Source organism: Pseudomonas sp. RL_15y_Pfl2_60 (genome assembly GCF_963970595.1).
In the GTDB taxonomy this organism is placed as follows: domain Bacteria; phylum Pseudomonadota; class Gammaproteobacteria; order Pseudomonadales; family Pseudomonadaceae; genus Aquipseudomonas.
Genome location: NZ_CAXAOE010000004.1, coordinates 221,470 through 279,140, shown reverse-complemented (window position 1 = coordinate 279,140; position 57,671 = coordinate 221,470). Strand labels below are relative to the sequence as shown.

General features: G+C 56.4%; 52 protein-coding genes and 1 pseudogene (2 of these 53 only partly in view). 38 read left to right on the top strand and 15 right to left on the bottom strand.

Annotation, left to right across the window (positions count from 1 at the left end):
* From ffh to AACY26_RS12950, 6 genes are all read left to right on the top strand, one after another.
* Positions 1-1,268 carry the 3' portion of a signal recognition particle protein gene (gene ffh / locus AACY26_RS12975; RefSeq protein ID WP_339514642.1) on the top strand. It extends 112 nt beyond the left edge of the window, so 1,268 of the gene's 1,380 nt are visible here — the last part of the coding sequence; the start codon falls outside the window, past its left edge; the stop codon is at positions 1,266-1,268.
* A gap of 227 nt (positions 1,269-1,495) precedes the next feature.
* Entirely contained in the window at positions 1,496-1,747 is a 252-nt protein-coding gene (gene rpsP / locus AACY26_RS12970) for a 30S ribosomal protein S16 (protein ID WP_010484678.1), read from the top strand.
* Positions 1,748-1,753: 6 nt separating this feature from the next.
* Positions 1,754-2,290: a ribosome maturation factor RimM gene (gene rimM / locus AACY26_RS12965; protein WP_339514640.1), complete on the top strand. Its 537-nt coding sequence runs from the start codon at positions 1,754-1,756 to the stop codon at positions 2,288-2,290.
* Between the two features lie 5 nt (positions 2,291-2,295).
* Positions 2,296-3,048, top strand: a complete 753-nt coding sequence (gene trmD, locus AACY26_RS12960) for a tRNA (guanosine(37)-N1)-methyltransferase TrmD (protein WP_339514638.1) — start codon at positions 2,296-2,298, stop codon at positions 3,046-3,048.
* A 42-nt stretch (positions 3,049-3,090) separates the two neighbouring features.
* Positions 3,091-3,441 (top strand): 50S ribosomal protein L19, encoded by a 351-nt coding sequence (gene rplS / locus AACY26_RS12955; protein WP_010484685.1) that lies wholly within the window; start codon positions 3,091-3,093, stop codon positions 3,439-3,441.
* Between the two features lie 174 nt (positions 3,442-3,615).
* Positions 3,616-4,035, top strand: coding sequence for an acyl-CoA thioesterase (locus tag AACY26_RS12950; RefSeq protein WP_010484686.1), 420 nt, complete (start codon positions 3,616-3,618; stop codon positions 4,033-4,035).
* A gap of 63 nt (positions 4,036-4,098) precedes the next feature.
* Here the strand turns inward: AACY26_RS12950 and AACY26_RS12945 are convergent, their stop codons facing one another.
* Positions 4,099-5,973 (bottom strand): cation:proton antiporter, encoded by a 1,875-nt coding sequence (locus AACY26_RS12945; protein ID WP_339514636.1) that lies wholly within the window; start codon positions 5,971-5,973, stop codon positions 4,099-4,101.
* A gap of 114 nt (positions 5,974-6,087) precedes the next feature.
* Here AACY26_RS12945 and xerD point away from each other — a divergent pair, with 114 nt between their 5' ends.
* The 5 genes from xerD (at position 6,088) to gtfA (ending at position 12,324) form a co-directional block, all read left to right on the top strand.
* Positions 6,088-6,984 (top strand): site-specific tyrosine recombinase XerD, encoded by an 897-nt coding sequence (gene xerD / locus AACY26_RS12940; RefSeq protein ID WP_339514634.1) that lies wholly within the window; start codon positions 6,088-6,090, stop codon positions 6,982-6,984.
* A gap of 80 nt (positions 6,985-7,064) precedes the next feature.
* Positions 7,065-7,793 (top strand): bifunctional protein-disulfide isomerase/oxidoreductase DsbC, encoded by a 729-nt coding sequence (gene dsbC, locus AACY26_RS12935; RefSeq protein WP_339514632.1) that lies wholly within the window; start codon positions 7,065-7,067, stop codon positions 7,791-7,793.
* A gap of 128 nt (positions 7,794-7,921) precedes the next feature.
* Positions 7,922-9,226 carry a homoserine dehydrogenase gene (locus tag AACY26_RS12930; RefSeq protein ID WP_339514630.1) on the top strand — a complete coding sequence of 435 codons (1,305 nt, stop codon included), beginning with the start codon at positions 7,922-7,924 and terminating at the stop codon, positions 9,224-9,226.
* An 11-nt stretch (positions 9,227-9,237) separates the two neighbouring features.
* Positions 9,238-10,647 (top strand): threonine synthase, encoded by a 1,410-nt coding sequence (gene thrC / locus AACY26_RS12925; RefSeq protein ID WP_339514628.1) that lies wholly within the window; start codon positions 9,238-9,240, stop codon positions 10,645-10,647.
* 234 nt (positions 10,648-10,881) lie between these two features.
* Positions 10,882-12,324, top strand: coding sequence for a sucrose phosphorylase (gene gtfA, locus AACY26_RS12920; protein WP_339514626.1), 1,443 nt, complete (start codon positions 10,882-10,884; stop codon positions 12,322-12,324).
* Positions 12,325-12,401: 77 nt separating this feature from the next.
* Here the strand turns inward: gtfA and AACY26_RS12915 are convergent, their stop codons facing one another.
* Positions 12,402-13,718 carry a short-chain fatty acid transporter gene (locus tag AACY26_RS12915; RefSeq protein WP_339514624.1) on the bottom strand — a complete coding sequence of 439 codons (1,317 nt, stop codon included), beginning with the start codon at positions 13,716-13,718 and terminating at the stop codon, positions 12,402-12,404.
* A gap of 326 nt (positions 13,719-14,044) precedes the next feature.
* Here AACY26_RS12915 and AACY26_RS12910 point away from each other — a divergent pair, with 326 nt between their 5' ends.
* Together AACY26_RS12910 and AACY26_RS12905 are read left to right on the top strand one after the other, a co-directional pair.
* Complete coding sequence (locus AACY26_RS12910; RefSeq protein WP_339514622.1) at positions 14,045-14,836, top strand: IclR family transcriptional regulator domain-containing protein; 792 nt, start codon at positions 14,045-14,047, stop codon at positions 14,834-14,836.
* A 106-nt stretch (positions 14,837-14,942) separates the two neighbouring features.
* Positions 14,943-15,251, top strand: a pseudogene (locus tag AACY26_RS12905) (PLP-dependent aminotransferase family protein); the annotation flags it as partial.
* Between the two features lie 48 nt (positions 15,252-15,299).
* On the opposite strand, the gene AACY26_RS12900 reads toward AACY26_RS12905, so the two are convergent.
* Positions 15,300-16,763: an amidase gene (locus tag AACY26_RS12900; protein WP_339514620.1), complete on the bottom strand. Its 1,464-nt coding sequence runs from the start codon at positions 16,761-16,763 to the stop codon at positions 15,300-15,302.
* A 178-nt stretch (positions 16,764-16,941) separates the two neighbouring features.
* Between AACY26_RS12900 and AACY26_RS12895 the strand changes: the two genes are divergently transcribed.
* The gene (locus AACY26_RS12895; protein ID WP_339514618.1) at positions 16,942-17,853 is read left to right on the top strand and encodes a LysR substrate-binding domain-containing protein; all 912 of its coding nucleotides are present in this window, start codon (positions 16,942-16,944) and stop codon (positions 17,851-17,853) included.
* A 64-nt stretch (positions 17,854-17,917) separates the two neighbouring features.
* Here AACY26_RS12895 and AACY26_RS12890 read toward each other — a convergent pair whose 3' ends face one another.
* Genes AACY26_RS12890 through AACY26_RS12875 form a run of 4 tightly spaced genes read right to left on the bottom strand, consistent with a single transcriptional unit; the run spans position 17,918 to position 22,043 of the window.
* Positions 17,918-19,300 (bottom strand): tripartite tricarboxylate transporter permease, encoded by a 1,383-nt coding sequence (locus AACY26_RS12890; RefSeq protein ID WP_339514617.1) that lies wholly within the window; start codon positions 19,298-19,300, stop codon positions 17,918-17,920.
* On the bottom strand, positions 19,300-19,776 hold the full coding sequence (locus AACY26_RS12885) for a hypothetical protein (protein WP_339514615.1): 477 nt from the start codon (positions 19,774-19,776) through the stop codon (positions 19,300-19,302). Before AACY26_RS12885 ends, AACY26_RS12890 begins: the two co-directional genes overlap by 1 nt.
* Positions 19,777-19,836: 60 nt before the next feature.
* Positions 19,837-20,751, bottom strand: a complete 915-nt coding sequence (locus AACY26_RS12880; RefSeq protein WP_339514613.1) for a hydroxymethylglutaryl-CoA lyase — start codon at positions 20,749-20,751, stop codon at positions 19,837-19,839.
* Between the two features lie 5 nt (positions 20,752-20,756).
* Positions 20,757-22,043, bottom strand: coding sequence for a hydroxymethylglutaryl-CoA reductase, degradative (locus AACY26_RS12875; RefSeq protein ID WP_339514611.1), 1,287 nt, complete (start codon positions 22,041-22,043; stop codon positions 20,757-20,759).
* A 130-nt stretch (positions 22,044-22,173) separates the two neighbouring features.
* On the opposite strand from AACY26_RS12875, the gene AACY26_RS12870 reads away from it, so the two are divergent.
* Entirely contained in the window at positions 22,174-23,544 is a 1,371-nt protein-coding gene (locus AACY26_RS12870; protein ID WP_339514609.1) for an aminotransferase-like domain-containing protein, read from the top strand.
* A gap of 1 nt (position 23,545) precedes the next feature.
* Here AACY26_RS12870 and AACY26_RS12865 read toward each other — a convergent pair whose 3' ends face one another.
* Positions 23,546-24,256 (bottom strand): endonuclease I family protein, encoded by a 711-nt coding sequence (locus AACY26_RS12865; RefSeq protein WP_339514607.1) that lies wholly within the window; start codon positions 24,254-24,256, stop codon positions 23,546-23,548.
* Between the two features lie 221 nt (positions 24,257-24,477).
* On the opposite strand from AACY26_RS12865, the gene AACY26_RS12860 reads away from it, so the two are divergent.
* Complete coding sequence (locus AACY26_RS12860) at positions 24,478-25,017, top strand: YaeQ family protein (protein ID WP_339514605.1); 540 nt, start codon at positions 24,478-24,480, stop codon at positions 25,015-25,017.
* Between the two features lie 233 nt (positions 25,018-25,250).
* Here AACY26_RS12860 and AACY26_RS12855 read toward each other — a convergent pair whose 3' ends face one another.
* The 5 genes from AACY26_RS12855 to AACY26_RS12835 form a co-directional block, all read right to left on the bottom strand.
* Positions 25,251-26,477, bottom strand: coding sequence for an NRAMP family divalent metal transporter (locus AACY26_RS12855; protein WP_339514603.1), 1,227 nt, complete (start codon positions 26,475-26,477; stop codon positions 25,251-25,253).
* A gap of 88 nt (positions 26,478-26,565) precedes the next feature.
* The gene (locus tag AACY26_RS12850) at positions 26,566-27,357 is read right to left on the bottom strand and encodes a putative hydro-lyase (protein WP_339514601.1); all 792 of its coding nucleotides are present in this window, start codon (positions 27,355-27,357) and stop codon (positions 26,566-26,568) included.
* Between the two features lie 20 nt (positions 27,358-27,377).
* Positions 27,378-28,298, bottom strand: coding sequence for a 5-oxoprolinase subunit C family protein (locus AACY26_RS12845; protein ID WP_339514599.1), 921 nt, complete (start codon positions 28,296-28,298; stop codon positions 27,378-27,380).
* Entirely contained in the window at positions 28,295-28,999 is a 705-nt protein-coding gene (gene pxpB / locus AACY26_RS12840) for a 5-oxoprolinase subunit PxpB (protein ID WP_339514597.1), read from the bottom strand. The genes AACY26_RS12845 and pxpB overlap by 4 nt, the downstream gene beginning before the upstream one ends.
* On the bottom strand, positions 28,996-29,745 hold the full coding sequence (locus AACY26_RS12835; RefSeq protein ID WP_339514595.1) for a 5-oxoprolinase subunit PxpA: 750 nt from the start codon (positions 29,743-29,745) through the stop codon (positions 28,996-28,998). The genes pxpB and AACY26_RS12835 overlap by 4 nt, the downstream gene beginning before the upstream one ends.
* Positions 29,746-29,959: 214 nt before the next feature.
* Here AACY26_RS12835 and AACY26_RS12830 point away from each other — a divergent pair, with 214 nt between their 5' ends.
* The 3 genes from AACY26_RS12830 (at position 29,960) to AACY26_RS12820 (ending at position 33,263) form a co-directional block, all read left to right on the top strand.
* Positions 29,960-30,487 carry a winged helix DNA-binding protein gene (locus AACY26_RS12830; RefSeq protein WP_339514593.1) on the top strand — a complete coding sequence of 176 codons (528 nt, stop codon included), beginning with the start codon at positions 29,960-29,962 and terminating at the stop codon, positions 30,485-30,487.
* A gap of 45 nt (positions 30,488-30,532) precedes the next feature.
* Entirely contained in the window at positions 30,533-32,248 is a 1,716-nt protein-coding gene (recJ, locus tag AACY26_RS12825; RefSeq protein ID WP_339514590.1) for a single-stranded-DNA-specific exonuclease RecJ, read from the top strand.
* Between the two features lie 253 nt (positions 32,249-32,501).
* Complete coding sequence (locus AACY26_RS12820; RefSeq protein ID WP_339514588.1) at positions 32,502-33,263, top strand: tellurite resistance TerB family protein; 762 nt, start codon at positions 32,502-32,504, stop codon at positions 33,261-33,263.
* A 109-nt stretch (positions 33,264-33,372) separates the two neighbouring features.
* Here AACY26_RS12820 and AACY26_RS12815 read toward each other — a convergent pair whose 3' ends face one another.
* Positions 33,373-33,969: a carboxymuconolactone decarboxylase family protein gene (locus AACY26_RS12815; protein WP_339514586.1), complete on the bottom strand. Its 597-nt coding sequence runs from the start codon at positions 33,967-33,969 to the stop codon at positions 33,373-33,375.
* Positions 33,970-34,162: 193 nt separating this feature from the next.
* Here AACY26_RS12815 and AACY26_RS12810 point away from each other — a divergent pair, with 193 nt between their 5' ends.
* The 17 genes from AACY26_RS12810 to AACY26_RS12730 all read left to right on the top strand — a co-directional run bounded on the left by AACY26_RS12810 (position 34,163) and on the right by AACY26_RS12730 (position 53,364).
* Positions 34,163-34,927, top strand: a complete 765-nt coding sequence (locus AACY26_RS12810) for a tellurite resistance TerB family protein (RefSeq protein ID WP_339514584.1) — start codon at positions 34,163-34,165, stop codon at positions 34,925-34,927.
* Positions 34,928-35,079: 152 nt separating this feature from the next.
* Positions 35,080-36,744 (top strand): GMC family oxidoreductase, encoded by a 1,665-nt coding sequence (locus AACY26_RS12805; RefSeq protein ID WP_339514581.1) that lies wholly within the window; start codon positions 35,080-35,082, stop codon positions 36,742-36,744.
* Positions 36,745-36,880: 136 nt separating this feature from the next.
* A complete protein-coding gene (locus AACY26_RS12800; RefSeq protein WP_339514579.1) occupies positions 36,881-38,521 on the top strand; it encodes a methyl-accepting chemotaxis protein in 1,641 nt (546 codons plus the stop codon).
* 6 nt (positions 38,522-38,527) lie between these two features.
* Positions 38,528-39,028: a chemotaxis protein CheW gene (locus AACY26_RS12795; RefSeq protein ID WP_339514577.1), complete on the top strand. Its 501-nt coding sequence runs from the start codon at positions 38,528-38,530 to the stop codon at positions 39,026-39,028.
* Positions 39,025-40,317, top strand: coding sequence for a CheR family methyltransferase (locus AACY26_RS12790; RefSeq protein ID WP_339514575.1), 1,293 nt, complete (start codon positions 39,025-39,027; stop codon positions 40,315-40,317). The genes AACY26_RS12795 and AACY26_RS12790 overlap by 4 nt, the downstream gene beginning before the upstream one ends.
* Positions 40,307-40,993: a chemotaxis protein CheW gene (locus tag AACY26_RS12785; protein ID WP_339514573.1), complete on the top strand. Its 687-nt coding sequence runs from the start codon at positions 40,307-40,309 to the stop codon at positions 40,991-40,993. Before AACY26_RS12790 ends, AACY26_RS12785 begins: the two co-directional genes overlap by 11 nt.
* On the top strand, positions 40,990-43,284 hold the full coding sequence (locus AACY26_RS12780; protein WP_339514571.1) for a hybrid sensor histidine kinase/response regulator: 2,295 nt from the start codon (positions 40,990-40,992) through the stop codon (positions 43,282-43,284). The genes AACY26_RS12785 and AACY26_RS12780 overlap by 4 nt, the downstream gene beginning before the upstream one ends.
* On the top strand, positions 43,281-44,285 hold the full coding sequence (locus AACY26_RS12775; protein ID WP_339514569.1) for a chemotaxis response regulator protein-glutamate methylesterase: 1,005 nt from the start codon (positions 43,281-43,283) through the stop codon (positions 44,283-44,285). The genes AACY26_RS12780 and AACY26_RS12775 overlap by 4 nt, the downstream gene beginning before the upstream one ends.
* Before the next feature lie 64 nt (positions 44,286-44,349).
* The gene (locus AACY26_RS12770) at positions 44,350-45,363 is read left to right on the top strand and encodes a PleD family two-component system response regulator (RefSeq protein ID WP_339514567.1); all 1,014 of its coding nucleotides are present in this window, start codon (positions 44,350-44,352) and stop codon (positions 45,361-45,363) included.
* 80 nt (positions 45,364-45,443) lie between these two features.
* A protein-coding gene (gene prfB / locus AACY26_RS12765; RefSeq protein ID WP_339514565.1) for a peptide chain release factor 2 occupies positions 45,444-46,539 on the top strand; the annotation gives its coding sequence in 2 pieces (ribosomal slippage) (positions 45,444-45,515 and positions 45,517-46,539; 1,095 coding nt in all).
* 171 nt (positions 46,540-46,710) lie between these two features.
* On the top strand, positions 46,711-48,210 hold the full coding sequence (gene lysS / locus AACY26_RS12760; RefSeq protein ID WP_339514563.1) for a lysine--tRNA ligase: 1,500 nt from the start codon (positions 46,711-46,713) through the stop codon (positions 48,208-48,210).
* Positions 48,211-48,469: 259 nt separating this feature from the next.
* A complete protein-coding gene (locus AACY26_RS12755; RefSeq protein WP_339514561.1) occupies positions 48,470-49,183 on the top strand; it encodes a TetR/AcrR family transcriptional regulator in 714 nt (237 codons plus the stop codon).
* 96 nt (positions 49,184-49,279) lie between these two features.
* Positions 49,280-49,831 carry a hypothetical protein gene (locus AACY26_RS12750; protein WP_339514559.1) on the top strand — a complete coding sequence of 184 codons (552 nt, stop codon included), beginning with the start codon at positions 49,280-49,282 and terminating at the stop codon, positions 49,829-49,831.
* Positions 49,832-49,858: 27 nt separating this feature from the next.
* Positions 49,859-51,154 (top strand): flavohemoglobin expression-modulating QEGLA motif protein, encoded by a 1,296-nt coding sequence (locus AACY26_RS12745; protein WP_339514557.1) that lies wholly within the window; start codon positions 49,859-49,861, stop codon positions 51,152-51,154.
* Between the two features lie 259 nt (positions 51,155-51,413).
* On the top strand, positions 51,414-52,160 hold the full coding sequence (locus AACY26_RS12740) for a TIGR00266 family protein (protein ID WP_339514555.1): 747 nt from the start codon (positions 51,414-51,416) through the stop codon (positions 52,158-52,160).
* Entirely contained in the window at positions 52,160-53,038 is an 879-nt protein-coding gene (locus tag AACY26_RS12735) for an alpha/beta hydrolase (protein ID WP_339514553.1), read from the top strand. The genes AACY26_RS12740 and AACY26_RS12735 overlap by 1 nt, the downstream gene beginning before the upstream one ends.
* Positions 53,035-53,364 (top strand): hypothetical protein, encoded by a 330-nt coding sequence (locus AACY26_RS12730; RefSeq protein WP_339514551.1) that lies wholly within the window; start codon positions 53,035-53,037, stop codon positions 53,362-53,364. The genes AACY26_RS12735 and AACY26_RS12730 overlap by 4 nt, the downstream gene beginning before the upstream one ends.
* Positions 53,365-53,698: 334 nt before the next feature.
* Here AACY26_RS12730 and AACY26_RS12725 read toward each other — a convergent pair whose 3' ends face one another.
* Positions 53,699-54,043: a pilin assembly protein gene (locus tag AACY26_RS12725; protein WP_339514549.1), complete on the bottom strand. Its 345-nt coding sequence runs from the start codon at positions 54,041-54,043 to the stop codon at positions 53,699-53,701.
* A gap of 200 nt (positions 54,044-54,243) precedes the next feature.
* Between AACY26_RS12725 and ppc the strand changes: the two genes are divergently transcribed.
* Entirely contained in the window at positions 54,244-56,880 is a 2,637-nt protein-coding gene (ppc, locus tag AACY26_RS12720) for a phosphoenolpyruvate carboxylase (protein WP_339514547.1), read from the top strand.
* A 270-nt stretch (positions 56,881-57,150) separates the two neighbouring features.
* On the top strand, positions 57,151-57,671 hold the 5' portion of the coding sequence (gene adk / locus AACY26_RS12715; protein WP_339514545.1) for an adenylate kinase. Its footprint extends 127 nt past the window's final position; 521 of the gene's 648 nt are visible here — the first part of the coding sequence; its start codon is at positions 57,151-57,153; the stop codon falls past the right edge of the window.

Genomic DNA, 57,671 nt, shown 5'->3' with positions numbered 1-57,671 from the left:
TGCTCGAGGCTGACGTTGCGTTGCCTGTGGTCAAAGAGTTCGTTAACCGGGTTAAAGACCGCGCTGTTGGCACCGAGGTGTCGAAAAGCCTGACCCCGGGCCAAGCCTTTGTGAAGATTGTGCGCGCCGAGCTCGAAGAGCTGATGGGCGCTGCCAACGAAGACCTGGCCTTGAGTGTGACGCCGCCTGCCGTGGTGTTGATGGCGGGTCTGCAAGGTGCGGGTAAAACCACCACTGTCGGCAAACTGGCAAAGTTTCTAAAAGAACGTAAGAAGAAAAGCGTGCTGGTGGTTTCGGCTGACGTTTATCGCCCTGCGGCGATCAAGCAGCTGGAAACCCTGGCCAATGATATTGGTGTGACCTTCTTCCCGTCGGACATCACGCAAAAGCCAGTGGATATTGCGCTGGCTGCGATCAGTGAAGCCAAACTCAAGTACATTGATGTGGTGCTGGTCGATACCGCCGGTCGTTTAGCCGTTGATGCTGAAATGATGGCTGAGATCCAGGCGCTGCACGCGGCGGTCAAGCCTGCTGAAACCCTGTTCGTGGTTGATGCCATGACCGGTCAGGATGCCGCCAACACCGCCAAGGCCTTCGCTGATGCGCTGCCGTTGACCGGGGTCATACTGACCAAGGTCGATGGTGATGCCCGGGGTGGTGCGGCGCTGTCCGTGCGTCATATCACCGGCAAGCCGATCAAGTTCATCGGCATGGGCGAGAAGAGCGACGCGCTCGAGCCGTTTCACCCGGATCGTATTGCCTCGCGCATCCTTGGCATGGGCGACGTGCTCAGCCTGATTGAGCAAGCCGAGCAAACCCTTGATCGTGACAAGGCCGACAAGCTCACCAAAAAGCTGAAAAAGGGCAAGGGCTTCGATCTCGAAGACTTCCGTGATCAACTCCAGCAAATGAAAAACATGGGCGGCCTTGGCGGGCTCATGGACAAGCTGCCGCAAATGGGCGGGGTTAATCTCGCACAGATGGGTAATGCCCAAGGCGCAGCTGAAAAACAATTCAAGCAGATGGAGGCCATCATTAACTCGATGACTCCCGCTGAGCGTCGCGACCCTGAAGTTATCAGTGGTTCGCGCAAGCGTCGTATCGCCATGGGTTCTGGTACCCAGGTTCAAGACATCGGCCGGCTGATAAAACAGCACAAGCAGATGCAGAAAATGATGAAAAAATTCACCGCCAAAGGCGGCATGGCGAAAATGATGCGCGGTATGGGCGGAATGTTGCCAGGTGGCGGCGGGATGCCCAAGATGTAATTCAGTGTCTTGAGATACAGCTGCAGCCCACTAAAGCAGGCTGTTCAGGTGTTTTTTCAAGATGGTTTGAATGGCTTGGCAGGCATGCCAAGTCACGACCCGGACCGGCGGGGGCAAAAAGTTATTTGCAAAAAACCGGATTATCCTTAGAATATGCGGCCTTTCGGGCCTAGTGCCCGATGCTTGCATTATCAGTTTTGCAGCACCGACTACAGGAACGAAGTTTAATGGTAACCATCCGTCTAGCCCGTGGCGGCTCTAAAAAGCGCCCATTTTACCACCTCACAGTGACCAACAGCCGCAATGCGCGCGATGGTCGTTTCGTTGAGCGTGTTGGTTTCTTCAACCCAGTTGCATCGGGTAACGAAATCAAGCTGTCCGTAAACGAAGAACGCGTTACTTACTGGCTTGGCCAGGGTGCGCAGCCGTCTGAGCGTGTTGCTCAGCTGCTGAAGGAAAATGCTAAGGCTGCAGCCTAAGTATTTATGAGCACAACGCCAGCCCCAGCTGAAGACTTGGTTGTCCTCGGCAAGATCGTATCGGTGCATGGCGTGAAAGGCGACGTGAAGGTGTATTCCTTTACCGATCCGATCGATAACGTGCTCGATTATCCGCGTTGGACGCTCAGGCGTGACAACGAGGTTAAGCAAGTTGAAGTGGCCAGTGGGCGCTTGCAAGGCAAGGTCCTGGTAGCGAAGTTGAAAGGTCTCGATGATCGCGAAGTTGCGCGTACTTACGCCGGCTTTGAGATTTGCGTGCCTCGCAGCCAATTACCGGAACTAACCGATGGTGAGTTCTACTGGTATCAGTTGGAAGGTCTTAAGGTGATTGATCAGGCAGGGCAGTTGCTCGGCAAGATTGACCATCTGTTTGAGACTGGAGCCAACGATGTGATGGTAGTCAAAGCCTGCGCCGACAGCCTTGATGATCGCGAACGCCTGTTGCCCTATACCGAGCAATGCGTGTTGTCGATTGACTTGAGTGCTGGCGAAATGCGGGTTGACTGGGATGCGGACTTCTAAGCGCCATGCCTAGCTTGCGCGTTGAAGTCATTACGTTGTTCCCGGAAATGTTTGCTGCCATCAGCGAATATGGCATTACCAGCCGTGCGGTGAAACAAGAGCTGTTGCAGCTTACTTGTTGGAATCCGCGGAGCTACACCAGCGATCGTCATCACACTGTGGATGATCGACCTTTTGGTGGCGGTCCAGGCATGGTGATGAAGATCAAGCCGCTTGAGGATGCTTTGCTCGACGCCAAGCACGCCGCAGGTGAAAAAGCGAAGGTGATTTATCTTTCGCCGCAAGGTCGCCAGCTGACTCAGTCAGCAGTACGCGAACTGGCAAACGAAGAGGCTTTGATCCTCATCGCAGGTCGCTACGAAGGCATCGATGAGCGCTTTATTGAAGCGCATGTTGATGAAGAATGGTCGATTGGGGATTACGTCTTGTCTGGCGGTGAGCTGCCAGCCATGGTTCTGATCGATGCGGTAACGCGCCTTTTGCCTGGTGCATTAGGTCATGCAGGTTCGGCCGAGGAAGACTCCTTTACGGATGGCTTGCTTGACTGCCCGCACTACACCCGCCCGGAGGTGTATGCGGATAAACGTGTTCCTGAGGTGCTGCTTAGCGGCAACCACGAACATATCCGGCGCTGGCGTTTGCAGCAGTCCCTTGGTAGGACGCACGAACGACGCGCTGATCTTCTGGATAGCCGCTCGCTTTCTGGGGAAGAGAACAAGCTGCTGGAGGAATACATCCGCCAGCGGGACGATAGTTAATGTATCGATGACAAGCCAGACCGCTTGTCTTAGGAGCGCAGCATGACCAACAAAATCATTCAGCAGATCGAAGCTGAGCAGATGAGCAAAGAAGTCCCTCCTTTTGCACCGGGCGACACCATTGTCGTTCAGGTAAAAGTTAAGGAAGGCGACCGTCAGCGTCTGCAGGCTTTCGAAGGCGTCGTAATCGCCAAGCGTAACCGTGGCCTGAACAGTGCTTTCACTGTTCGTAAGATCTCCAACGGTGTAGGTGTTGAGCGTACTTTCCAAACCTACAGCCCGCTGGTTGACAGCCTGGCCGTTAAGCGTCGCGGTGACGTTCGTAAAGCCAAGCTTTACTACCTGCGTGACCTGTCTGGTAAGGCAGCACGCATCAAGGAAAAACTGTCGTAAGACGTTTTTCTTTGAAAAAAAGGCAGCCTACGGGCTGCCTTTTTCGTTTAAGCATGATCAGTCGGGCATGCGTCGCTTTATTGGTGGATATTCGACCTCTGGTGGACAAGCTTCGCCTTGTCGCGCCCTACAATGATTATGCTTCCTCCACGCTAAACTACAGGCTGCTATGTCATGACCCCTCGTGAGCAAGAAATTCAGCGCCGTATCGAACTCTCAACTACACGGGTCGCTAAAGCCGTGTTCCCGCCGACGACCAATCATCACAACACCCTGTTCGGTGGAACAGCACTGGCGTGGATGGATGAGGTGTCGTTTATTGCCGCGACACGTTTTTGTCGGCGTTCTCTGGTAACGGTGTCCACCGACCGCATCGACTTCAATCATGCGATTGCAGCAGGGTCGATTGTTGAGTTGGTTGGGCGGGTCATCAAGGTCGGCAACACCAGCCTCAAGGTTGAGGTCGAAGTCTTCGTTGAAAGCATGTATCAAGACGGTGTTGAGCGAGCAATCAGCGGTGTATTCAGCTTCGTCGCCATTGATGATGACAAGCGGCCAGTGCCTGTCTTGCCAGACTTCCCGCAAGACGCATAAGCGGTCTGCAAACACTGAAAAGGCGCCTTTATAGGCGCCTTTTCAGCTTATGCCGCTCTGTTATTACTGGTTGGTGCTGGGGGTTGCGGCGGCTGTTTCGGACTGCGTTGTTGGTTCGCTTTTGGCCGCAGGCGTGCAGGTTGGTACGTCATCAATCAATGACACCAGCGTCCAGTCGGCTTCAGGTTCAAAATCCAAAGGCTGAGTGGCGACGTGGATCCAGCCTTTGGGGTCTCTCGCCATTAGCAGCAGAGCACTGTCCCCGTGCAGCTCTTGGTACTCTTTCCAGCCGAATGCAGCTTTAAGCGTGGTGGTGCGGATTTCCGCGCCTTTGCTCAAGCGACTGGCGAACTGGGGAAAGCTGATGGCTTCGCTACCCAGGTTACGGCCGCGTACACCGTCGCTGCTGCGATGCTTGTCTGAACGCCGGCTGTCGTTGCCAGAGGGCAGGGTGAAGCGGTTCGTCGCGGCAAAGTCATGACGGAAATGCATGCAGGCCAGGGCGTTCAGCTCGCTGGAGGGCGATAGCGCAATCAGATGACCCAGGCCAACCATATCCAGATTGGCTTCGGCGTGCTGAGAGGTCGGGTTGCCGAAATAGGTCGGCAGGTTGGCCATGCGTGCCGCGCGGGTGTTTTCCCAGCTGGAGTCGGTGAGCAATACGCGGTTGCCAAGGCTTTGCAGGGCTTTACCCATGGCGCGGGCTACCGGGTTGGCACCGACAATCAAGAAGCCGCTCGGCGCAGGCTCGGCGACCTTCAGCAGCCGCGCCAAAGGGCGCGCCGTGGCGCTTTGCAGCACCACAGTGCCGATAATCACCAGGAATGTAAGTGGCACCAGCAACACCGCTTGCTCATCGCCAGCCTCTTGCAGGCGCAGGGCAAAGATGGCCGATACCGCCGCCGCAACAATGCCGCGTGGCGCGATCCAGGCCAGCAGGCTTCGTTCACGCCAGTTCAGGTTCGAGCCAAGGGTGCAGACAAATACGCTGAGTGGCCGGGCGACAAACTGGATAATCGCCAAGAGCACCAAGGTCACCGGGCCTAGCGCAATCAATGCGTTTAGGTCCAGGCGCGCGGCGAGCAGAATAAACAGCCCAGAAATCAGCAAGACGCTGAGGTTCTCCTTGAAGTGGAGGATTTGCCGGACATCAACGCCGCGCATATTGGCCAGCCACATGCCCATGACGGTCACAGCGAGCAAGCCGGATTCGTGCATCAATTGGTTGGAGGTAATGAAAATACCCAGCACGGCGGCCAGGGACGCGAGATTGTGCAGGTATTCAGGCAGCCAGTGGCGCTTGAGCACCTGGCCAAATAGCCAGCCACCAATCACGCCGAGCAGTGCGCCCGTGCCAATCACCGCGCCGAAGGTTGATAAGCTGTGTCCCCAAGGGCTGCCATCGTCAATGCTGACGATAAAACTGAAGACCACGACCGCAAGCAGTGCGCCTATTGGGTCAATGGCGATGCCTTCCCAGCGCAGGATGTTGGCGATGGAGGCTTTGGGGCGCACTACGCGCAGCATCGGCACGATAACCGTTGGGCCTGTCACCAGCGTCAAGGTGCCGAATAGCAGTGCCAGCTCCCAGCTGAAGCCGAGCAAATAGTGAGTCGCGCAGGCAATGACGGCCCAGGTGATTAACGCGCCCCATGTCACCAAGCGGTGAACCACGGTGCCGATCTCTTTCCACTCAGACATATGCAGCGTCAGGCTGCCTTCAAACAGGATCAGCGCCACAGCCAGCGATACCAGTGGGAACAGCAAGTCACCAAATAGTGCTTGCGGGTCAAGAATCCCGGTGATGGGGCCGGCCAGCAAGCCGCTTAGCAGTAAAAATAAAATGGCTGGTAAGCGCAGGCGCCAAGCCAGCCATTGGCTGGCCAGCGCTGCTGCGCCGATGCCGCCAATGGCAAATAAAATTTGTGTTTCGTTCATCAAGACTCCTTGTCACTGGTGCAGCGTTACTTGCTATGGAAGACTAAGGAGCCTCTGAAAAACTACTTTTTTCAGGAGACCCCTAAAGCGCACGCCACATTAAAGCAGTTACTTATGCCGACGCTAGAACATCCGCTGATTGACCGGTTCCTTGAAACATTATGGTTCGAAAAAGGCCTTTCCGCGCACACGCGCGATGCCTATCGCAGTGATTTAACTCATTTAAATGCTTGGCTCGAGTCACGTGGCTTGACGCTCGAAGCTGCCGGGCGTGAGGTGATTCTTGATCATCTGGCCTGGCGTTTGAATGAAGGTTACAAGGCGCGCTCTACTGCGCGGTTTTTATCGGGTTTGCGTGGTTTCTACCGATATTTATTGCGTGAAGGAATCATTAGCCAGGACCCGACGCTGCAGATCGATCTGCCGCAATTGGGTCGCCCGTTGCCCAAGTCGCTGTCTGAAGCTGATGTCGAGGCGTTGCTGGCGGCGCCCGAGCTGGATGACCCCATTGGGCTGCGCGACCGTGCCATGCTTGAAGTGCTCTATGCCTGCGGATTACGGGTGACTGAGTTGATCAGTCTGACGCTGGAACAGGTGAATCTGCGCCAAGGCGTGCTGCGTGTATTGGGCAAGGGCAGCAAGGAGCGGCTGGTGCCATTGGGCGAGGAAGCGATTGTCTGGATTGAGCGCTACACCAAGGAGGCGCGCGGTTTTTTACTCGGTGGCAAGCCCAGTGATGTGCTGTTTCCCAGTTCCCGTGGCGAGCAAATGACCAGGCAGACCTTTTGGCATCGCATCAAGCATCAGGCCAGGGTGGCCGGTATCGCCAAGTCATTGTCGCCTCATACGCTGCGCCACGCCTTTGCCACGCACTTGCTTAACCACGGCGCTGACCTGCGTGTGGTGCAGATGCTATTGGGCCACAGCGATCTGTCGACCACGCAAATCTACACGCACATTGCCCGTGCTCGCCTGCAAGAGTTGCATGCGGTTCATCATCCGCGCGGATAAGGCTGTTTGGCACAGCCCCGCGAGGCCGAATTATGGTAGTCTCCAGCCTCCGAAATTTGCGCTGCTCTGTAGGAGAACCCATGCGCTTGACCCGAATTATTGCGACCGCTGCGTTGGCACTGTTGAGTAGTGTGGCCTTTGCTGACGAAGCAGAGCAGGCTATCCGTAAAACGCTTGATACCTTGCAGATCGACGTGCCTGTCGAAAGCGTCACCGCGAGCCCGCTCAAAGGCTTGTATGAAGTCAAACTCGCCGGTGGCCGGGTGATTTACGCCAGTGCTGACGGCCAGTTCGTTATGCAGGGCTATTTGTTCCAGATGCAAAATGGCGCGCCGGTCAATTTGACTGAAAAGGCTGAAAGCCAGGGCATCGCCAAGGCTATCAACAATATTCCCGAGGCAGAAATGGTGGTTTACCCGGCGACGGGCAAGGCCAAGACCCATATCACCGTCTTCACTGATACCACTTGCCCCTATTGCCACAAGTTGCATGGCGAAGTTGCTGAGCTGAACAAGCAAGGCATCGAGGTGCGTTATGTTGCCTTCCCGCGCCAGGGCTTGGGCTCGGCGGGTGACAAGCAGCTGCAAGCTGTGTGGTGTTCTAAAGACCGCCGCGACGCCATGGATAAAATGGTCGAGGGCAAGAATATTTCGGCTGCAGCTTGCGCTAACCCGGTGTCCAAGCAGTTTGCCCTGGGGCAGTCTATCGGCGTACGCGGGACGCCGGCGGTAGTGCTTGCCAACGGCCAGTTGATCCCCGGCTACCAGCCGGCTGCCCAACTTGGCGCCCAGGCACTTGCAGCCCAGTAATAGCTGGTGATTTGACCCTGCTACAGGGCAGATTGACTAATACCTAGCCGCTTCGTAATGTGCGGCTCTCTTTTTATGCGACCGACTTATGAGTCGGTCGTTTTGTGCAGTACAGATGGGAGTTCAGTGTGAAACCGGTCAAAGTAGGCATTTGTGGTTTAGGTACTGTCGGTGGCGGTACATTCAACGTGCTCAAGCGGAACGCAGAAGAAATCGCGCGACGTGCTGGGCGTGGTATTGAAGTGGCGCAAATTGCGCAGCGTTCAGCTAACCCGCAATGCGATACGACCGGCACTGCAATTACCAACGATGTCTTCGAACTGGTCAGCAACCCTGAAATTGAAGTGGTTGTCGAGCTTATTGGTGGCAGCACCATCGCCCGTGACGTTGTGCTCAAGGCCATTGAAAACGGCAAGCACGTGGTCACAGCAAACAAGGCGTTGATTGCGGTCCATGGCAATGAAATCTTTGCCAAGGCCCGTGAAAAGGGCGTGATCGTCGCATTTGAAGCTGCGGTTGCAGGTGGTATTCCGGTGATCAAGGCGATCCGCGAAGGCCTGGCGGCCAACCGTATCAACTGGCTGGCAGGCATCATCAACGGCACTGGCAACTTCATTCTCAGCGAAATGCGTGAAAAAGGCCGTGCCTTTGCCGACGTGCTGGCTGAAGCTCAAGAACTGGGTTATGCCGAAGCGGACCCGACCTTTGACGTTGAAGGGATCGATGCGGCGCACAAACTGACCATTCTGGCCTCGATTGCCTTTGGTATTCCGCTGCAGTTCGACAAGGCCTACACCGAAGGCATCACCAAGCTGACCACTGCGGACGTCAACTACGCCGATGCACTGGGTTATCGCATCAAGCACTTGGGCGTGGCGCGTCGTACCGAGGCTGGCATTGAATTGCGCGTGCATCCGACGCTGATCCCGGCTGATCGTCTGATCGCCAACGTCAATGGCGTGATGAATGCGGTCATGGTCAACGGTGATGCAGTGGGTTCAACGCTGTACTACGGCGCTGGCGCTGGCATGGAGCCAACCGCTTCGTCTGTGGTTGCCGACTTGGTTGACGTTGTGCGTGCCTTGACCACTGACCCGACCAACCATGTGCCGCACCTGGCGTTCCAGCCAGACGCGCTGTCTGATCATCCGATCCTGCCAATCAACGCCTGCGAGAGCGCTTATTACCTGCGTATTCAAGCCAAGGATCGGCCAGGTGTTCTGGCTCAGGTGGCGAGCATTCTGTCGGCTCGCGGTATCAATATCGAATCGATCATGCAGAAAGAAGTCGAAGAGCATGATGGTTTGGTGCCCATGATTCTGGTCACCCACCGTGTCGTCGAATCGCAGATCGATGAAGCCATCACCGCGCTTGAGGCGTTGGATGATATTGCTGGCAGTGTTGTGCGTATCCGCGTTGAACAACTGGTCTAAGGGAAATCGTTATGCGTTATATCAGCACCCGTGGCCAGGCACCGGCCCTGAATTTCGAAGATGTATTGCTGGCCGGACTTGCCAGTGACGGCGGCCTCTATGTGCCGGAGAACTTGCCGCGTTTTACTCAGGAAGAGATCGCTTCGTGGGCGGGCCTGCCGTACCACGAGCTGGCTTTCCGAGTCATGCGTCCGTTCGTAACGGGTAGCATTCCGGATGCCGATTTCAAGAAGATCCTTGAAGAAACCTATGGCGTGTTTGCCCACAACGCAGTGGCTCCGTTACGCCAGTTGAACGGCAACGAGTGGGTGCTTGAGCTGTTTCACGGCCCGACGCTGGCATTCAAGGACTTCGCTCTGCAGTTGCTCGGTCGCCTGCTTGACTACGTGCTGGAAAAGCGCGGCGAGCGCGTGGTGATCATGGGTGCCACCTCGGGTGATACCGGTTCCGCTGCGATTGAAGGCTGCCGCCGTTGCGAAAACGTCGATATCTTCATCCTGCATCCGCACAACCGCGTGTCCGAAGTTCAGCGTCGGCAGATGACCACCATTCTCGGTGAGAATATTCATAACATTGCCGTCGAAGGTAACTTCGATGACTGCCAGGAGATGGTCAAGGACAGCTTTGCTGACCAGAGCTTCCTCAAGGGCACGCGCCTGGTCGCGGTAAACTCGATCAACTGGGCGCGGATCATGGCTCAGATCGTTTACTACTTCCACGCGTCCTTGCAGCTTGGTGGTCCGGCGCGCTCGGTGGCATTCTCGGTGCCAACCGGCAACTTCGGCGACATCTTCGCAGGTTATCTGGCGCGCAACATGGGCCTGCCAATCAGCCAACTGATTGTCGCAACCAACCGCAATGACATCCTGCATCGCTTTATGAGCGGTAATCAGTACGTCAAAGACACCTTGCACCCAACGCTGTCGCCGTCGATGGATATCATGGTTTCGTCGAACTTTGAGCGACTGTTGTTTGATATGCACGGTCGTAACGGTGCGGCTATTGCTGAATTGATGGCCAACTTCAAGAAGGGTGGTGGTTTCAGCGTCGAGCAAGATCGCTGGACCGAAACCCGCAAGTTGTTTGATTCGTTGGCCGTGGATGATGACGAGACGTGCGAAACCATCGCCGAGGTCTACAAGGAGTGTGGCGAGTTGCTCGATCCGCACACCGCTATTGGCGTTAAAGCCGCGCGTGAGTGCCGTCGTAGCCTGAGCGTGCCAATGGTCATTCTCGGTACTGCGCATCCGGTTAAATTCCCGGAAGCGGTTGAGAAGGCCAGCATCGGCCAAGCCCCGGCGCTACCGCCTCACTTGGTTGATCTGTTCGAGCGTGAAGAGCGCTGTACTGTGCTTGCCAATGATCTGAAAGTGGTGCAGGGCTTTGTTTCCGCTCACGGAAATCGCGGCAAGCCGCTGTAAAATAGCTGCGCCTAAGCTGCAAAATCAGGCCGGTAACCTCAAGGGTTACCGGCCTTTTTTATGGCGGTTATTTACATTTGCCCCCAATTTTTTATCAACTGCCTTGGTGATACTTGTTAGGGTAGGGAGCATCGCATCGAAAGCTGTCGCCTGGCAGAGCCGTGACGTTTTAAACAGCCTGCTAGGGCGTTTTCGTGTACTGCCCGTGAGGGCTGAACTGAAAAGGGGGCCGCCATGTCGCTACGGAATGCCGTGCAGCTGATTTGTTATCCGAACCGGCTGGGTAATAACCTTGCTGACCTCTACACAGTGATCGACCGCTATCTGGGCGATAGCATTGGTGGCGTGCATATTCTGCCGTTGTATCCATCCAATGCTGACAGCGGCTTTTCACCGCTGACCCATGCTGAAGTCGATCCGGCATTTGGGACCTGGGCGGATGTCGAGCGCATCACCGCCCGCTATGACCTGTGCCTGGACTTGACCATCAACCATATTTCCGATGAGTCGGTGGAGTTCAAGGACTTCCTTAAAAACGGTTCAGCCTCGGCCTATGCCGACTTGTTTGTACAGGTTGATCGACTCGGCCCCATCAGCCCGCAAGACTTGGCGCTGATCCATATCCGCAAGGAAAAGGAGCCATTTCGCGAGGTGCAGTTTGCCAATGGCGAGCGCGGACGGGTGTGGTGTACATTCACTGAGCAGCAAATTGACCTGGATTACACCTCCGCCCATACCTATCAATTGATGGAGGGCTACATCGCCTTTCTCGCCGCGCGCGGGGTCAAGTTGTTCCGCCTTGATGCATTTGGCTACACCACCAAGCGCATTGGCAGCAGCTGCTTTCTGGTTGAGCCTGAGGTCTACCGGATTCTCGAATGGTTCCGCGATACCACCCAGAAATACGGGGCCGAAACCCTGCCCGAGGTACACGATCACACCAGTTATCAGTACGCCATCTCCCGGCGAGGTATGCGCCCTTATGCGTTTGCCTTGCCGCCATTGATCCTGCATTGCCTGCTTGAAGGCAGCAGCCGTTATCTGAGGAACTGGTTGCGTATGTGCCCGCGTAACCAGGTGACGGTACTCGATACTCACGACGGTATTTGTATTCCCGATGTTGAGGGCGTTCTGCCGGAAGATCAGATCAAGGCCTTGGTTGCCAATGTTTCGGAGCGCAGCGCTGATCCGATCATGCGTCGCTCCGCGGTCAATGTGCACAGCGTCGGCGCCATTTACCAATTGACCTGCACCTTCTACGAAGCGCTGCAGTGTGACGATGATGCTTATATTGTCGCTCGCGCCATCCAGTTTTTTACGCCGGGTATCCCGCAGGTGTATTACGTCGGCTTGCTGGCAGGGGCCAATGACTATGACTTGCTGGAAAGCAGCGGTGAGGCGCGCGATATCAATCGCCATTACTACAGCTTCGAGGAAATCGACCAGGAAATGCAGCGGCCGGTGGTGCAGCGCTTGCTTGAACTGATGCGCTTTCGCAGCCATTACCCGGCGTTTGAAGGTCGCTTCGAGCTTAATTCCTCAATCGACAGTCGGGTGTTGATGGGCTGGCGCCATGGTGAGTTTTATTGCCGGTTGGACATCGACTTGGTCGCCAAGACGGCCATCATCAATTACCGCGATGTTGAGGGCTGCTGCGAGCGGGAAATGCAGTGCTAAAAAAGCGCCAATGACGCAGTGTCATTGGCGCTTGGGTTTCTACGATCGGGCTGGGTGGCGCGGATGATAAGCGCTGTTTAGCCCATCATCGAAATAACAACGAATGTGCCGCCGATCGCCACCCCGGAAATGCCCAGCCAGATAATCAAATAGCCCATGATATCCCGCGCTGAAAGCCCGGCCACGCCCAGCAATGGCAGAGCCCAGAAGGGTTGGATCTGATTGGTCCAGCCATCGCCCCAGGTGAAGGCCATGATGGTTTGCGCCGGATCTGCTCCCAGGGCGTGAGCGGCGTTCATCATGATCGGGCCTTGGATTGCCCATTGCCCGCCACCGGACGGAATAAAGAAGTTGACGATGCCCGCACAGAGGAAGGTCAGCAACGGGAAGGTTTCTGGCGTGGCGATGTGGATGATTGCCTGGGAAAACTCGGTCACCAGCCCGGAGCCGGTCATCATCCCGGCAATACCGGCGTACAACGGGAACTGCACGATAATCCCACTACCGGCGGTAACGGCCTTGCTGGCGGCCTTGGTGTAGGAGGCCGAGTTCTTGTGCAGTATCAGGCCGAGCGCGAGAAAGAACAGAATGATGGTATTGAGGTTGACGTTGAAACCTTTGTCGATGATCTGGCCAGCCAGATAGGCCGCTGCTAAACAGCCCAAGAGGAAGATAGGCCAGCGACTGTGTTCTAAGCGATCAGAAGGGGCCATACCTGCTTTGCTGACGGGCGCATCGTCTTGCACATCCTCATCGGTATCTTGCAAGCGGATGATGTCCTTGGGCTGCTTTTGCAGCAAGAAGAAACCCACCAGTAATACCAGCAGCAACAGGGTGAGGATGATGTTCCAACTCGAGTACAGCGTCTGCGAGACAGGAATGATCCCCAGCGTATCTTCCATGAAGTGGCCAGGCGTCGCGATAACCAGCGGAATCGATGACGACGGCCCGCGCACCAGTTCGCCGCCATAGGCTGCGGCCACGATCAACGGGAAGTGAATTGCCACGCGCTTGCCCATTTCCCGGGCGAGGATGGCGCCTGCCACCATGCCAAAGCCCCAGTTGAGGTAATAGCAGACAAAGCTCACCACAATGGTCAACACCAAGGCCTGTTTCGGCGTGTTGGCGTGTTTGGTAAAACCGCTCAGCATGGCTTGGACTGCCGGGCTCAATGCGAGCACATAGCCGGTCAACAGTACGAGCACCATCTGCATGCCGAAGGTAAACAGCTTGGAAAATCCATCGCCCCAATAACGGGCCATCTCCATGGGCGATTGGTCGGTTATGCCAACACCCATCAGCACCACAATAAAGGTCAGCAGGACCGCTAATAGAAAGGCGCTAGGCAGATAACGCTGCACCATTTTTACAGAGAAATTAGTTATCGCTTCCATCAGGAATCCTGTTGTTCTTATGGTGATTGCAATTGGCTGCAAGGGTATAGGCAGACGGCCTCTGCTCGTCGGCGTGTTTGCTTTTTAGAGAAATATCCACACCTTGTGATCGGGGTGCTGAGCTTTTGGCGGCACTCCTGCTACTTCCATTTGATGCGTGTTCGTTTTGCGAACATATGTTTGGCTAACGAACACAGTGCGCGATCATCGTTCCTAGGTCAATACTTTCCAGAGCGTGTCAGCGAAATCTATGTTCGCAAGGCGAACAAATGCTAGAGTTCTGCCCGCTCAACAGGCGTGCATGCCGCAATCAAGGAGAAGAAAAGATGGACGACAAGGTGCTTCAGCCAGATGACCGCGACTATGTGAGCGCATTGGCTTCCGGGCTGAAGGTTCTGCTCGCCTTTGATGCGGCTCATCCGCGCATGACGCTGAGTGAAGTGGCTGCCCGCACGGCCATGGATCGGGCAAAAGCCCGGCGGTTTTTGCTTACCTTGCATTCACTGGGGTATATGCGCCGCACTGGACGCCAGTTCGAGTTGACGCCGCAGGTATTACAGCTTGGCCATGCTTATCAGGCCTCTAATCAATACAGTGCGGTCATTCAGCATTACCTGCAGGACATCACCGCAGAGCTTGGCGAATCCTCGTCCTTGACTGTGCTCGACGGCAATGATGTGGTCTATGTCAGTCGTTCAGCAGCGCCCCATCGACTGATGGCAATCACCCTAGTCGCGGGTACCCGGCTGCCTGCAGCTTACACGTCGATGGGCAGGGTTTTGTTGGCGCAAATGACTGACCAGGCGCTGCACGCTTTTGTCGAGCGCGTACCGTTGGAGCCACACACCGCTTTTTCGATCGCCTCTAAAGATGCATTGCGCGAAGAAATTGGCAAGGTGCGTGCGCAAGGCTATGCGATGGTCGACCAGGAGCTGGACCTCGGTTTGCGCTCGGTGGCCGTGCCTGTATTTGCTGGCAATGGTGATTTGCTCGGCGCCATCAATATCAGCACCAATGCTTCACGGGTGCCAACGCAAGTCCTGCTCAATGACTACCTGCCCAAGCTTCAACGGGTTGCGCAAACCGTACGCAGTGTCATTCGTTCAGCTTTGGGCTAAGTGCAACTGGTTGCTATCGCCGCCGTCCAGAGGCTTGCTTGCGCTCCATGACATTGAGTGGATTGATCCTGGTCCTCACATCAGCTGACAGGAATAAGGCCTCGACATCCTGGCTGAAGGTCACTTTCTGCGGCATCAGATTCGCCTGCAAGAGCGCCTCAAGGCAGCGACCGAAGCAGGTTTGCAGATGCTCGATGAAATTGGCGCCGAGGTGTTCTTCCGGCCTGAGCAGAGCCTGTACCTGTGGGCAAGAATGGCGCACATCGATGATGCCCGCCAGTTACTGCCCAAGGGTTTCATGATTGCGCCCGGACATATTTTTTCACCCGAGCAATCACGCATTAATCCCTGGACCCGGCTGAACGTAGCCTACCTCAATGACCCTTTGCTCAAGGCTGTGCTAAAGCATCCCTGAGCAAAGCGCCGCCCCAGCAGGGGCGGGCTGTTTTGCAGGCGAAAGCGGTCAGCCGCTCAAACCGAGCAGCGGTGGTGGGCAGCGTTGATACCAGCGAGTGGCTTGCTCGTAGGCATGGGCCAGTTGCAGCACGGCCATGTCGGCTTGATGCTTGCCGATGATCTGCATGCCCATGGGTAATCCTTGCTCGTTGAAACCCACCGGCACGTTCGCTACCGGGCAACCTGACAACGTGCCTGGGATCACCACTTCCATCCAGCGGTGATAGGTATCCATGGCGACACCGTCGATTTCTTTTGGCCAGTCGAGGGTCTTGTCGAACGGAAAAACCTGCGCGCTGGGCAGCAACAGATAATCGTATTTTTCGAACAGGCGACTGATGGCTCTATACCAGTCGGTCCGCGCGGCCGATGCGCGATAGACATCCATCGCCGACAGCGCCAAACCACCTTCGATTTCCCAGCAGGCTTCGGGTTTTAATTGCTCGCGTTGCTGTGGATCGGCATAGCGGCCACCGAGTGAGCCAGCCACCAACCAATGGCGCAGAGTAAGCCAAGCGTCCCACAAACGCTCGGGTGCGTAGTCGCTGCGGGCGTCTTCGACATGGCAACCCAGAGCCTCGAAGTCAGTCAGGGCGCGTTTGCACAAATCCAGCACCCCGCGCTGCATTGGCAAATAGCCGTTGAAGTCGCCTAGCCAGCCCAGCCTTGCGCCTTTGATATCGCATTCAAGTGAGCCTGCGAACTGGGCTCCTGACTCGCTGATTGACAGGGGCGAACGTGGATCGCTGCCAGCCTGTGTTGAAAGCAGCATGGCAACATCGCGCACGCTGCGGCCCATAGGGCCTTCATAGCCAAGCTGATCGATAAAGTAGTCGGCACTGTCATCGAAGGGCACGCGTCCTTGGGAGGGCCGAAAACCTATGACGTTGTTGAACGCAGCAGGGTTGCGCAGCGAGCCCATCATGTCACTGCCGTCGGCCACCGGCACCAGTTGCAGAGCCAGTGCTGCACCGGCACCGCCACTGCTGCCACCGGCCGTGCGGCTTGGGTCATAAGCGCAGCCGGTCACGCCGAATACCGGGTTATAGCTGTGCGAACCCAGCCCGAATTCAGGGGTGTTGGTCTTGCCGATAAAAATGGCGCCCGCCCCACGAATACGCTCGACCATAATGCCGTCGTTCTCGGGTATAAAGTCACGCAACAAGGGTGAGCCCGCCGTCGTGCGGATGCCTTTGGTCAGTGACAAATCTTTGATCGCATGGGGCAAGCCATGCATCCAGCCGCGGTATTCACCGCGCGCCAGTTCGGCGTCGCATTCATCTGCCTCAGCCAGCAACACATCGGCGGGTTGCAAGCTGACAATGGCATTTACCGCTGGATTAAAACGCTCAATATGCGCCAGGTAATCACTCATCACTTCACGACAGGACACCTGGCGCAAGCGAATACGTTCAGCCAGTTCATGGGCCTGAAGTTGGACGAGTTCACTAATCTTGGGGTTATTGCTCATTAAGGCTCGCTCAAGAAAGTCGTTATGAAGGAGAGCATTCTCACTCAAGCGCGGCGCCGGCCTGAACGGCTGCGCGCCTGAGTGCTTACCCCGGAGTGTCGCCACATTGCAGTTGAGGGAAAAGCTCAATTTGGTTACTGTTGCTATTAATAAAACTAATAGCTAACTAAGGGCCGTTATGACTACAACCCGCCTGCCGCCGCTTAACGCAGTACGTGCTTTTGAGGCGGCGGGGCGCCTGGGTAGCTATGTTGCCGCTTCTAAATCACTGCATGTGACTCAACCAGCAATCGGCCGCCATGTGCGCCTGCTGGAAGATTGGCTTGGCGTGCAATTGCTTGAACGCACATCACGCGGGGTTAGCTTGACCCCTGCTGGGCAGCGTTATTTCGACAAAGTGTCCATCGCCTTGCAGCAAATTGCTGAGGCCAGCCTGGAGCTCACACCCGGAGGTTCTGCGCGTTGGCTGAAGATTTTGGTGGTTCCAGCATTTGCCAAGCGTTGGTTGATGCCGCATTTGGAGTCGTTGCGCCAGGAGCGGCCAGGGCTAAAGGTGGCCATTGAACCGAACCCTACCTTCACTGAAGTCGATGCCAATGTGTTTAGCCTGGGTATTGTCTACGGCATGCCCGGAGAGTTTTCTCAGAGCGAAGTGATGTTGCTGCGACCACAGGTGTTCCCAGTGTGCTCACCTGAATACTTGGACTCCCATGGACCTCTGCGCAGTATTGATGATCTGGTGCAGCATGAATTGATTCACGTCGACGAGGGTGAGTGGTGGAACGCTTGGCTAGAGGCGAATAATCATCAATTGCGAGTCAGTTCGGAGGTGGGTTACGTGAGTAATGACCATGCTTTGTCGATGGCCGAGGCGGGCGCGGGTGTTGCCTTGGCCAATGACGTTCTAGTGCGCAAAGAGCTTGAGTCAGGCCAATTAGTTCGTCCGTTGCCCCAGCAGGTGCGGTTAGAAAGTTATCAGTTATTGATTCCAGCAGGGCCCCGCAGCGCGGATATGGAGTGGTTTGAGGGTTGGCTGCAATCTATCCTGGCCAGAGAATTCCCCGCGGCCGTTCCGAAGGCTTCTGGCTAATCAGCGGGGGGCAGCCAGCGACAAGGATTTCACGCCCTTGTCGCCGGCTTATTGCCGTGCCGAATCAAGAGCCCAGCATTGCGACCAGCGCGGGTACTGTGAGTACGGCGGTGTAAAACCCCATAAACTGCACACCGATATTAAAGCCCAGAAAGCGCGACAGAAATCCGCCGAGCAGGCCTATGGTGACGATCACCAATAGCCCAAGCAGGCCACCTTCCCAAATGCCGATGACCAGAATCAGGCCGACAAATGTCGCGATCACGGCTTCGTGGCTGATTTTGCGTGACACGTATGAGGCGGCTTTGTGGGCGTAATTCATGGTGAATGGGTACGCGATCAGGATCGCGATCACCACGGCCAGCATGCCATAGCCCAGAAATTCCCAAGTCGTCAGCAGGGTGTGCAGGTTTTCCACCTGGCCGCTGGCGTTTTCAACGGTGAAGCGCGGCGGTGCATTAAACAGGGGGGCGGCAGGGCCAGCCGCTACCGGGCTCAGTGGCAAGCCAAAGGCAATCAATGGAATCAGTGCCTCGGCAATATAGGTGGCTTCGGTAACACCGTTTCTGGCGGTGATCACAGTGGTCAGTCGGTGGTAGACATGCTTGACCCTTGAGCCGACCACTTCGCCGAGTATCACCGTCATTGCCACAGGGCTGAAGACAAAGGTCGCGCTGGAAATGGTTGCTGTAGCCGCCGTCCACAGGCTTTGTTTTCGGTCCATGACCTTCAGTGGATTCGGGAAAAAGCCGCCCCAGCTTTTCACATCGGGTGAGAGGGAAAAGGTCCGCACTTCATCGCGGCGCATTTTGTCTCTTTCAGCCGGCGCAAGCATGGAAAATAGCGCGGCGATCAACGGGCCAATGGCGATGCCGAGAAAATAACTGACGCTCAGTTTTACCCCGTATTGCGCGGTAAGTGTCTGCAAGCCGACGATGATCATGACGAACGGAATCAGGGTCAGGACTGCTGCAAGGCGACCTTTTGAAAACCAGGCAATGGCGATTGCGGCAGCCAGAAACACCCAAGGTGCGGCGTGTTTGATGATGTCGCCAAATGGGGTCAGCAACACCGCAAAGAGCACGGCCATGGGCACAGCGAGCAATGCCGCAATCACAGCACCAGAGATCATTTTGCGCAAAGCAATGTGAGGCACGCCCAAGTTGCGCAGAAAATTGGCCTCGCGCATTAACGGGGTTGCCATGGTGTCACCCGGAATGCCCAGCAATGCTGTGGGTACAGCGTGGGTCATGTGCTTGGCTACCGCGCCCGCTAAAAAGAAGGTGAGGACGCCGGGAGCAGGTACACCGAGCAATACAACGAGCAAGGTCAAGGGGGCGAGGGTGGTGGTTTCGTCACTGCCAGAGATAAGTCCGATGCCAGCAAAAACGATGGCGCCGAGAATGCCCATGCCCAGTGCAATCATGATTTGATCGAGTAAAGGCATTATTGTGTCGCTCCAGTGTGGGGCTCGGCGGCGTTTGGCGTGTGCTCTGAAGTGGAAGGCATTGGCGCTGGGCTTCTCAGCGATTTTTCATAGTCGGCGAACAGCTCATAGAGGTCGAGCTCATGCAGCTCCGCCACTGTTTCAGCGGGTAGGTCGCTGATTCGGCCAAGATCACCGAATTCGCTTTGCAGCTCTTTGAGTACTTCCGCTCGCCAGGCAGGATCGGCTTCGTGTTCGACGACATGCCGTTTAGGTTTGAACAGCTTTGCACTGATGGCGCCCCCCACGAGGCAGCCAACAATCCCGATTAGCATGGCGTACGCGCGGGCCATTTGCGGCGAGTCGACCCAGTTGACGAGCAGCGACTGGGCAACAAAGAACGCGCTTAAGCTAACGACCGCGCCAATGGCGATGGCATAGGTCAGGTGGCGACCGTTTACTGTGTCACCCCAGACTTCGTATAGATCCGGCTTCAAAGGAATTCTCCTGTGCCCTTGCGGGCTCTTATTGTTATTAATCAACAGCTGCGGCTGAACTCAGACCCCCATTACCTTTTTAGTGAGTAATGCGCGAGCAACACTGGAGCTTGTTTTGCGGTTTAACGCAGCGTTTATAAAAACGCCGGTTTCAATCAGTGACTCAAGGTTTACACCATGCTTGAGACCCAAGCCATCGAGCAGGTAGATCAGGTCTTCGGTGGCGACATTGCCGGTTGCACCCGGCGAGTAAGGGCAGCCGCCCAGCCCGGAGACCGAGCTGTCGAAGACCCGAACCCCAGCCTCGATAGCCGCGTAAATATTGGCGATTGCCATGCCATAAGTGTCATGGAAGTGTCCTGCGAGGGCATGCAGCGGAATCTGCTGGCTGCAGGTCGAGATAAGGGCTTTGGTCGATGCCGGAGTGCCGGTGCCAATGGTGTCGCCCAGACTGATTTCATAGCAGCCCGACTCGTAGAGGGACGCGCCAATGGCTGCGACAGTCTCAGGCTGTACGTGGCCGGTGAACGGGCAGCCCAATACACAGGAGACATAGCCGCGCACTTGAATGCCGGCTTCGCGGGCACGAGCCGTGACCGCCTGCACGCGGTTCAGGCTCTCGGCAATTGAGCAGTTTGTGTTCTTTTGCGAGAACGCCTCCGAGGCCGCGACGAACACCGCGACCTCTCGGCAACCTGCATCAAGGGCCGCTTCCAGACCTTGCAGATTAGGCACCAGAGCTGTCCAGTTAACACCGGCGCGCGCCGGCAGTTGTTTGAGCACTTGGTCGGAGCCGGCCATTTGCGGCACCCAACGGGGCGACACAAATGCCCCGGCTTCGAGTGTGCGCAGACCGGCATCCGCCAAGCGGGTCAGCAATTGCACACGGGTTTCTGGCGAAAGGGTCAGTGCTTCGTTCTGTAATCCGTCTCGCGCACCGACCTCGACTATGCGAACCGAATTGACCTCGGCCATTGCCATTACTGCGCGCGCTTCTGTTTCAACAGTTCGCTGGCCTTATCCGAGCGCACATCCCGCGCCTCGACCATCTGCTTGACCAGCCAGCTGACTTCTTCGCCCCGTGCACCGGCGGATAACGCGATGTTGCGCGCATGTAGGGCCATGTGGCCGCGCTGAATGCCCTCGGTAGACAATGCGCGTAATGCGCCCAGATTTTGCGCCAAGCCAACTGCAACGGCGATTTCGGCCAGTTCCTGGGCGGTCTTGACGCCGAGGATTTTTAGCGACAACTGCGCCAACGGATGGGTCTTGGTGGCGCCACCGACCAGGCCAACCGGCATCGGCATTTCCAAGGTGCCAACCAGGTGCCCCTTTGCGTCCTTCTCCCAGGTGGTTAACGAGCCGTAATGACCGTTCCGACAGGCATAGGCATGGGCGCCAGCCTCAACCGCGCGCCAATCATTGCCGGTGGCCACAATCAGCGGGTCGATGCCATTCATGATGCCTTTGTTATGCGTGGCGGCGCGGTAAGGGTCGACCACTGCGAAATTGTAGGCATCGAGAATGCCTTCGATCACGTCCTCACCCTTGTAGTCGGTTGTTGTCAGGTGTTCCGGGGCGATACGGATTTGTGCGCGCGCCAGGCGCAGGTCGGCGAGATTGGACAGGATGCGCAGGCGAACTTTGCCGCCAGTGATTTCCTCCATCAGCGGGGCAACTGCCTCAGCCATGGTGTTGACTGTATTGGCGCCCATGGCATCGCGTACATCGACGATCAGGTGCGCAACCAGCATTGGCCCGCGTGGGCTCTGGGCAAAGGTGTGTACCTCGATGTCGCGGCAACCGCCGCCCAGGCTGTTTAGCAATTGGTCCTTGCGGTTCGCCAGTTCAATGATCTCGTCCTTGCGCCGCATCAGGCTCAGGCGCGCATTGAATGGGTCTTCAATCTCGACGATTTGCACCTGGGCGCGCATCAGCGGCAAGCTGCTGGAGGTCATGAATCCGCCAGCTTCGCGTGCAAGCTTTGCCATGAAGGATGCCGCGGCCACGACCGAAGGTTCTTCAACCACCAGCGGCACTATGACGTCACGCCCGTTGATTTGAAAATTGCTGGCCAGCGCATACGGTAGCTCGAACTTGCCGATGACGTTCTCGATCATACCGTCGGCGATCTCCAGCGGCAGCGCGCCAGCCTCGCTAAGCAGCGCTATGTCTTCGTTGGGCAGTTCAAGTAGTGCTTGCAGGTGGCCGAGGCGCTCGGCAGGGCTCATGTTGCGGAATTTAGGCAGGCGCGAATCGATGCTCATGGGGAATCCTGTTGCAGTTATTATTTTCGATTGGGTTCACCTTAATTCCGACTGTAACCATAAAAAAGGTACAGTAAGGGCAAACAGTATCGGCTGTGTTTTTTGTCTTACCTGTTCAGGAATTTGAACCATGATGCGTCTGACCCTGGCCCAGCAGCTGGCAACCACGCTGGCCGAGCAGATTGCGAACGGCACCTACCATGAAGGCGACCGTTTACCCTCGTTGCGCGAGAGTGTCAGCCTGCTCGGTTATTCCAAAAATACGGTGATCAATGCCTACGAATTGCTCGCCTCGCAGGGGTTGATCGAGGCGCGTCATGGCCAGGGGTTTTTCGTCAAGCAAGTGCCAGTCAACGCTGAGCCGGAAGAGCCACAGTCCTACGCGCGGGCCATGGACACCATCTGGCTGATGCGCCAGCAGTTTGTCCGTGAACCGAGCCAGTCGCCGCTCGGTGAGGGCTTCCCGCCGGTTGATTGGCTGATGGATTTGCGCCTGGACAAATTCACCCGGCAAATCATGCGCACCGGGGTGACGACCCTGTTTCGCTACGGAAATCGCCTGGGCAATGCCGGGTTGCGCCAACACCTGGTGCAGAAACTGGCGAGCTACGCCATCGCCGTTAAGCCACGGCAGATAGTGACGACCCATGGTGCCAATCACGCGCTGGACTTGATCATCCGCCGCTTCGTGGCGTCTGGCGATACAGTGTTGGTCGAGGACCCAGGCTATTACCCCTTGTTCGGCAAGCTGCAGTTGCAAGGCGCCCGGATGTTGCCCGTGCCCCGGCTGCCAGATGGGCCGGACATTGAAGTGCTTGAGCGCATGTTGCGGGTCGAGAAGCCGAAGCTGTTTTTTATCCAGTCAGTGGGGCATAACCCGACGGGCTCGGACATCTCGCCGAGCAAAGCCCATCGCCTGGTCAAGCTGGCCGAGGAACACAACTTCATCCTGGTCGATGACGATGCCCTGGCTGATTTCAAGCCAGCCTCGGCAATTAAGGTATCGGCGCTGGATCAACTGAAACACTCGATTTACGTCGGCAGTTTTTCCAAGTCAGTATCGGCCGCGCTGCGGGTTGGATTTATCGCCGGCAGCAAAGAGGTGATTGATGAGCTGGGCGATTTGAAGATGTTGTTGCACACAAGCTCTTCCGAGTTCAGCGAGCGCATCGTCGATGTGATCCTGGCGGAAGGTCACTTCCTGCGGCATCAGATTCGCCTGCAAGAGCGCCTCAAGGCAGCGACCGAAGCAGGTTTGCAGATGCTCGATGAAATTGGCGCCGAGGTGTTCTTCCGGCCAGAGCAGAGCCTGTACCTGTGGGCAAGAATGGCGCACATCGATGATGCCCGCGAGTTGACCCGCCAGTTACTGCCCAAGGGTTTCATGATTGCGCCCGGGCATATTTTTTCACCCGAGCAGTCAGGGGTTAACCCTTGGACCCGACTCAACGTGGCTTATCTGAATGACCCATTGCTTAAGGCCGTACTCAGCAATCCATGAGTCAGAGATGAATCAGGCCCGCCGAACATTGCTTGGGGTCGTATTTGCCAACATATGGATTGCTCCAACCCATGATGCAGCCCAGTTGCTGGTTGCGTTGGCGCTCCCAGTTCTTGACCGGATAAGTACGATTCCAGACGTCGTACAGTTGGCGGTTCTTTTTCGACAGGCGCAGTTTGTAGCGGTCGCTCATGTACAGATAGGTACGGGCGATCATGCCGCGTACCGACTTGCGTGGCATCGCGACCCTGGCTTTGAAATCCACCACCATCGGGCAGGCGCCATATTGGCTGGGTGATTGCGGTAGCCAGCCGTAGCGGAAGTTGCTGCGATCACCGTTGATCTCGCCGATACCGGGAACCAGATTGAACAGGTCTGCCTCGGCGCGCTGATAGATTTTGTCGTTTTTCGAGCAGTTCTTGCGCCCACCCTGTTGCCAGCATTGGCGTTGGTGGCCGATTTCCCAAGCGGGAACAATGTGCTCCCACTCGATTCGCGAGGCGCGGTTGCGGTTTTTACGAGGGGTGTAGCCGCAACTCTTCAAGTCGATGTGTTTACCGCGGAATTTGCAGCCGCAGTAAAACTCGGTCGATTGCTTGGCATAGAGTTTCCAGCCGATCTTCTTTGCCTCGCTGAAGGTGCGCGGCGGGCTCGCCCAGACACTGGCGCACAGCAACAGGCAAACCAGGAAGGTCATCACACGAACAAACATACAGCTTCGTCCAAAAGGGACGCATCATAGCAACTGGCGAGTATTTGCCAAGGCTGTATAACTAGTTGTATCTGTTCATGAATTTAATTTTTACTGAGATGAGCGAGGCATGTCTCACGGGCATGATGGCCGCCATCGATCAGACGCTGGACGTGATCCTGACGTGCGCGGGCTGCATCGGGTAGACTTGCCGCCTATTTGATCAGCCAAGAAGCTCGCCCATGGCCCTGCCTTCCACTACGTACAAAATTGAGTTGAACCTTACTGATATCGATCGCGGGATTTATCAAAACCTGCGATTCACGGTTGCCCGGCATCCATCCGAGACGGAAGAGCGTCTGGCTGTGCGCCTGATTGCCTATGCGCTGTTCTATGACGAACAACTGGCGTTTGGTCGCGGCCTGTCTGATGTCGATGAGCCGGCGTTGTGGGAAAAAAGCCTGGATGACCGTGTGCTGCACTGGATTGAAGTGGGCCAGCCAGACAGCGATCGCATTACATGGTGTTCACGGCGTACCGAGAAATTCAGCCTGGTTGCCTACGGCAGCCTGCGCGTTTGGCAGACCAAGGTGCTGGCGCCAGTTCTGAACCTGAAGAACATCAATGTGGTCGCGCTGGGCCAGGAAGAATTGGCCAGCCTGGCTCTGGATATGCCACGCGCGCTTAACTGGAGTGTGATGATCAGTGACGGCGAGTTGTTCGTCACCGACGAGCGCGGCCAGCATGAGATACCAATGGAATGGCTCAAGGGCGAGCGCTAGGTAACCTCTGAAAAACTACTGCGCTCGATATTACTGGGGCAGCCCGTGCTGCGTTAAAAAACTGCTCAAAATGCTCATTTACAACACGTAAACTCCGCTTTTTCGCAGTTTTTTGCCTTGTCCTATCGTCGCTCGCTACCTTTTTCAGAGGCTCCCTAGACGCTGGTATCGCTGAGGGTGAACAGTCTGTGTTCACCCTCAGTCGCTTTACTTATTTAGCCGTTTGGTTGCAATCAAGACATCCAGAACTTGATAAACGAATCAAACGACAGCGCCACGCCGACGCAGGTCGCAATCACCGCGAGAATGCCAAAACCGAGCATCCAGTTTGGGTGATGGTAGTCCTTGCCGACAATGTTCGGTTTCTTCGCCGCAATCAGAATACAGCCCAGCGCCAGTGGCAACACCAGTGCATTGAGCGTGCCCGCAATCACCAACACTTTGACTGGCTGGCCGACAAGGCTGTAAATCAGTGTCGAGCAGACGATAAAGGCGATCACCACACGTTGATTGTGACGCTTGATGCTCTCATGCAGCGAGTACATAAAGCTGACGCTGGTGTACGCCGCGCCAATCACCGAGGTGATTGAAGCCGCAAGCAACACAACCCCGAATATCTTGTAGCCGATGGTGCCCATCGAGTGTGAGAACACTGAAGCGGCCGGGTTGCCCGGATCAAGAATCAAGCCCTGGCTGACCACACCGAGTGCGGCGAGAAACAGGCACACACGGACGGCGCCAGTGGTGGCGATGCCAATGACTGCTGCGCGAGTGACAGCGCCGACGTTTTCGATGCCGGTGATGCCCGCGTCAACCAGGCGATGGCCGCCGGAGAAGGAAATGTAGCCGCCGACCGTGCCGCCAACCAGGGTGACGATTGGCAGCAGCAGGAGCATCGGGTCATCCGGGTTGATGCTTTGTGACAAGGCTTCAAGCAGCGGCGGGTTCGATTGCAGCATGGCGTAGCCGATCATGCACAGCATCACCAACCCAAGCAGCTGCATGACCTTGTCCATGACCCGCGCAGCATTGCGCATCATGAAAATACCGATGATGGCGACCGCCGCGATGATCGAGCCAATCACCGGCGGCACGCCAAACAGCACGTTCATGGCCAGGCCAGCGCCACCAATGTTACCGATATTGAAGGCGACACCGCCGAGCACGATAAACCCGGAAATCAGATGGCCAACCCCAGGCAATACCTTGTTGGCGACATCCTGACCGCGCAGGTTGGAGACGCTGAGAATGCGCCAGATGTTCAGTTGCGCGCCGATATCGATCAGCAATGAGATAAGAATGGCAAAGGCGAAGCTTGCCATGTATTTGGCGGTGAACAACGAGGTCTGGGTCAGAAACGCCGGCCCAATCGATGAGGTCGCCATGATGAATATCGCGCCGCGCATTACGCTACGCTGTTGTCCGGGGACGGTGTCTAGAGTGCTTGCCGTTGGTTGCATGATTACCTTCTTTTTTTTGGAGTTTGGCAGGTCGTTATTTAGAAAAGCGGTGCAGTCAGAATTGTTGTTGTGCTGATTCTTGTAGGGGCTAGATCACGCCCAATTGCTCATTGCGAATATCACAAACAAGCATATGGCCGGGCGCATGGGTGATCGCCAGTGGCGGTTTGCTGTGCATGGCCACGGCTTGCGGGGTCACGCCGCAGGCCCAGAACACAGGGACTTCACCGTCATTGAGGTGTGACGCACTGCCGAAATCAGGTTGCGCCAGATCGCCAATGCCCAGCGCTGCCGGGTCGCCAATGTGTACCGGAGCGCCATGCACACCGGGGAAGCGCGAGGTCACCTGTACGGCGCGCACCACTTTGTCGGCGGGCATCGGTCGCATGCTGACCACCATCGGGCCGCTGAACTGGCCAGCAGGCCGACACTGACGATTGCTGATGTACATGGGCACGTTGTGGTTGTCTTCGATATGCCTGACCGGTACGTCATTGGCCAATAGGGCGCTTTCAAAGCTGAAGCTGCAGCCAATCAGAAAGGCGACCATATCCTCTTGCCAGTGGGCCGATATATCGCTGACTTCTTCGTCGAGCACGCCGTGGCGGTAAATCCGGTACTTGGGCAAGTCAGTGCGGATGTCTGCGCCGGGTGCGGCATAGCGCGATACGGCTGAACCCACATCGGTGACATCCAGCAGCGGACAGGCTTGCGGATTGCGCTGGCAGAACAACAGAAAGTCATAGGCCTGGGCTTGATTGACGATCAACAAATTCGCCTGAGCAAAGCCAGCAGCCAATCCAGCGGTTGGGCCGGTAAATTCTCCTCGGCGAATTTTCTGGCGTAATTGCTCAGGGCTCAAACTGTTCAATGGCTGCATGACCTAGTCTCCGAAAGCCATTAAACCCAGTGGGTCAGTAGCTGTTTATGTAGGTGTTGCGCGGTTTCCAGCGCCATGGGTTTAAGCTGCAACTCAGTGCCGGGTAAACACTGCGCCAACTGAGCGACTGCGCTTGGTGTCAGCGCGCCAAGGCGCGGGTAGCCACCAATGGTTTGCCGGTCGTTGAGCAAGACAATGGGTTGGCCATCGCTGGGGACTTGAATGGCACCAAGCGGTACGCCTTCGGACACCATCTGCTGGCGCTCGCAACGCAATGCCGGGCCGAGCAAACGAATGCCCATGCGATCGGCCCGCTGATCAACCTTCCAACTGCTGTTGAATGCATCGAACAGGCTTTGTCCGGTGAAATCTGCGATCTGCGCACCCAAAACCACCGGCAGGACGATTTTCGTCGGGCGTTGCGGCAGCCGTTGCGCATCCAGTTCCCGTGGTTCGGGAAGGCGACTGGTGTCGCGCCATTGCAGGCGGTCATGGGTTTGCAGTGCCTGTCCATCACCGTGCAAGCCGCCAAGTTGATCGCGCTTCACGCTTGAGCAACTGCCCAGTACCTGCGGGGCGACAAAGCCGCCAGGTGCCGCGATATAAGCGCGCACGCCGTCGACCGGGGAATGGAAGCGCAGGCGCTGGCCACGGCGAACGTTGAAGCTGCGCCAGGGGCCGATTGGCTGATCATCCAGTTTGGCACCCAGGTCTGCGCCGCACAGCGCCAGGCAAGTGTCGGCTTCGGCGAGTAGTTCAAGGTTGCCGAGGGTGACCTCAATCACCGCAGCATCGAGCGGGTTGCCGAGTAGCCAGTTGGCCCAGTTTTGTGCGATCCAGTCAGCGCCGCCACCTTGGGTTACACCCAGGTGACGCACGCCAACGCGCCCCATGTCCTGCAGATTCGCGAGGGCGCCACTGCGTTCAATTAACAGGCTCATGCTTTGGCCTCAAAGGGTGTGTCATCGCCGCCCAGCTTGATAAATTCGGCATGATCAATGGGGACAAAGCGGACGCGGTCACCGGGCTGGAGCAAGCTATAGCCATCCAGTTCGCGGTCAAAAAGACGCGCAGGACTGCGTCCGATCAAGTTCCAGCCACCCGGCGATTGCAGTGGATAAATCGCGGTTTGCCGATCGGCAATGCCCAGGCTGCCTGCCGGAACTTGCTGGCGCGGTGTGCTGAGACGTGGGCTTGCCAGCACTTCGTCAACCAAACCCATAAAGGCATAGCCAGGTGCAAAGCCCAGGGCGAATACCTGGTAAGTATGTTCGCTGTGCAGCTTTATGACCCCGGCATCACCCAGCCCGGTACGTTCGCCGATGGCTTGCAGTTCAGGGCCGACGCTGCGCTGGTACCACACGGGAATTTGTTGTTCACGCCCGGCTTTGCTGGCTTGCGGTTGCAAGTCAGCCAAGGCTTGTTGAATCAATGCGCGCGCTTGGCGGTCATCAATTTGCTTGAGGTCATATTGCAGCAGCACCGTGGTGTAGGAGGGGACAAGCTCAAGCAGCGCACCGGCGAAGGTTTCGCGCAGGCGCTCGGTGGCGGCCAGCAGCCACGGCATGTTGTCTTCGGCGATCTCGTCGAACAGGCGCAGCATCAAGCTGTCGATGGCGACGACTTCGATGCGTGGCTTCATGCTGGAAGAGCCTTCAATGCAGCGCGAATCTGTTGCACCGCGGCGATTGAACCGGCGTTATCGCCATGCACGCAAAGGGTGTCGGCGCGCAGTTGCAAGGCGCTGCCATCTTCAGCGGTCAAGGCCGTGCCAGTTGCGAGGTCGGTGGCTTGTTTGACGATGGTTTCAGCTTCGTGGTGCACCGCGCCTGGTTTGGCGCGGGAGACCAGCATTCCAGCGGCATCATAGGCGCGGTCAGCAAATACCTCGAACCACAGTGTGATCCCGATTTCGTCAGCCAGGCGCTGGCTGGCACTGTTGTCACGGGTAGACATCAGCATCAGCGGCAATTCGGGGTTGTAGCGGGCAACCGCCTGCATGACTGCACGCAGCGAGTCCGGGTTGCGCATCATGTCGTTGTACATCGCGCCGTGTGGCTTGACGTAACTGACTTGGGTGCCTTCAGCGCGGCAAATGCCTTCGAGCGCGCCAATCTGATAAAGCAGCATGTCTTCGATTTCCTGCGGGCTGCAGGCCATGGAACGACGCCCGAAACCGACCAGATCGGGATAGGCAGGGTGCGCACCGATACGTACTTGATGAGCCACGGCAAGGGCCACGGTACGGCGCATGATGCTGGGGTCTGAGGCGTGAAAGCCGCAGGCGATATTGGCGCAGTCGATGAACGGCATTACTTCGGCATCAAGGCCCATGCGCCATGCGCCAAAGCTCTCACCGATATCGCAATTGAGGAGTAAACGACTCATTGAAATCCCCTGTTTATTATTGGCGTTCAGAATGCGAACTAGAATTTCTTTGACAAAACGATGATATTTTATCGATAAAACGTCAATGTATTTTTTGCCGATAATCTTCTGTTTAGTCGTCTGCCGGACAAATGGCTTTGTTGTATCCTTGCCGGCAGCCACCTGCTAAAACAGCAATAAACTCAAGCAACTCAGGCTAAATAACGGAATTCAGATGATCGACGGCAACTCTTCACGGACCTCGCGCAGTTCAATTGTGGCCTCCAGTCACCTGGCAGAGCAGTCGCAAGAACTCTCGCAAATGGAGTTCGGCATGATCATCGCGGGCAACGCTTTTATGCGCTGGATGGAACGCTGCATGAAGGCCGCGGGCGGCGTTGAAATGAATGCCCTCGATGTGATGGTGCTGCACAACCTGGTCAGTCGTGGCCGGGCGAAGCGCCAAGCAGATATTTGCCTGCTATTAAATATAGAAGACACTCACACTGTGACCTACGCCTTGAAGAAACTCAGCAAGCTGGGTTTTGTCGTGGGTCAAAAACAAGGCAAGGAAATGTTTTATCAGGCCACTGAAAAAGGGCTTGAGCTATGCGCCGAATACACCGAGATTCGCCAAGAGTGCCTGATCTCAGCCTTTGAAAATCTCAATATCAATCCCGAGGACATTCATCGCCTCGCGGGTATGTTGCGCGCGATGTCCGGGCTTTATGACCAAGCCGCCCGTGCTGCGACCTCTTTGTAAAACTGCGCAAGCGTTTTGTTGTGCAGCCATTCTGGATACTGATTAATGCGTATTGAACCTCGCCCACTGCCAGACGTCCTGCCTGACTTGGGCAGCCTGCCACCTTTGCTGACGCGCCTGTATGCCGCGCGTGGCGTGCAATCCATCGCTGAGCTGGATAAAGGCCTGGCACGGTTGATTCCCTACCAGCAACTCAAGGGTATCGATGCGGCGGTTGATTTGCTGGTGACGGGTCTGAAGCAGCGCCAGCGCATGCTGATCGTCGGTGACTTCGACGCGGATGGCGCCACGGCCAGTACCGTTGGCGTGCTGGGCTTGCGGATGCTAGGCGCCGCCCACGTCGATTACCTGGTGCCTAACCGCTTTGAATATGGCTACGGCCTGACCCCGGAAATCGTCGCCGTGGCGCTTGAGCGTGAGCCGCAATTGCTGATCACCGTCGATAATGGCATCTCCAGTGTTGAGGGGGTGGCGGCGGCCAAGGCGGCTGGTTTGAGTGTGCTGGTTACCGATCACCACTTGCCCGGACCCGAATTACCGGCGGCGGATGCAATCGTTAACCCAAACCAGCCGGGCTGTGAATTCCCGAGCAAAGCCTTGGCTGGTGTCGGCGTGATGTTTTATGTGCTGCTGGCGCTGCGTGCGCGCTTGCGGGCTATTGGCTGGTTCACTGAGCAATCCATTCAAGAGCCGAACTTGGCTGAACTGTTGGATTTGGTCGCGCTGGGAAGCGTGGCTGACGTGGTACCACTGGATGCCAATAACCGCATCCTGGTGCACCAAGGTTTAGCGCGGATTCGAGCCGGTCGAGCGCGCCCCGGTTTGCGCGCGGTGCTTGAGGTTGCTGGGCGCCAGCATGGACGAATTACCTCCACCGACCTGGGTTTTATCCTTGGGCCACGCTTGAATGCGGCTGGGCGGCTGGATGATATGAGCCTGGGCATCGAGTGCCTGCTGTGCGATGACGAAGCGCTGGCTCGCGACATGGCAGTGGAGCTTGATCAACTTAATCAGGATCGCAAAAGCATCGAACAAGGCATGCAGCGCGAAGCCTTGGCGCAACTCAAGGATTTGCCGGTTGAAGACATGCCCTTTGGTTTGTGCCTGTACGAACCTGATTGGCATCAGGGCGTAATTGGTATTCTCGCCTCGCGCCTGAAAGAGCGTTATCACCGGCCAACCATTGCTTTCGCTGATGCGGGTGATGGTGTGTTAAAAGGCTCGGCGCGTTCGGTGCCGGGCTTTCATATTCGCGATGCGTTGGACGCGGTTGCAGCCCGGCATCCGGGGTTGATCAGCAAGTTTGGTGGCCATGCGATGGCGGCGGGTTTGTCCTTGCCAGAGCTTAACTTCCCGGCCTTTGCCGAGGCATTTGATGGCGAGGTGCGCCGTCAGTTGGTCGAAGATGATCTGACCGGCCGTCTGTTTTCAGATGGCACGCTGTCACTTGAAGAATACAACCTCGAGCTGGCACGTGCGCTGCGTAACGCCGGGCCATGGGGGCAACATTTCCCCGAGCCGCTTTTTCATGGTGCATTCCAGCTTGTGCAGCAGCGCTTGGTGGGTGAGAAGCACCTGAAAATGGTGCTGAAAACCGAATGTGGCGGGCAAACTCTGGATGCCATCGCCTTTAATATCGACCGCGACCAGTGGCCGAATCCGACGGTACGTTGGGTCGAGTTGGCCTACAAACTCGATGTGAATGAGTACCGTGGCAACGAGACGGTACAACTGATGGTTGCGCATTTGGCAGCTCGCTAAAAACGCAGCGCTCATAATGGGCAGGCTTGCGCAGGTTGTGGCCACGCCCAGCTTGCTCGCCATGGCTCGGCAAATCGCGCAAATATTTGCGGCTGCACGCCTGTAGGTATTATCTGCCTGCCTGTGCGCAATATGCTCAGCAATATTTCGATGCACTCTGTGTATAGGCTCTGCGCAACTGATGCGCTTAAATCCGGTCAACTTACTAAGACCTAAGATTTAAACGCCCTCAGAATTTTGCGCGGAGAATGCAATGAACACACGTGGACTGCTCGACCAGTTACTCAAGTCCGGCCAAGACCTGATGCAGAAAAAGTCATCAGGCCAGCAGGGCGCTGCCAATAATCAGGGTTCAAACTCAAGCGGTGGTTTGGGCGATGTTTTGGGCAGTGTGTTGGGCAAGTCCGGCGGTTCATCCGGCGGTTTAGGCAGCTTGCTCTCTGGCGCCGGTGGTGGTGCGCTGGCTGCTGGGGCAATGGGCTTGTTGCTGGGCAACAAAAAGGCCCGCAAGTTTGGCGGCAAGGCGCTCACATATGGCGGTTTGGCTGCGCTGGGTGTTATTGCATACAAGGCTTACGGCAACTGGCAATCCCAGCAGGCGGGTAGTGCTCAGCAAGAGCCGCAGACTATCGATCGCCTGCCAGCGCCAGAAGCGGAGATCCATAGCCAGGGTATTCTCAAAGCGTTAGTGGCAGCAGCCAAGGCCGATGGCCATGTCGACGCCCGCGAACGTCAATTGATTGAAGGTGAACTCAGCAAGCTGGCTGATGATCAATCATTGCAGCGCTGGCTTGAAGCCGAGTTGAACAAACCTCTGGACCCGGCAGATGTCGCCCGTGCTGCCACCACTCCGGAAATGGCTGCGGAGATGTATATCGCCAGCGTATTGATGGTCGATGAAGAGCATTTTATGGAACGCGCATACCTTGAGGAGTTAGCGCGTCAACTCAAGCTTGACCCAGCGTTGAAGCAGGAACTGGAAACGCAGGTAAGGGCTGAACTCACGCCTGCCTGAGTCCAATGGGCTGTTTGCCTTCAGGATTCAAGAGGCTTTGAAGTCGTAATGAAAAGGCTGGCGCACCTAGGTGTTCCAGCCTTTTTTATGCCGCCTTAGCAGCCGTAGCTCAAGGCTTCTGGCTCGGGGCTTTCTTGGGTTCGCTCGGCCCATCGGTGAGGTAGGAGGTTTTACCTTGGGCTAAGAACAGGCGCGACCACACACTCATCAGGATCGCGCAGTTGGTGAGTTCTTCTTTCTCTACCGCGCTGTAGCCGACCTTGTCGAGTTGGGCGTAGGCCTCTGGCATAGCTGCATTGTCTACCTTGGCCAGAGTCTCGGCATATGCAAGCGCGGCGCGTTCTTTGGCGCTGAACAGCTCGCTGCTGCGCCATGTGGAAATTGCGTAGACCTTGGCGGGTGACATACCCGTCTCAAGTGCATCACGGGTATGAAACACATTGCAGTAATTGCAGTTGTCGATCTGGCCAACGCGTAAACGCACCATCTCCGCGATCTGCGGCGCCAGTTTGAGTTTTTTATTGAATGAGCCGTAAGCCTTGGCCCATTGCGTGGGCAGATCTAGGTAGTTGGACTCGTTGGTCGAAAGGCGGGTGGTCTTGTAAGCGATGTCACCAAAGTTTTGATTGATGATATCCGCCGCTCCGGCGCTGCCTGCGGCAATTGTCAAAATGCAGGCGGCCAGCGTGACTGTCTTGTTTTTCATAGTGCAAATCCCTTTGTTTAGATGAGTCCATAGCGCGAAAACGCAAACTCCTTGAAGCGCAGACCATGGTACGCAGGGCTGTCAGCAAGTGCCAGGCGAAGCTGCATCCGCATGTCCGACGCTGGTGTGGAGCCTGGCACTGGTCTATGGTTTATTCCCCAGAATCGGGTGTATCAACGCAATGGAGGCATCAATGAACACTAGCGGTTTACTTGAACAGTTATTACGAGCGGGGTTGTCTGGGCAGGGAGGCTCCAGCAACGGCGCAGGTGGCATGGCCGGGGGGCTTGGTGGTGCATTGGGTGGCGCGCTAGGCGGTTTGCTGGGCGGGTCCGGTGGTTCGCGCGCGGGGGCGGGCGGTCTTGGCGATTTGCTCGGAGGCCTACTGGGCGCTGGAGCGCAGAGCCCGCAAGCAGGCCAGCCTCGCAGCAGCACGACCAACAGTGGCGGCATCGGCATGAGCGGCTTGGCTACCCTCGGTATGCTGGCTTATCAAGCCTATAGCGCCTGGCAAAAAAGTCAGGCACAAGATGCACAGGCTCCCACGCCACGCTCGGCGGCCATGGCGATGCCGCAGACCGTCGACATGCTTGCAGGCCCCGAAGTAGAGGAGCACAGCCACGCAATATTGCGTGCGCTGATTGCTGCATCCAAGGCCGACGGGCGAATGGATGAGCAAGAGAAAAAGCTCATATACGAGGAAATAGCCAAGCTGACCTCTGACCCCGAGTTGCAAGATTGGTTGGATCGCGAGGTGCGCAGTCCACTGGATGCCGCCGCCGTTGCCGAGGCCGCCAATAGTCCTGAGATGGCGGCAGAAATGTATCTGGCCAGCGCCATGTTGATTGGTCGGCAAGAGGGGGGGGAGCGTGAGTATCTCAATCAACTGGCTGCCCAGTTACAGCTAGAGCCAGGCTTGCAGGCGCAGCTTGAGGCACACGCCCGGCCACAGGGTTGATCGATAGCTGCCATGACTTCGCCAGCTGCGCTGTGCAGTTGGCGAAGCCTTTGTCTCCATAACAGGCACTCCGACCAATAGCCTATTCCTGTTGGCAGCCCGAAGCGGCTAGGCTGGCCGCGAGCGCATAAAAACGACAAAGCGAGGCGTCGATGCAGCAACTTCTGGAGAGTTATGACTACCTGATTGTCGGCGCTGGCCCTGCCGGGTGCCTGCTGGCTAACCGCTTGTCTGCGGATCCAAGTGTTCAGGTACTGCTGCTTGAGGCGGGAGGGCGCGATAACTACCCATGGATTCATATCCCGGTGGGTTACCTATATTGCATTGGCAACCCGCGTACGGACTGGTGCTACGACACCGTTGCCGAGCCCGGGCTCAATGGTCGTTCCTTGAAATACCCGCGAGGGCGCGTGCTCGGCGGCAGCTCCTCAATCAACGGCATGATTTACATGCGCGGTCAGCGCCAGGACTACGATGGCTGGGCGGCTGCGGGCAATCAAGGCTGGGCCTGGGATGATGTCCTGCCCATCTTCAAACGCAGCGAAAACCACTATGGCGGCGATAGTGACTTGCATGGCGGCCAGGGTGAGTGGCGGGTCGAGCAGCAGCGCTTGAAGTGGGATGTGCTGGAGTCGTTCAGGCAGGCTGCCGCTCAGACCGGCATTGCCAGCATTGAGGACTTCAATGGCGGCGATAACGAGGGCTGCAGCTACTTTCAGGTTAATCAGCGCCGTGGCGTGCGCTGGAATGCCTCAAAAGCATTCTTGCGAAGCATTGAGCAGCGAGACAACCTGCACATAGTCACCGGTGCTGACGTGCAGCGGGTAATTTTGGCTGATGGCCGTGCCCAGGGCTTGAAGGTGCAGGTGCAAGGCGGTGAGCGAACTATCAAGGCGCGTCGAGAAGTTATCCTCTGTGCGGGAGCAATTGGGTCGCCCGCGCTGTTGCAGCGCTCCGGTATAGGTCCACGTCCGTTGTTGGAGCGTCTGGGTATTGCTGTCCAGCATGAGCTTGGCGGTGTTGGCCAGAATCTGCAGGATCACCTGCAACTGCGTCTTGTCTATAAAGTCAGTGGGGTCAAAACCCTTAATCAAATAGCCTCGAAACTGACGGGCAAGATGGCCATGGGCATTGAGTATCTGCTCAAGCGCAGCGGTCCGCTGGCGATGGCTCCGAGTCAGTTGGGCGCATTTGCCCGCTCCAGTGCCGAGCAAACCCGCGCTAATTTGCAGTATCACGTGCAACCCCTGTCACTCGAACGCTTCGGTGAGCCGTTGCATGAGTTCCCGGCGTTTACCGCATCGGTGTGTAACCTGCGTCCGTTCAGTCGCGGCAAGGTCGAGATCAGCTCGCTCGATAGCACGGCGACGCCGCTGATCCAGCCTAATTATCTGAGTGATGAGCGTGATTTGCAGGTGGCTGCGGAGGCTATTCGCTTGACGCGCAAGATTGTTGCAGCGCCCGCGTTGGCAGCCTTCAAGCCTGAGGAATACAAACCCGGTCCGAGTTACCAGACTGATCAGGACCTGTACCGCGCGGCAGCTGAAATAGGCACCACCATTTTTCACCCGGTAGGCACCTGCAAGATGGGTCAAGGCGCCGATGCAGTGGTTGACGCTCGCTTGCGTGTGCATGGGGTTGCCGGGTTGAGGGTCGCCGATGCCTCGATTATGCCCAGCATCGTTTCGGGCAATACCTGTTCTCCAGTACTGATGATTGCGGAAAAAGCAGCGCAGATGATCATGCAGTGCCATTCAACAGCTATGGTTAATGGGGTGCTTGCGCAAGGTGTGCGTGAGCCGGTAAGCAGTGGCTAATCGTGCTCGGATGTGCGACGCCGCTTTAGATAAGTTACTTGCAGTCGATAAAGTGAATCACTAGAGTCGCCGCCATAGCTGCAAGCTATAAGCTGCGGATCTGCGTTGAATTTTGTATTTGAGATTGGGGAAAGCTGTGAAGAACTGGACTGTTCGGCGGCGTATTGTTGCAAGTTTTGCGGTTGTCATTGCCATTCTGCTGCTACTGGCGGTGTACACCTATACCCGCCTGACCAGTGTCGATGAAGAGGCAATGTCAGTACAGGAAGGTGCGGTTCCCGGCCTGTATCAGATTTCCAAGATTCGCAGTATTTGGGTCGACCATATACTTATGACGCAACAGCTCTTGCTGACGGCTACCTTGCGCGAAGGTGGAACCGAGCTCAGTGGCCAGGCCACCAAGATGCAGGACTTTGAGGACAGTGAGAAACAGCTCGACAAGGAAATTGCCTTGTACAGAGTGACGGTATTGGATGCAACGGACAACCAGCTCTTGGCTGAGTTTGAGCGTGATCGTACCGAGTACCTCAAGCTGCATGCGCAGTTCAGGGCGTTGTTTAGCCAAGGCGAGCTTGCGCAAGCTTCTGCGTTGGCATTAGGTCCGCTTGAAAGCAAATGGCTGCAAGGTCGTGACCAGCTCAATCAACTTGTCGATTTAAATCGAACTGACGCCATAACGGCTGTGAAGGGCATTTCTGCGTCAGTGGTTGCGCTGGAAATCAGCACCGTTATTGCAGTCTTGCTGGCTATTTTGATCGCCAGTATTTGTGGTCTATTGCTGTTGCGAGCCATTACCACGCCGATCAAAGCGATCGTAAGAACGTTGCGGGTGATGGGCGAGGGTGACTTGTCGATACGCATGGATCTGCAGCGTAATGATGAATTCAACGCAATCGAGGTCGGTTTCAACGACATGAGTGAGGCGTTGAAGTCGTTGGTCACTCAGGCGCAGCGTTCGGCTGTGCAGATGACGACGGCTGTCACTGAAATCGCAGCGACCTCCAAGCAACAACAAGCCACAGTGACTGAAACCGCAGCGACTACCACCGAGATTGGCGCCACCTCGCGCGAGATTACCGCGACTGCGCGCGATCTGGTGCGCACCATGGATGAGGTTTCCGGTACCGCCGAGCAAACTTCGGTGCTGGCAGGCTCTGGCCAGCTTGGCCTGACCCGCATGGAAGACACCATGCACCAGGTAATGGGCGCCGCTGATCTAGTCAATGCCAAGCTGGCAATTCTCAACGAAAAGGCTGGCAACATTAACCATGTGGTCACCACCATTGTTAAGTTTGCCGATCAAACCAACCTGTTATCCCTCAACGCTGCAATCGAGGCTGAAAAAGCCGGTGAATATGGTCGTGGCTTTGCGGTTGTGGCAACTGAAGTCCGTCGTCTGGCCGACCAAACGGCGGTGGCAACTTATGATATCGAGCAAATGGTCCGTGAAATCCAGTCGGCAGTCTCTGCCGGGGTCATGGGCATGGACAAGTTCTCTGAGGAAGTGCGTCGCGGTATTGCCGAAGTAGGGCAAATGGGCGAGCAGCTGACGCAAATTATCCATCAAGTCCAAGCGCTGGCGCCCCGGGTACAGATGGTCAACGAGGGTATGCAGGCGCAGGCCACTGGTGCCGAGCAGATCAACCAGGCGTTGGTTCAACTGGGTGAAGCCAGCGGCCAGACGGTCGAGTCGCTGCGTCAGACAGGGTCAGCGATTGAAGAGCTCAACCAGGTAGCTGGCAGCTTGCGGTCCGGCGTTAGCCGCTTCAAGGTCTAGGCCGCGATGAGCGTGCAAGCCACTTACCAGCAAGCTCGTCGCCAGCGTGGTGAATTGTACTTGCTGTTTTCCCTTGGTAAGGACCGCTATGCACTGGATGTTCACGCCATCAACGCGGTCTTGCCAATGCAGCGGTTCAAGCAGATCCCTGACGCGCCAAAGTGGGTTTCAGGTTTGTTTGTATTTCGCGGTGAGCCGGTGCCAGTGATTGATCTCTGCCATCTGGTATTTGCCACCCCCGCGCAGGCACGCGCCAGTACTCGCTTGGTGGTGGTTCGCTATTTGTCCTCGGATGCACAGCCGGTGCAGCTCGGTTTAATCCTTGAGCAGGCAACGGATACCCAGCGTTTGCTTGAGGCTGGGTTCAGCGCCAACCCGGTGCAAAACCCGACAGCGCCCTACTTGGGCATGGTCCAACAGACCGCCCAGGGTATGGTCCAGCGCATCAGCGTTGAGCAACTGTTGAGTGATGAAGTCCGGGCACTGTTGCTGCGTGACAACTCATGAGTGAACGGTTCGAGCAGTTACTCAAGCGCAAGATCGGTCTGGATGTCGAATCTGTAGGGCAAATGGTGCTCGATCGCGCCATACGCCAGCGTATCAAGGCAACAGCCAGCGCCGATAAAGAGGCTTACTGGCAGCAGTTGCAAGCATCTGCAGATGAGCAACATGCCTTGGTAGAGGCTGTTGTTGTGCCTGAAACCTGGTTTTTCCGTTACCCCGAGTCATTTAACCTGCTCGCCAAGTTGGCGCAGACTCGTCTAAGCGAGCTGAAGTCCTCGCGGCCATTACGGATTATCAGTATTCCGTGTTCCACCGGCGAAGAGCCCTATTCAATTGTCATGGCGTTATTGGATGGCGGTCTGGCGCCTGAGTCGTTTCGGGTCGAAGCGCTGGATGTGAGTGAGCGGGTGCTGGAAATCGCCAGCAGGGGTGTGTACGGGCGCAATTCGTTTCGCGGCGACAGCCTGGGTTTTCGCGAGCGTTATTTCAGCGTTGAGGGCGATCGCTACCGGCTTGCTGAAACTGTGCGTGAAAAGGTGAGTCTGCAATGCGCCAATGTGCTCGACGCCAGTTTGCACAGCACTCGCCAGCCTTATGATTTTGTATTTTGCCGCAATCTGCTGATCTATTTTGACCGGCCCACCCAGCTACAAACCTTACAGGCGCTCAAACGATTGTTGGCGCCCGGTGGCTCAATGTTTACCGGGCCGGCTGAGACTGGGCTGTTTAGTCAGAACGGAATGCAGGCACTGGGCGTACCTTTGAGCTTTGTATTCAAGCTTGCCGATGCCAGTCAAACCGCCTCGAAACTGAGTCCGAGTGACAGGCCTGGGCCGCACCCCTTGGCCGCGCGGCTTAAACTGCCGGCAAAGCCCGTGATGGTGAAACCTCTGCCGCCCAAACCTGTTGCGCCTAGACCAGCATTGTCTTCGTTGAATACGAGCGCTGAAAAAAACACCCTAGGCAAGGCTGATGCAACAGTTGATCACTTGGCTGAAATCGAAGCATTGGCCAACAGCGGGCGCACCGCTGAGGCGTTAAAAGCGTGTGATGCGTTATTGGCGACGCAGGGCCCGAGCGCAGGGCTGTTTTACTGGTTTGGGTTGCTTAATGACACTGCTGGCAACAGCGATGAGGCGCAAAACTATTACCGCAAGGCGCTGTATCTGGAGCCTGAACACGTTGAGGCGTTATCGCACCTGGCCATGTTGCTGGAAGCCCGCGGTGACCAGACCGGTGCCCGGCGCTTGCGCCTGCGTGCGAGTCGTGGAGTGAATAACAGTGGTCGATAGTTCACCAACCCTCATCACAGATGACAGCTTGCCAACAGTCGACGACTGTTGGAAACGCATTGGCGTATACGGCGATAAAAGCTGTGAGCGTCTGGTCGAGCATGTGCATTGCCGTAATTGCGAGGTGTATGCACAGGCGGCAATCAGCTTGCTTGACCGCTATGGCGCACAGCGGCTGGAGCACGATGATGTTGCTGATGCCGTTGAGGAAGACCTTGGCGAGTGCCGCTCAACCCTGATTTTTCGCCTGGGTGAGCAATGGCTCGGTCTCGCCACAGCAGGGGTGGTCGCGGTAGTCAGCCAGACCACTATTCACTCGCTGCCCCATCAACGTTCGCGCAGTCTATTAGGGGTAACCAACGTCAATGGTGCCTTGGTTGCCTGTATTTCCTTACAAGACTTGCTCGGTCTTGAGCCAGTGCAGATCGCCAGTGCTGAGCGCAGGGTTGTGCCACGCATGTTAATTCTAGGCAGCAACAATGGGGTCTTTGTCGCGCCGGTTGATGAGGTTGAAGGCATTCACTCGATTGCCTTGAGCGCCATTAGGGAGCCTGCACGTGGGAGCGGGCAAGCCGCGGGTCAGTACGCCAAGGGCGTAGTTCGTTGGCAGCAGCGCAGCATCACCTTGTTGGATGAGCAATTGCTGGCGCAGGCGATGATCAGGAGCCTGGCATGACCCCCGATCAAATGCGTGACGCCTCATTGCTTGAATTGTTTCGCATGGAGGCCGAGGCGCAGACCCAGGTGCTTGATGCTGGCTTGTTGGTGTTGGAACGCGATCCAACACACGCGGGGCAGCTCGAAGCCTGTATGCGTGCAGCGCACTCCTTGAAAGGTGCTGCGCGAATTGTCGGGCTTGATGATGGCGTGAATATCGCCCACGTCATGGAAGATTTGCTGGTCGCCGCGCAAGAAGGTTTGCTGCGTTTACAGTCGGATCATATCGATGCACTGCTGCAGGGTTCTGATGTGTTGTTGCGCATCGGCCAGACCGGAATGAACACCGAGCAGCAAAGCCAACTCGGCGAGCAGGTGGCCAGTCTTGTCATTCGCTTGCAGGCGCTGTTCGGCGCCGCGGTTCCACAGCTTGCCAGCGCATCGCAACCACCAGCCGCTGCACCTGCCGCACCAACTGTAGAGCCGATGGCCCAGGATATGGGTGAGCCATTGCCCCTTGAGCCTTCGCCTGACTCGGTCCTTGAACCTGCAACTGATGCCCGCGGACGAGTTCTGCGTGTCTCGGCTGAGCGTCTCGATCATCTTCTGGATATGTCGGGAAAGTCGTTGGTTGAGTTTCAGCGCATCAAGCCGCTGAGTGACTCGCTGGCTCGTCTCAAGCGCTTGCATTCCACGACCCGCCGGGCGCTGGACTCATTGCGTGAAGCCACCCTTGAGTCGTCCTTGGATGTACAGGCCCAGGCTTTGCTGGGTGAAAGCCGAGGTTTGCTCAGTGAATGCCAGCAGATGCTGACGCAGCATATTGAAGCTTTTGATGAGTTCGCCTGGCAGGGCGAACAGCGTACCCAAGCGCTGTATGACGCGGCGCTGACATCGCGCATGCGGCCATTTGCCGATGTGTTGTCGGGGCAGGCGCGGATGGTGCGTGACCTGGGCCGATCCCTTGGTAAACAAGTGCGTCTGGAAGTCGAGGGGGAAGGCACCCAGGTCGACCGTGACGTGCTGGAGCGGCTTGAGTCGCCTCTCACACACCTGTTGCGCAATGCGGTTGATCATGGAATTGAAAGCCCTGAACAACGGATCAATCACGGCAAAGCGGCTGAAGGGGTGATCAAGCTACGTGCTCGTCATCACGCAGGCATGCTGGTGCTGGAGCTACACGACGACGGTGGCGGGGTTGATCTGCAGCGGCTCAAGGAGAGCATCAGCGCGCGCAAACTGTCGACAGCCGAAACCATTGCCAAATTAAGCGAAGAGGAACTGCTGGCGTTCTTGTTTTTGCCCGGTTTCAGCATGCGTGAACAAGTGACCGAAGTTTCAGGTCGCGGCGTGGGGCTTGATGCGGTTATGCACCAGATCCGTCAACTGCGCGGCAGCGTGCGCATGCAGCAGGATACTGGGCAGGGCAGCGTCTTTATCCTTGAGGTTCCCCTGACGCTATCGGTTGTACGTAGCCTGGTTGTTGAAATTGGCGCTGAAGCCTATGCAATCCCGCTGGCGCATATCGAGCACATGGTGCGCCTTGAGCAACAACAGATTGTCCAGCTTGAAGGCCGTCAACACTTTTGGCACGAGAATCGTCATGTCGGCTTGATCGCAGCGAGCCAGTTACTGCAAAAGACTGAAGCGCGTGTCGAGCAAGACGGTATCCCGGTGGTGCTTATCAATGACCGTGACATGCTTTATGGGCTGACGGTCGAACGCTTTATCGGTGAGCGTACCCTGGTGGTAATGCCGCTTGATGCAAGGCTTGGCAAGGTTCGTGACGTGTCGGCAGGGGCTTTGCTGGATGACGGCACGCCGGTGTTGATCCTCGATGTAGAAGATCTTTGCAGCTCGATTGGCAAGTTGCTCGGTAGCGGTAATCTGCAGCGGGTCGACAGCCGCGACAAGCAGGCCGGTGGCCGGGTGCGTAAACGTGTGCTGGTGGTTGATGACTCGCTCACAGTCCGTGAACTTGAACGTAAGTTGCTACTCAGTCGTGGCTATGATGTAGCTGTCGCGGTAGATGGAATGGACGGCTGGAATGCGCTGCGGGCGGAGTCATTCGACTTGCTGATCACGGATATCGATATGCCGCGCATGGACGGTATTGAACTGGTTAGACTGGTGCGTCGCGATAGCCGTCTGCAGTCGCTGCCAGTGATGGTGGTGTCTTACAAGGACCGTGAAGAAGATCGTCAGCGTGGCCTTGATGCAGGGGCCGACTACTATTTGGCAAAAGCCAGTTTCCACGATGAAGCATTGCTGGATGCCGTTCAGGTTTTGATTGGGGATGCGCAGGAATGAGGATCGGGATTGTCAATGACATGCCGCTGGCGATTGAGGTGTTGCGGCTAGTCATCAGCCGAGAGCCCGCGCATCAGGTTATCTGGACTGCAACTGATGGTCTGGAAGCGCTGCAAAAGTGCGAAGAGCAAAGGCCCGATGTGGTGTTGATGGATATGCTGATGCCGCACATGAATGGTGTCGAGGCTACCCGGCGAATCATGGCTGAGTGCCCTTGCGCAGTTTTGATCGTTACCTCGGATATCGAACGCAACATGAACAAGGTCTTCGAGGCCATGGGGCATGGTGCGCTGGATGTCGTCAACACCCCGTCATTGATTGACCCGCAAGCTGTCGATGCGACTGCACTGCTGCGTAAATTGCACAACATTGGCTGGATGATTGGGCAACACGGCGTCAAGTCGGCAGCGGTTCCCACTCAAGCCGAGACAACACGCAAGCGTCAGCGAATCGTCGCAATTGGTGCTTCGGCGGGTGGGCCAGCGTCCTTGGTAACGTTGCTCAAGCAATTACCGGCGGACTTCAGTGCTGGCGTCGTGCTGGTGCAGCATGTGGATGAAGTATTCGCCAAAAGTATGGCGCAATGGCTGGCCACTGAGTCAAAACTGCCAGTGCGTTTGGCGCAGCCCGATGATCAACCTCGGCCTGGCGAAATCCTGCTGGCGGGAACCAATAATCACCTGTGTATGCAAGCCAATGGCCGTCTGTGCTATCGCAAGGAACCCGCTGAGCAGATCTATCGACCCTCGATCGATGTGTTTTTTGACAGCCTGGTGCGCCATTGGCAAGGCGAAGCTGTAGGAGTCTTGCTGACTGGGATGGGCCGTGACGGTGCCCAAGGCTTGAAGAATATGCGTGAGCGGGGCTTCTTGACGATCGCCCAGGACCAGGCCACTTGCGCGGTGTATGGCATGCCCAAAGCCGCTGCCGCTATAAATGCGGCGGTAGAGATTCTGCCTCTTGATCAAATCGCAGCAAAATTGATTAAACACTACGAGTAACAGTTTGGCTGCTGGCTGTGTTGAGTAGATAAGGGCACAATGCCATGTGCCGTCTGGAGATTGTATGCACGATTCCAAGCTAATAGATGCCAAAGACTATCCTGCAGTGGTTAACGCTGTGATGGTGTTGTTGGTCGATGACCAAGCCATGATTGGCGAGGCAGTGCGTCGTGCATTGGCAGGTGTGGAGGGCATTGATTTCCACTTTTGCTCCGACCCCTACTCGGCAGTTGATATTGCCCGGCAGATAAGGCCAACGGTGATCCTGCAGGACCTGGTCATGCCAGGGGTTGATGGTTTGAGCTTGTTGGGTGCGTATCGAGCGGAGCCCAGCCTGCAGGATATTCCAATTATTGTGCTTTCGACCAAAGAAGATCCCCAGGTCAAAAGCGCCGCCTTTGCCAATGGCGCCAACGATTACCTGGTGAAGCTGCCCGACACCATTGAGTTGATCGCGCGTATTCGCTATCACTCGCGTTCCTATATTGCCTTGCAGCAGCGAGACGAGGCGTTTCGAGCCTTGCGTGAGAGCCAGCAACAGCTGCTTGAAGCCAATCTGGTGCTGCAGCGGATGATGAAGTCCGACGGATTGACCGGTCTGGCCAATCGTCGGCATTTTGATGAGTACCTTGAGATCGAGTGGAGCAGGGCGTTTCGCGAACAGAGTCAATTGTCTCTGATCATGATCGATGTCGACTATTTCAAGGTATATAACGACCAGTTCGGCCATGTTGCTGGCGATGATGTGCTACGCCGGGTTGGTGCAGCGCTAGCCGAAGCCTGTTCGCGTTCCTCCGATCTGGTCGCACGCTACGGCGGCGAGGAGTTCGCAATGATACTGCCTAGCACGGCGTCCGGTGGCGCACGCCTGCAGGCCGAAAAAGTCCGCCGGGCTGTCGAGGCTCTGAATATTCCACACTGTCAGCCTCAAGATGGGTCGCCAGTGACTGTCAGTCTTGGCGTCGCAACCATCATGCCTATTGCCGGGGGCGACTCACTGGCGCTGGTCGAAAAGGCCGATAACGCTCTATACAGGGCCAAAGGTAACGGCCGTAACCAGGTTGGCGTCGAGCAGTAAACTCCGGGCTGTCGATGGCGCGCTACAGCAGGTATAATCGTCGGCTTTTCGAACGTTTTACCTGCGAGTGCCCGCCAGCTATGGAAATCAACCCGATCGTTAACAGCATCAAGGACCTCTCCGAGCGCACCCTGACAATTCGGGGGTATCTTTGACTACGATCAAAAGCATGATCGCCTGGTCGAAGTAAACCGTGAGCTTGAAGACCCAAATGTCTGGAATGACCCTGAGTACGCCCAGAATTTGGGGCGCGAACGCGCATCCCTTGCATTAATAGTCGAGACCCTGGACGACCTTCACACTGGCTTGGCCGATTGTGCCGACTTGCTTGAAATGGCCGCTGAAGAAGACGACCAGAGCGCCGTTGATGACGTAGCTGCTGAAGTTGAGCGTCTGCGTGAAATCCTTGAGAAGCTTGAATTCCGCCGCATGTTCAGCGGTGAAATGGACCCCAATAACGCTTATCTGGATATTCAGGCGGGCTCTGGCGGTACCGAGGCTCAGGACTGGGCCAACATGCTGCTGCGCATGTACCTGCGCTGGGCGGACAAGCGCGGCTTCGACGCGACCATCATGGAGCTGTCGGCCGGTGAAGTCGCGGGTATCAAAGGCGCGACCGTACACATCAAGGGCGAATATGCCTTTGGTTGGCTGCGTACAGAAATCGGTGTTCATCGCCTGGTACGCAAGAGTCCGTTTGACTCGGGCAATCGTCGCCATACCTCGTTTACCGCCGTGTTTGTCTCGCCTGAAATCGATGACAATATCGAGATCGAGATCAATCCGGCGGATCTGCGTATTGATACCTACCGCTCCTCGGGTGCCGGTGGCCAGCACGTAAACACCACTGATTCTGCGGTGCGTATTACCCACGTGCCGACCAACACCGTGGTGAGCTGCCAGAACGAACGCTCCCAGCACGCCAACAAAGACACCGCCATGAAAATGTTGCGGGCCAAGTTGTACGAGCAAGAAATTCAAAAGCGTAATGCTGCATCGCAAGAGCTTGAGGACTCCAAGTCGGACATCGGCTGGGGCCATCAGATTCGCTCTTACGTACTCGATCAGTCGCGAATCAAGGATTTGCGCACCAATATCGAGAACAGCAACTGTGACGCGGTGCTCGATGGTGACCTTGATGGTTTTATCGAGGCCAGCCTCAAGCAAGGACTGTAAAAAACAGCTGCGCTCGCGCAGCTGTGCAACACAACGCAATGTAGGTTGAATCCAGCTAAGCTGGGGCAACGAGCGGCGCTGCATTTGCGTAGGATCCCGGTTAAACAGACCGGATGTTGAGCATCGCTGCGCTCAGCAACACCCTACGAATACAGGAACAGACGGAAGACCATGAGCGACGAACAACTCGACCAGCACGATCTGCAACAGGAAGAAAACAAGCTGATTGCCCAGCGCAAAGAAAAGCTTGCCGCCGTGCGTGAGCAGGGCATCGCCTTCCCCAATGACTTCCGCCGTGACAGTTACTGCGCGGACTTGCAGAAACAGTACGTCGATAAGACCAAGGAAGAGCTGGCTGAAGCGGCGATTCCAGTCAAGGTTGCCGGTCGAATCATGCTCAACCGCGGCTCGTTTATGGTGCTGCAGGACATGACCGGGCGTATCCAGGTCTACGTCAACCGTAAAACCCTGCCTGAACAAACCCTGGCTGCGGTCAAAACCTGGGACCTGGGCGACATCATTGCCGCCGAAGGCACCTTGGCGCGTTCGGGCAAGGGCGACTTGTACGTTGAAATGACCAGCGTGCGCCTGCTAACCAAGTCACTGCGTCCGCTGCCGGACAAGCACCATGGCTTGACTGACACCGAGCAGCGCTATCGCCAGCGTTACGTCGACCTGATCGTCAACGAAGAGGTTCGTCAGGACTTTCGCGTGCGTTCGCAGGTGATCAGCCACATTCGCAAGTTCCTTGCTGAGCGTGACTTTCTGGAAGTTGAAACCCCGATGCTGCAGACCATTCCGGGTGGCGCTGCGGCCAAGCCGTTTGAAACGCATCACAATGCGCTGGACATGCCAATGTTCCTGCGTATCGCACCTGAGCTGTACCTCAAGCGCCTGGTAGTCGGTGGCTTTGAGCGGGTATTCGAGATCAATCGCAACTTCCGTAACGAAGGTGTCTCGACCCGGCACAACCCGGAATTCACCATGCTTGAGTTCTACCAGGCCTACGCCGACTATGAAGACAACATGGACCTTACCGAAGAACTGTTCCGTGAGCTGGCTCAGTTGGTCTTGGGCACCACAGATGTGCCGTACCAGGGCAAAGTCTTTCACTTTGGCGAGCCATTCGCGCGCTTGTCGGTATTCGACTCGATCCTCAAGTACACCGATGTGACAGCCGAGCAGTTGCGTGATATCGACAGTGCCCGTGAAATTGCCAAGAAGGCTGGCGCCAAGGTGCTGGGTTTTGAAGGTTTGGGCAAGTTGCAGGTGATGATTTTCGAAGAGTTGGTTGAGCCAAAACTGGAGCAGCCACACTTCATCACCCAATACCCGTTTGAAGTCTCGCCTTTGGCGCGGCGCAATGATCAGGACCCAAGTGTCACTGATCGCTTTGAGCTGTTCATTGGTGGCCGTGAGATTGCCAACGCCTATTCCGAGCTTAACGATGCCGAAGATCAAGCCGAGCGCTTCATGGCGCAGGTTGCGGACAAGGATGCTGGCGACGACGAAGCCATGCATTACGACGCTGACTTTGTCCGGGCTCTGGAATATGGCATGCCGCCGACTGCAGGCGAGGGCATTGGCATCGACCGTTTGGTCATGCTGTTGACTGACGCGCCTTCAATTAGGGATGTGATCCTATTCCCGCACATGCGACCGCAAGCGTGAGACGCTGAGCAGAAGCCGCCTTCGGGCGGTTTTTTGTTTTCGGGCAAAGTGTCGCAATGTGATATCACTTCGTCTATTGGATGATCCTTAGTCAACCATTTAGTTGGGCAGTATGATGCAGCCCGCTTGCCTGTAACTTTCCATCTCCGATAGCGGTCAATACATAAAGCTGGACGCCGACGGCTTGCCGGTAAAGCCAATAAGTCTAAGGAAGGTCGCGAAACTCTTTTATACGTATGTGTTAGAGGACTGTCTGCCTGTGAAAGACGTAACTACCCAAGACAGTGATAGCTTTGCAGCCACTGTTGTGACCGACAATATCCAGTATCAAGGACGTAAAGCCAGCCGGGCTGGTAGCGAGAAACGTCGCCAGGCGATTCTTGACGCGGCGTTGCGCATTATCGTGCGTGATGGCGTGCGCGCTGTTCGCCACCGAGCCGTGGCCGCCGAGGCGCAGGTGCCATTGTCAGCGACCACCTATTACTTCAAAGACATCAACGACCTGATAAGTGACACCTTCACCCTGTTCGTGGAACGTTGCGCGGCCAACCAGAGTGCGCTCTGGAGCAGCAACGATGCATTGTTGCAAGAACGCGTGAGCAATTTTGATGGTTCGCCAGCCAAGCTGCGGGCCTTTGCCGATGAGGTGGCGCAGATGGCGGTTGCCTTCGTGCGCAGCCAATTGATTGACCGTCGCGATCACTTGCTGGCTGAGCAAGCATTTCGCCATGAAGCCCTGCTTAATCCGCGCTTGCATGATCTGGTGCGAGCTCAGACGCATATCCTTTTGCAAGGTGCGACACGTTTCTTCGCTATGATCGGCTCAAAGCATCCGGTTGAGGATGCAACACTCTTGACGACTGCAGTCGAGCGCATGGAATATCGAGGGCTGATCGAGGGCGTTGATGCGCTGGACATTGAAGCAATGTTAGCCATTCTTAAACGGTATCTGTATTTGGTTCTGGGCGTCTAAGAAGCCGCAGCCAGCAGGTTGCGGTCATTGAACTGCCTGGGAGTCGAGTGGCAGCGGTCGGAGCAGTACACAACCCGATTTCACAAGGAGAGCTGAATGAAAGCTTGGCGTGCGTTGGTCGCCTTGTCCTTCCTGTTGTTGAGTGGCTGCCTGGTAACCTTCAAAGATCCTATTCCGGCCAATGAAGCGGCCCCTATTCCGCTGCTGGGCGAGTGGTCGCGCAAGAACGACTGGGGGGAGTTGCAGTACCTCGAAATCAGCCGCTCGGGTTCCAATACCTACAAGGCGAGAAGCTTTGAAGGCAGCCTGGATAACCTTGATGATGTCGAAGAGTACGGTTTTACCGTCGCTCATCATGGCAGCCGCTGGTATATGTCGACCGGCTTGCCTAAGCGATTAGGCGCCAACTTTGTGATCCTTGGCTTCGAGTTGACGCGCAACAATGAGCTGGTGCTGTACAGTCTTGATGTTGAACGCATGCTGCAAGAGCTTGAAGAAGGTCTGTGGCAGGGCAAAATGGTGGAAATGCCGGTGGGCGAGGGTGTGCTGATTACCTCGCCGATGGAACAGGTTTTTGCTTATCTGAATGATCCAGCCAACTCGGACGTGTTTATCGAGGTTGCGCGTTTTCAGCGAGAAGCTGAGTAATTCTGGTCTTGAAGCCGCGAGGGAGTGATGAACAGTTATGTAGGTTTGGATGATTATCAATTAATCGTCCGTGCGTTGTCAGACAGGATCGTCGAGGCGCAAACGCCCATTCGCGTATTGGATGCGGTGAAGTGGGACGAGAGCGTTCGCAGCGAGTTTCTCAAGCACAAAGGCAAAGTGCTACCCAACGTCGATCGGGCCTACTATGACAGTCGTCCGCTGGCCTTTGATGCGACGGCAAAAAAGCTTGAATTCCAGAATATCGAACGCGATATCACCCGCCAGTTGGGGCAATTCAATCCGGTTGGCCAGATTATGCGTCGCATGTGCCGCGAGTACCGCATGGTTATTCGTATGCTCGAGGCGCGCGGCACCGAAGACTTCGGCCTTATCTCGCAAGACCTCTATGGCGCGGCCTCGGATGCATTCCATGCGGGTGATCCAACCCTGGCTGATTTGGGCGTCATGTTCTCAGGGTTTCTCAATAACATCGACAGCCGGGGCGACTTGAAGGATGAAGTCAAGAACCTCAATGCCAAGGCCGCAGTAGATCTGTTGCAGCATCGCCTGAACAAGGTGTTCGGTGAGCATGAAGATACCATTCGCGTCTTCGAGTCCGACGGTATCCTGGCGGACGCCGCCGCCGGCGCGGATTACATCAAGATTCGTACCGATGCGATGTTTAATGAGCGTGACGTCAAGGCGCTTGAGGTCCACGAGGGGTTGGTTCACGTCGCAACCACCCTCAACGGTCAGAACCAGCCAATTTGCACCTTCCTGGCCAAGGGCCCACCGTCCTCAACTGTGACCCAAGAGGGGCTGGCAATCCTCATGGAAGTCATCAGTTTTGCTTCATACCCAACCCGCTTGCGCAAGTTGACCAATCGTACCCGCGCCATCCACATGGCCGAGGAGGGTGCAGATTTCCTGCAGGTATTCGAGTTTTACCGCGAACAGGGCTTTAGCCTGGAAGAAAGCTACAGCAACGCCAATCGCGCCTTTAGAGGGTCGACGCCAACGGGCTTGCCTTTCACCAAGGATCTTTCCTACCTGAAAGGCTTCATCATGATCTACAACTATATCCAGCTTGCTGTGCGCAAAGGCAAGCTGGAGCAGATCCCGTTGCTGTTCTGCGGCAAGACCACTCTGGAAGACATGCGCACCCTGCGCCAATTGGTTGATGAAGGCCTGGTGGTACCGCCCAAATACCTGCCGCCACAATTCAGCGACTTGAACTCCTTGTCGGCGTGGATGTGTTTCTCAAACTTCCTAAACAATCTGAGTCTCGACCGTATAGAGGCTGACTACGCCAACATCTTGTAAAGCGTCCTTTGCTTTGGTGATGCTGCGTTGGAATTGCCCCCGAAAATGCTCATTTACCGGAGTAAACTCCGCTTTTCGGGGGCAATGCCGCCTTGCCTGACCTGCGTACAGAACGCTTTAATGCAGTGCAGGCAGGGCTACTGCGCTTGGCGATACTGCGTTGCAGCCTTGTCTGGCCTGCGCTCGCTACGCCCTCGATTTGTATTGTTGGTGAGTATGAAAAAGCTCAAGCTTGAGTCTTCCCGCCTAAGGATTTTTAATGAATAGCCACGAACTTGAGTACGAAATTCTCGGTAACTCGGCGCAGAGTGTCGAGGTGATTCTGGATCCGGGGGAGGCGGTGATTGCCGAGGCCGGTGCGTTGAATTACATGACTGAAGATGTGCGTTTTGAAGCACGTATGGGCGACGGCTCGTCCTCTGGGGTGCTGGGCAAGTTGTGGAGTGCAGGTAAGCGCATGGTCACTGGAGAGTCGATGTTTATGACGCACTTCTCCAACGCGGGTAACAAGCAGGCACGCGTTGCTTTTGCCGCGCCGTATCCGGGTAGTGTGGTGCCTGTTTCACTGGCCCAGGTGGGCGGTTCGTTGGTTTGCCAGCGAGATTCGTTCTTGTGCGCAGCGCGTGGGACATCCATCGGTATCAGCTTTAACAAGCGTCTGGGCGCCGGTTTTTTTGGCGGTGAGGGCTTTATCCTGCAAAAGCTTGAAGGCGATGGCTTGGTGTTCCTGCATGCGGGTGGCACTGTTATTCGCAAAGAGCTCAATAATGAAACCTTGCGCCTCGATACCGGTTGCCTGGTCGGCTTCAGCTCGGGTATCGATTACGACATCAAGCTGGCTGGTGGGCTGAAAAGCATGCTGTTTGGCGGGGAAGGGATCTTTCTTGCCACGCTCAAGGGCACCGGCACCGTGTGGATTCAAAGCTTGCCCTTTTCACGCTTGGCAGAGCGCATCTATGAGGCAACCTACAAGGCTCGTGAAGAAGTCCGTGCGGGCGGCCGATGATGCGTTTGCTTGTAGTGCTAGCAATTGTTCTGCTGCAAGGTTGCAGTTCGCTGTTGTTCTATCCCGCCAAAGGTTTGCCCTTCACCCCTGAGCGCGCCGGGCTTGAGTTTCACGATGAATACCTGGTGACCGCCGATGGCACGCGCCTGAATGCATGGTGGCTGCCTGCAAAGGCTGGGGTCGAGGTCAAGGGCACCATTCTTTATCTGCACGGCAACGGCGGCAACATGGCCATGCACCTGGGCGCGCCCTGGTGGCTGCCAGAGCAGGGCTATCAGGTATTAATGCTCGATTATCGCGGCTACGGCTTGTCTGAAGGTGAGCCGAGCTTGCCTGAAATTTATCAGGATATTGATGCGGCGTTTACGCAGCTTGACGCGACTGCCGAGGTGCGCGGCAAGCCTTTGTTCGTGCTTGCCCAAAGCTTGGGAGGCGCACTGGCCGTGCATTATCTGGCTGAGCATCCGCAACAAGCCAAAAAGCTCGATGCCTTGATCATTGACGGCACGCCCGCCAGCTACCGTGATGTCGCGCAATACGTGCTCAGTACATCCTGGCTCACCTGGTTGTTTCAAGTGCCATTAAGCGAGTTTGTTCCCGATGACGATAGCGCAATTACTGCAATTCCCAGGCTGAAAGGCTTACCATTGCTGATTTACCACAGCATCGATGATCCTGTGGTGCCGGTATCCAACGCAATTAGCTTGTATCAGGCAGCGCCCGCGCCGAGGGTCTTGCAGCTGACCCGCGGCGGTCATGTGCAGACCTTTAATGACCCCACCTGGCGTCAAGTGCTGTTGCTGTTTATGAGTGACCCGCAAGGCTTTAAGGGCCTGCGCCGCTTAGCTGAAGTTCCTAACTCTGAGAGTCCGCAATGACTAAACGTGATCCTGCAATTCCAATGATTCTGACCGCTGTTGCTACTGTCTGCGCCACTGTCGCGGTGTTGACCTATTACGGTTATGTGCAATTTTCCAAGCCGCAGGATGCTTTGCTCTTGTCTGAATTCACCATGCTCAAGACAGTTCCGGGTGAGGACTACAAAGTCTCCCTGCAGCCAGCGTCACAGGTCGCACAATGCGTTGACGGTATCGTGGTGATGTTCGATACCGAGCAAAAGGGGCTGAGTGGGGTCTTGGTCAACAATCGCAAACAGGCTGTGCACTGTGTGGGCGAAAAAACACCACAGCAGATCACACCTTAGGACTATCGGGCCACGCCCTCTATTACCGCTCTGGCCGCTTGCCCCTCGCCTGAGGTGCAAGCGGCAACTAGCTGGGCCTAGGGAACCCCTGAAAAACTACTGCGCTAGATATTACTGCGTTAAAAAACTGCTCACAGCCTTCAGGCTGAACGAACTTTAGTTCGGCCCCGAAGGGGTGAGCAACGCGAATCAAATGCTCATTTAGGCCAACTAAAGTCGAGCGCGACCCCGGTCGCTTTTTCGCATTTTTTTACTCGCTACGCTCGCCCTTCGGGCCGGCCTTTGGTCGTTGCGCCTTGTCCTATCGGCGCTCGCTCCCTTTTTCAGGGCTTCCCTAGTGATCCGCGCTTTTCAGCTGCTCGGTCAGGTCATGCAAGTATTTGCGTGACAGGGCTAGAAAGCGCGGTGTAGGGCCAATGTCTTCAAACAATGGGTCACCCAGCTCGTCGGTCGCCACCACATGGCTGCCTTTTACATAAGGCAGGCTGGCTTCCAGCTCTTCAAGCGCGGCGCCAATCAGCTCACCGAGCAGCTCTTCCGGGCTGCGCTTGGGATACATTTCTGCCAGCGCAGCCACCCGCGCAGCAGCTTCGACATCCAGGCGTATTTGATAAGGACTGCGAGTCAGGCGGCCCTTAGCATTCTGTTCCCAATGGCTTACCAGTTCGCGAATTCTCATGATTAGCTCATCCTTTGCCCGCTCGTGGCAGGCTTCAGTGCGATCTTGGTGCGGCGTGATTTTCTGAAACACGCCTATTACACAAGACTAGACCGCAAATACTCTGGCTGGGTTCGATGTCGTGCGCTTGTAACAGATTGCCGCAATGGGGCACTCTTGGAGCACGCACCACCCTTTTTGACGTAGTGGGGAGCACTGGCATGGCTGAAATAGACGCGCGCCTGCGCGAAAACGTCCACCAACTCGGCGAGTTGCTTGGGCAGACTATCTGCACACAGTACGGCGATGAGTTTCTCGACAAGATTGAGCGTATCCGTAAAGGCGCAAAAGCGGCGCGGCGTGGCTCCAAAGAAGGCGCGCAGCAGCTTAGCGAGACCCTCAATAACCTTGAGGATGATGAATTATTGCCAGTGGCGCGCGCCTTTAACCAGTTTCTTAACCTGGCCAATATTGCTGAGCAGTATCACCGCATTCGCCGGCGCTCCAGTGCCGAGGCAGAACCCTTTGAGTCGCGAGTCCTAGGTGAACTGCTGCAGCGTTTGCTCGACAGTGGCCATGGCAAAGACGAGTTGGCCAGGCAGTTGGGACGCTTGGATATCGAGTTGGTGCTCACCGCGCACCCGACAGAGGTTGCACGGCGCACCCTTATTCAAAAATACGATGCTATCGCCGCTGAACTAGGGCATCAGGACCACAGCGACTTGACCGACAATGAGCGTCAGCAGGTCAGTGATCGCTTGCGTCGGCTGGTCGCCGAGGCCTGGCATACCGAAGAAATACGTCGTACCCGGCCAACACCGGTAGATGAGGCGAAATGGGGCTTCGCGGTCATTGAACACTCGCTGTGGCAGGCGGTTCCCAATTTTATGCGCCAGGCTGATATCGCCTTGCACGCTGCCACGGGATTTCGCTTGCCGCTTGAAGCTGCGCCCATACGTTTCGCCTCCTGGATGGGGGGCGACCGCGACGGCAATCCGAATGTTACCGCCGCTGTGACCCGCGAAGTGCTCCTGCTGTCGCGCTGGATGGCGGCAGATCTGTACCTGCGTGATATCGACCAACTGGCGGCCGGGCTATCAATGCAAGAAGCCAGTGCTGAACTGTGCGCCGCAGTGGGTAAGACCGCCGAGCCTTATCGGGCGCTGCTTAAACAGTTGCGCGAGCGTCTGCGGGCGACACGTCGCTGGGCGCAGGAGGCATTGCACAGCCAAACCCAGCCCAGCGAGGCGGTTTTGCATGACAATCGCGACCTGCTGGAGCCACTGCAGCTGTGTTATCGCTCACTGCACGAATGCGGCATGGGCGTAATCGCTGATGGGCCACTGCTGGATTGTCTGCGTCGAGCCGCGACATTTGGCCTGTTTCTAGTCCGGCTGGACGTGCGTCAGGATGCATCTCGACACGCAGCGGCGTTGAATGAAATCACTGATTATCTTGGCCTGGGCAGCTACGCCGAGTGGGATGAAGACCAGCGTTTACAATTTTTGCTGACCGAGCTGCAGAATCGTCGCCCGCTGCTGCCAGAGCATTTCAAGCCCAGTGCTGATACCGCTGAAGTACTGGCAACCTGCCGTGAAGTTGCCCAAGCGCCAGCTGCTTCCTTGGGCTCTTACGTGATTTCCATGGCGGGTGCATGTTCAGATGTGTTGGCGGTGCAGCTATTGCTCAAGGAGTCTGGGCTCCAGCGGCCAATGCGCGTGGTTCCGTTATTTGAAACCCTGGCTGATCTGGACAACGCAGGGCCGGTGATTGAACGCTTGCTGGGCATAAAAGGCTATCGCGCCAAGTTGCATGGCCCGCAAGAAGTGATGATCGGCTATTCCGACTCTTCCAAGGATGCCGGCACCACTGCCGCCGCCTGGGCACAGTACCGGGCTCAGGAAGCCCTGGTTGATATTTGCAAGGCACATGAGGTGGAACTGTTATTGTTCCACGGCCGTGGCGGTACGGTCGGTCGTGGCGGTGGCCCTGCGCATGCGGCGATTCTGTCGCAGCCACCGGGGTCGGTTGCCGGGCGTTTTCGCACCACCGAGCAGGGCGAGATGATCCGTTTCAAGTTTGGCCTGCCAGATATTGCCGAGCAGAACCTGAATCTGTACTTGGCCGCAGTGCTTGAAGCTACGCTTCTGCCGCCGCCAGCCCCGCAACCAGCCTGGCGCGAAATGATGGATAAGCTCGCGGCCGATGGCGTTGCTGGCTACCGAGCTGTGGTACGCGAGACGCCAGAGTTTGTTGAATATTTTCGCCAGGCAACTCCTGAGCAAGAGCTGGGCCGTTTGCCTTTGGGCAGTCGTCCGGCGAAGCGCCGGGCTGGGGGTGTCGAGAGTTTGCGGGCCATTCCATGGATCTTCGCCTGGACCCAAACACGGCTTATGCTCCCCGCATGGCTAGGTTGGGACAGCGCTTTAAATAACGCACTGCAACGCAATGAAGGTGACTTGCTGGCGCAAATGCGCGAGCAATGGCCATTCTTCCGCACCCGTATCGACATGCTTGAAATGGTGCTGAGCAAAGCTGACGAGGCCATCGCCGGGCTATACGATGAGCGGTTGGTTGATCCTGCGCTACAGCCGTTGGGGGCGCATTTGCGCGACCTATTGTCGCAGGCGTGTGCCTGCGTGCTTGGGCTGACTCAGCAGTCGCAACTGCTCGGTCATAGTCCGGAAACGCTGGAATCGATCACGGTGCGCAATACTTATCTAGACCCGCTGCACCTGTTGCAGGCAGAGTTATTGGCGCGTTCGAGACTGCGTGAAAACCAGGCAGACAGCCCTCTGGAACAGGCTCTTCTGGTCAGTGTGGCCGGTATTGCCGCCGGTTTACGCAATACCGGTTAAATCAGTAACTGTACTTTTCAGGCCAATGGCTCCAGTGGCCAGGCTGCGTCCCCGTTCTAAAGGGGATGCAGCGCCGAGCCGCAGAATGCTTGTCGGCAACCGCTGGAGATGTATCCGACTTTCGGTGGCTTGTGCAGGGGGGGACTGCTGTGTATCTTGATCGGCCTTTGGCAGTTTGTTGTGCAAGTGTGCGGCTGCCCTGAATATTCTGAGATTGGCCCCAAGAGGCGAGTCCACTGATTTATTACTTATAATTTGAGGAGCACATCGATGCGCGTGATTTTGCTAGGGGCGCCCGGTGCCGGAAAAGGTACCCAAGCGGGCTTCATTACCAAGAAGTTCGCTATTCCACAGATTTCGACTGGCGATATGCTTCGTGCCGCAGTAAAAGCGGGCAGCCCGCTTGGCCTCAAGGTCAAGGGTGTGATGGACAGTGGCGGTCTGGTCTCGGATGAGATCATTATCGACCTGATCAAAGAGCGTATCACCCAAGAAGATTGCGCCAATGGTTTCCTGTTCGATGGTTTCCCGCGCACCATTCCGCAGGCAGAAGCCCTCAAGCAAGCAGGCGTGAATATCGATTACGTGGTCGAGATCGCCGTTGAAGACGAAGAAATCGTCAAGCGTATTGCTGGTCGTCGCGTGCACCCAGCCTCTGGCCGCGTGTATCACACCGAATACAATCCGCCGAAAGTTGCTGGCAAAGATGATGAAACCGGTGAAGAACTGATCCAGCGCGAAGACGACAAGGAAGAGACAGTACGTCATCGCCTGTCGGTCTACCACTCGCA

Coding starts and splice junctions, on each gene's coding strand:
- ppc (WP_339514547.1), top strand. CDS start 54,244: ATGGCTGAAATAGACGCGCGCCTGCGCGAAAACGTCCACCAACTCGGC.
- pxpB (WP_339514597.1), bottom strand. CDS start 28,999: ATGAAGCCACGCATCGAAGTCGTCGCCATCGACAGCTTGATGCTGCGC.
- AACY26_RS12805 (WP_339514581.1), top strand. CDS start 35,080: ATGCAGCAACTTCTGGAGAGTTATGACTACCTGATTGTCGGCGCTGGC.
- AACY26_RS12790 (WP_339514575.1), top strand. CDS start 39,025: ATGAGTGAACGGTTCGAGCAGTTACTCAAGCGCAAGATCGGTCTGGAT.
- AACY26_RS12770 (WP_339514567.1), top strand. CDS start 44,350: ATGCACGATTCCAAGCTAATAGATGCCAAAGACTATCCTGCAGTGGTT.
- dsbC (WP_339514632.1), top strand. CDS start 7,065: ATGCGCTTGACCCGAATTATTGCGACCGCTGCGTTGGCACTGTTGAGT.
- rimM (WP_339514640.1), top strand. CDS start 1,754: ATGAGCACAACGCCAGCCCCAGCTGAAGACTTGGTTGTCCTCGGCAAG.
- AACY26_RS12910 (WP_339514622.1), top strand. CDS start 14,045: ATGGACGACAAGGTGCTTCAGCCAGATGACCGCGACTATGTGAGCGCA.
- AACY26_RS12745 (WP_339514557.1), top strand. CDS start 49,859: ATGAACAGTTATGTAGGTTTGGATGATTATCAATTAATCGTCCGTGCG.
- AACY26_RS12795 (WP_339514577.1), top strand. CDS start 38,528: ATGAGCGTGCAAGCCACTTACCAGCAAGCTCGTCGCCAGCGTGGTGAA.
- AACY26_RS12845 (WP_339514599.1), bottom strand. CDS start 28,298: ATGAGCCTGTTAATTGAACGCAGTGGCGCCCTCGCGAATCTGCAGGAC.
- AACY26_RS12945 (WP_339514636.1), bottom strand. CDS start 5,973: ATGAACGAAACACAAATTTTATTTGCCATTGGCGGCATCGGCGCAGCA.
- AACY26_RS12870 (WP_339514609.1), top strand. CDS start 22,174: ATGATGCGTCTGACCCTGGCCCAGCAGCTGGCAACCACGCTGGCCGAG.
- AACY26_RS12865 (WP_339514607.1), bottom strand. CDS start 24,256: ATGTTTGTTCGTGTGATGACCTTCCTGGTTTGCCTGTTGCTGTGCGCC.
- rplS (WP_010484685.1), top strand. CDS start 3,091: ATGACCAACAAAATCATTCAGCAGATCGAAGCTGAGCAGATGAGCAAA.
- AACY26_RS12810 (WP_339514584.1), top strand. CDS start 34,163: ATGAACACTAGCGGTTTACTTGAACAGTTATTACGAGCGGGGTTGTCT.
- AACY26_RS12895 (WP_339514618.1), top strand. CDS start 16,942: ATGACTACAACCCGCCTGCCGCCGCTTAACGCAGTACGTGCTTTTGAG.
- AACY26_RS12890 (WP_339514617.1), bottom strand. CDS start 19,300: ATGCCTTTACTCGATCAAATCATGATTGCACTGGGCATGGGCATTCTC.
- AACY26_RS12725 (WP_339514549.1), bottom strand. CDS start 54,043: ATGAGAATTCGCGAACTGGTAAGCCATTGGGAACAGAATGCTAAGGGC.
- AACY26_RS12815 (WP_339514586.1), bottom strand. CDS start 33,969: ATGAAAAACAAGACAGTCACGCTGGCCGCCTGCATTTTGACAATTGCC.
- AACY26_RS12820 (WP_339514588.1), top strand. CDS start 32,502: ATGAACACACGTGGACTGCTCGACCAGTTACTCAAGTCCGGCCAAGAC.
- AACY26_RS12950 (WP_010484686.1), top strand. CDS start 3,616: ATGACCCCTCGTGAGCAAGAAATTCAGCGCCGTATCGAACTCTCAACT.
- trmD (WP_339514638.1), top strand. CDS start 2,296: ATGCCTAGCTTGCGCGTTGAAGTCATTACGTTGTTCCCGGAAATGTTT.
- AACY26_RS12775 (WP_339514569.1), top strand. CDS start 43,281: ATGAGGATCGGGATTGTCAATGACATGCCGCTGGCGATTGAGGTGTTG.
- AACY26_RS12860 (WP_339514605.1), top strand. CDS start 24,478: ATGGCCCTGCCTTCCACTACGTACAAAATTGAGTTGAACCTTACTGAT.
- AACY26_RS12875 (WP_339514611.1), bottom strand. CDS start 22,043: ATGAGCATCGATTCGCGCCTGCCTAAATTCCGCAACATGAGCCCTGCC.
- lysS (WP_339514563.1), top strand. CDS start 46,711: ATGAGCGACGAACAACTCGACCAGCACGATCTGCAACAGGAAGAAAAC.
- AACY26_RS12735 (WP_339514553.1), top strand. CDS start 52,160: ATGCGTTTGCTTGTAGTGCTAGCAATTGTTCTGCTGCAAGGTTGCAGT.
- rpsP (WP_010484678.1), top strand. CDS start 1,496: ATGGTAACCATCCGTCTAGCCCGTGGCGGCTCTAAAAAGCGCCCATTT.
- thrC (WP_339514628.1), top strand. CDS start 9,238: ATGCGTTATATCAGCACCCGTGGCCAGGCACCGGCCCTGAATTTCGAA.
- recJ (WP_339514590.1), top strand. CDS start 30,533: ATGCGTATTGAACCTCGCCCACTGCCAGACGTCCTGCCTGACTTGGGC.
- AACY26_RS12730 (WP_339514551.1), top strand. CDS start 53,035: ATGACTAAACGTGATCCTGCAATTCCAATGATTCTGACCGCTGTTGCT.
- AACY26_RS12780 (WP_339514571.1), top strand. CDS start 40,990: ATGACCCCCGATCAAATGCGTGACGCCTCATTGCTTGAATTGTTTCGC.
- AACY26_RS12750 (WP_339514559.1), top strand. CDS start 49,280: ATGAAAGCTTGGCGTGCGTTGGTCGCCTTGTCCTTCCTGTTGTTGAGT.
- AACY26_RS12835 (WP_339514595.1), bottom strand. CDS start 29,745: ATGAGTCGTTTACTCCTCAATTGCGATATCGGTGAGAGCTTTGGCGCA.
- AACY26_RS12830 (WP_339514593.1), top strand. CDS start 29,960: ATGATCGACGGCAACTCTTCACGGACCTCGCGCAGTTCAATTGTGGCC.
- gtfA (WP_339514626.1), top strand. CDS start 10,882: ATGTCGCTACGGAATGCCGTGCAGCTGATTTGTTATCCGAACCGGCTG.
- AACY26_RS12900 (WP_339514620.1), bottom strand. CDS start 16,763: ATGAGCAATAACCCCAAGATTAGTGAACTCGTCCAACTTCAGGCCCAT.
- AACY26_RS12850 (WP_339514601.1), bottom strand. CDS start 27,357: ATGCAGCCATTGAACAGTTTGAGCCCTGAGCAATTACGCCAGAAAATT.
- AACY26_RS12740 (WP_339514555.1), top strand. CDS start 51,414: ATGAATAGCCACGAACTTGAGTACGAAATTCTCGGTAACTCGGCGCAG.
- xerD (WP_339514634.1), top strand. CDS start 6,088: ATGCCGACGCTAGAACATCCGCTGATTGACCGGTTCCTTGAAACATTA.
- AACY26_RS12915 (WP_339514624.1), bottom strand. CDS start 13,718: ATGGAAGCGATAACTAATTTCTCTGTAAAAATGGTGCAGCGTTATCTG.
- AACY26_RS12855 (WP_339514603.1), bottom strand. CDS start 26,477: ATGCAACCAACGGCAAGCACTCTAGACACCGTCCCCGGACAACAGCGT.
- AACY26_RS12880 (WP_339514613.1), bottom strand. CDS start 20,751: ATGGCCGAGGTCAATTCGGTTCGCATAGTCGAGGTCGGTGCGCGAGAC.